Annotated in this window: 57 protein-coding genes and 1 pseudogene (1 of these 58 only partly in view); 37 read left to right on the forward strand and 21 right to left on the reverse strand. The window is 70.4% G+C overall.

What is annotated here, in order from left to right:
* Positions 1–1,415 (forward strand): DNA polymerase III subunit alpha (dnaE, locus tag CGZ93_RS09930; protein WP_141211160.1); only part of this gene is annotated, 1,415 nt, incomplete at its 5' end.
* Between the two features lie 28 nt (positions 1,416–1,443).
* On the opposite strand, the gene CGZ93_RS09935 is transcribed toward dnaE, so the two are convergent.
* The 3 genes from CGZ93_RS09935 to CGZ93_RS09945 form a co-directional block, all read right to left on the reverse strand.
* Positions 1,444–2,334 carry an 8-oxoguanine DNA glycosylase OGG fold protein gene (locus CGZ93_RS09935; RefSeq protein WP_094363990.1) on the reverse strand — a complete coding sequence of 297 codons (891 nt, stop codon included), beginning with the start codon at positions 2,332–2,334 and terminating at the stop codon, positions 1,444–1,446.
* A gap of 314 nt (positions 2,335–2,648) precedes the next feature.
* A complete protein-coding gene (gene glnA, locus CGZ93_RS09940; RefSeq protein WP_094363991.1) occupies positions 2,649–4,070 on the reverse strand; it encodes a type I glutamate--ammonia ligase in 1,422 nt (473 codons plus the stop codon).
* A 308-nt stretch (positions 4,071–4,378) separates the two neighbouring features.
* Complete coding sequence (locus CGZ93_RS09945; protein WP_229117344.1) at positions 4,379–4,867, reverse strand: GNAT family N-acetyltransferase; 489 nt, start codon at positions 4,865–4,867, stop codon at positions 4,379–4,381.
* Between the two features lie 38 nt (positions 4,868–4,905).
* Here CGZ93_RS09945 and CGZ93_RS09950 point away from each other — a divergent pair, with 38 nt between their 5' ends.
* The gene (locus CGZ93_RS09950; protein WP_094363992.1) at positions 4,906–5,337 is read left to right on the forward strand and encodes an RDD family protein; all 432 of its coding nucleotides are present in this window, start codon (positions 4,906–4,908) and stop codon (positions 5,335–5,337) included.
* 78 nt (positions 5,338–5,415) lie between these two features.
* Positions 5,416–5,949, forward strand: a complete 534-nt coding sequence (locus CGZ93_RS09955) for a hypothetical protein (RefSeq protein ID WP_094363993.1) — start codon at positions 5,416–5,418, stop codon at positions 5,947–5,949.
* 1 nt (position 5,950) lies between these two features.
* Here the strand turns inward: CGZ93_RS09955 and CGZ93_RS09960 are convergent, their stop codons facing one another.
* Positions 5,951–7,759, reverse strand: coding sequence for an ABC-F family ATP-binding cassette domain-containing protein (locus CGZ93_RS09960; RefSeq protein ID WP_094363994.1), 1,809 nt, complete (start codon positions 7,757–7,759; stop codon positions 5,951–5,953).
* Positions 7,760–7,804: 45 nt separating this feature from the next.
* On the opposite strand from CGZ93_RS09960, the gene CGZ93_RS09965 reads away from it, so the two are divergent.
* Both CGZ93_RS09965 and CGZ93_RS09970 read left to right on the forward strand, forming a co-directional pair.
* Positions 7,805–8,242, forward strand: coding sequence for a helix-turn-helix domain-containing protein (locus CGZ93_RS09965; protein ID WP_229117345.1), 438 nt, complete (start codon positions 7,805–7,807; stop codon positions 8,240–8,242).
* A gap of 10 nt (positions 8,243–8,252) precedes the next feature.
* A complete protein-coding gene (locus tag CGZ93_RS09970; RefSeq protein WP_094363995.1) occupies positions 8,253–8,669 on the forward strand; it encodes a VOC family protein in 417 nt (138 codons plus the stop codon).
* Positions 8,670–8,704: 35 nt separating this feature from the next.
* Here the strand turns inward: CGZ93_RS09970 and CGZ93_RS09975 are convergent, their stop codons facing one another.
* The 4 genes from CGZ93_RS09975 to CGZ93_RS09990 are packed head-to-tail and all read right to left on the reverse strand — an operon-like array spanning position 8,705 to position 12,276.
* Complete coding sequence (locus CGZ93_RS09975) at positions 8,705–9,496, reverse strand: DUF4191 domain-containing protein (protein WP_094363996.1); 792 nt, start codon at positions 9,494–9,496, stop codon at positions 8,705–8,707.
* Between the two features lie 29 nt (positions 9,497–9,525).
* Positions 9,526–10,479, reverse strand: a complete 954-nt coding sequence (lipA, locus tag CGZ93_RS09980; protein WP_094363997.1) for a lipoyl synthase — start codon at positions 10,477–10,479, stop codon at positions 9,526–9,528.
* A gap of 22 nt (positions 10,480–10,501) precedes the next feature.
* Positions 10,502–11,305 (reverse strand): hypothetical protein, encoded by an 804-nt coding sequence (locus tag CGZ93_RS09985; protein WP_094363998.1) that lies wholly within the window; start codon positions 11,303–11,305, stop codon positions 10,502–10,504.
* Entirely contained in the window at positions 11,302–12,276 is a 975-nt protein-coding gene (locus CGZ93_RS09990; protein ID WP_094363999.1) for an ABC transporter ATP-binding protein, read from the reverse strand. Before CGZ93_RS09990 ends, CGZ93_RS09985 begins: the two co-directional genes overlap by 4 nt.
* A gap of 117 nt (positions 12,277–12,393) precedes the next feature.
* Here CGZ93_RS09990 and CGZ93_RS09995 point away from each other — a divergent pair, with 117 nt between their 5' ends.
* Both CGZ93_RS09995 and ngg read left to right on the forward strand, forming a co-directional pair.
* A complete protein-coding gene (locus CGZ93_RS09995; protein WP_094364000.1) occupies positions 12,394–14,190 on the forward strand; it encodes an N-acetylglutaminylglutamine amidotransferase in 1,797 nt (598 codons plus the stop codon).
* Positions 14,187–15,860 carry an N-acetylglutaminylglutamine synthetase gene (ngg, locus tag CGZ93_RS10000; protein WP_229117346.1) on the forward strand — a complete coding sequence of 558 codons (1,674 nt, stop codon included), beginning with the start codon at positions 14,187–14,189 and terminating at the stop codon, positions 15,858–15,860. The genes CGZ93_RS09995 and ngg overlap by 4 nt, the downstream gene beginning before the upstream one ends.
* On the opposite strand, the gene lipB is transcribed toward ngg, so the two are convergent.
* Together lipB and CGZ93_RS10010 are read right to left on the reverse strand one after the other, a co-directional pair.
* A complete protein-coding gene (gene lipB, locus CGZ93_RS10005; RefSeq protein ID WP_094364002.1) occupies positions 15,850–16,539 on the reverse strand; it encodes a lipoyl(octanoyl) transferase LipB in 690 nt (229 codons plus the stop codon). The genes ngg and lipB overlap by 11 nt on opposite strands.
* Before the next feature lie 19 nt (positions 16,540–16,558).
* A complete protein-coding gene (locus CGZ93_RS10010) occupies positions 16,559–18,196 on the reverse strand; it encodes a DHA2 family efflux MFS transporter permease subunit (protein WP_229117347.1) in 1,638 nt (545 codons plus the stop codon).
* Between the two features lie 148 nt (positions 18,197–18,344).
* Between CGZ93_RS10010 and CGZ93_RS10015 the strand changes: the two genes are divergently transcribed.
* Both CGZ93_RS10015 and CGZ93_RS10020 read left to right on the forward strand, forming a co-directional pair.
* Positions 18,345–18,611, forward strand: a complete 267-nt coding sequence (locus tag CGZ93_RS10015) for an LLM class oxidoreductase (RefSeq protein WP_229117348.1) — start codon at positions 18,345–18,347, stop codon at positions 18,609–18,611.
* Positions 18,611–19,234 (forward strand): hypothetical protein, encoded by a 624-nt coding sequence (locus CGZ93_RS10020; RefSeq protein WP_094364003.1) that lies wholly within the window; start codon positions 18,611–18,613, stop codon positions 19,232–19,234. Before CGZ93_RS10015 ends, CGZ93_RS10020 begins: the two co-directional genes overlap by 1 nt.
* Before the next feature lie 89 nt (positions 19,235–19,323).
* Here CGZ93_RS10020 and CGZ93_RS19755 read toward each other — a convergent pair whose 3' ends face one another.
* The 4 genes from CGZ93_RS19755 to lpdA all read right to left on the reverse strand — a co-directional run bounded on the left by CGZ93_RS19755 (position 19,324) and on the right by lpdA (position 24,746).
* Positions 19,324–20,397 carry a DUF2207 family protein gene (locus CGZ93_RS19755; protein ID WP_094364004.1) on the reverse strand — a complete coding sequence of 358 codons (1,074 nt, stop codon included), beginning with the start codon at positions 20,395–20,397 and terminating at the stop codon, positions 19,324–19,326.
* Between the two features lie 118 nt (positions 20,398–20,515).
* Positions 20,516–22,513 (reverse strand): 2-oxoglutarate dehydrogenase, E2 component, dihydrolipoamide succinyltransferase, encoded by a 1,998-nt coding sequence (gene sucB / locus CGZ93_RS10030; RefSeq protein WP_094364005.1) that lies wholly within the window; start codon positions 22,511–22,513, stop codon positions 20,516–20,518.
* 87 nt (positions 22,514–22,600) lie between these two features.
* Complete coding sequence (locus tag CGZ93_RS10035; RefSeq protein ID WP_094364006.1) at positions 22,601–23,362, reverse strand: GNAT family N-acetyltransferase; 762 nt, start codon at positions 23,360–23,362, stop codon at positions 22,601–22,603.
* 1 nt (position 23,363) lies between these two features.
* Entirely contained in the window at positions 23,364–24,746 is a 1,383-nt protein-coding gene (gene lpdA, locus CGZ93_RS10040) for a dihydrolipoyl dehydrogenase (RefSeq protein ID WP_229117349.1), read from the reverse strand.
* A gap of 83 nt (positions 24,747–24,829) precedes the next feature.
* Between lpdA and CGZ93_RS10045 the strand changes: the two genes are divergently transcribed.
* Positions 24,830–25,693, forward strand: a complete 864-nt coding sequence (locus CGZ93_RS10045; protein WP_141211161.1) for an FUSC family protein — start codon at positions 24,830–24,832, stop codon at positions 25,691–25,693.
* A gap of 9 nt (positions 25,694–25,702) precedes the next feature.
* Here the strand turns inward: CGZ93_RS10045 and CGZ93_RS10050 are convergent, their stop codons facing one another.
* The 3 genes from CGZ93_RS10050 to CGZ93_RS10055 form a co-directional block, all read right to left on the reverse strand.
* Positions 25,703–26,569 carry a DUF4031 domain-containing protein gene (locus CGZ93_RS10050; protein WP_094364008.1) on the reverse strand — a complete coding sequence of 289 codons (867 nt, stop codon included), beginning with the start codon at positions 26,567–26,569 and terminating at the stop codon, positions 25,703–25,705.
* The gene (locus CGZ93_RS18915) at positions 26,566–26,739 is read right to left on the reverse strand and encodes a hypothetical protein (protein WP_176451721.1); all 174 of its coding nucleotides are present in this window, start codon (positions 26,737–26,739) and stop codon (positions 26,566–26,568) included. Before CGZ93_RS18915 ends, CGZ93_RS10050 begins: the two co-directional genes overlap by 4 nt.
* Positions 26,740–26,928: 189 nt before the next feature.
* Positions 26,929–28,401, reverse strand: coding sequence for a leucyl aminopeptidase (locus CGZ93_RS10055; protein ID WP_094364041.1), 1,473 nt, complete (start codon positions 28,399–28,401; stop codon positions 26,929–26,931).
* A gap of 119 nt (positions 28,402–28,520) precedes the next feature.
* On the opposite strand from CGZ93_RS10055, the gene gcvT reads away from it, so the two are divergent.
* Together gcvT and CGZ93_RS10065 are read left to right on the forward strand one after the other, a co-directional pair.
* Positions 28,521–29,654: a glycine cleavage system aminomethyltransferase GcvT gene (gene gcvT / locus CGZ93_RS10060; protein ID WP_094364009.1), complete on the forward strand. Its 1,134-nt coding sequence runs from the start codon at positions 28,521–28,523 to the stop codon at positions 29,652–29,654.
* Positions 29,655–29,695: 41 nt separating this feature from the next.
* On the forward strand, positions 29,696–30,481 hold the full coding sequence (locus CGZ93_RS10065; RefSeq protein ID WP_094364010.1) for a hypothetical protein: 786 nt from the start codon (positions 29,696–29,698) through the stop codon (positions 30,479–30,481).
* A 47-nt stretch (positions 30,482–30,528) separates the two neighbouring features.
* Here CGZ93_RS10065 and CGZ93_RS18920 read toward each other — a convergent pair whose 3' ends face one another.
* Genes CGZ93_RS18920 through CGZ93_RS10075 form a run of 3 tightly spaced genes read right to left on the reverse strand, consistent with a single transcriptional unit; the run spans position 30,529 to position 31,782 of the window.
* Positions 30,529–30,705 carry a hypothetical protein gene (locus CGZ93_RS18920; RefSeq protein ID WP_176451722.1) on the reverse strand — a complete coding sequence of 59 codons (177 nt, stop codon included), beginning with the start codon at positions 30,703–30,705 and terminating at the stop codon, positions 30,529–30,531.
* 10 nt (positions 30,706–30,715) lie between these two features.
* Positions 30,716–31,153 carry a DUF4178 domain-containing protein gene (locus tag CGZ93_RS10070; RefSeq protein WP_094364011.1) on the reverse strand — a complete coding sequence of 146 codons (438 nt, stop codon included), beginning with the start codon at positions 31,151–31,153 and terminating at the stop codon, positions 30,716–30,718.
* A gap of 44 nt (positions 31,154–31,197) precedes the next feature.
* Entirely contained in the window at positions 31,198–31,782 is a 585-nt protein-coding gene (locus tag CGZ93_RS10075) for a DUF3043 domain-containing protein (RefSeq protein ID WP_094364012.1), read from the reverse strand.
* 172 nt (positions 31,783–31,954) lie between these two features.
* Here CGZ93_RS10075 and CGZ93_RS10080 point away from each other — a divergent pair.
* The 6 genes and pseudogenes from CGZ93_RS10080 to CGZ93_RS10105 form a co-directional block, all read left to right on the forward strand.
* Positions 31,955–32,692, forward strand: a pseudogene (locus CGZ93_RS10080) (PspA/IM30 family protein); the annotation flags it as partial.
* A 200-nt stretch (positions 32,693–32,892) separates the two neighbouring features.
* Positions 32,893–33,195 carry a PspA-associated protein PspAA gene (gene pspAA / locus CGZ93_RS10085; RefSeq protein ID WP_094364014.1) on the forward strand — a complete coding sequence of 101 codons (303 nt, stop codon included), beginning with the start codon at positions 32,893–32,895 and terminating at the stop codon, positions 33,193–33,195.
* A 7-nt stretch (positions 33,196–33,202) separates the two neighbouring features.
* Complete coding sequence (locus CGZ93_RS10090) at positions 33,203–33,706, forward strand: hypothetical protein (protein WP_094364015.1); 504 nt, start codon at positions 33,203–33,205, stop codon at positions 33,704–33,706.
* A 32-nt stretch (positions 33,707–33,738) separates the two neighbouring features.
* Positions 33,739–34,857: a glycerate kinase gene (locus tag CGZ93_RS10095; RefSeq protein ID WP_141211162.1), complete on the forward strand. Its 1,119-nt coding sequence runs from the start codon at positions 33,739–33,741 to the stop codon at positions 34,855–34,857.
* 112 nt (positions 34,858–34,969) lie between these two features.
* Positions 34,970–35,317: a HesB/IscA family protein gene (locus CGZ93_RS10100; protein ID WP_094364017.1), complete on the forward strand. Its 348-nt coding sequence runs from the start codon at positions 34,970–34,972 to the stop codon at positions 35,315–35,317.
* Between the two features lie 113 nt (positions 35,318–35,430).
* Entirely contained in the window at positions 35,431–36,201 is a 771-nt protein-coding gene (locus CGZ93_RS10105; protein ID WP_094364018.1) for a 3-hydroxyacyl-CoA dehydrogenase, read from the forward strand.
* 74 nt (positions 36,202–36,275) lie between these two features.
* On the opposite strand, the gene CGZ93_RS10110 is transcribed toward CGZ93_RS10105, so the two are convergent.
* Positions 36,276–37,445, reverse strand: a complete 1,170-nt coding sequence (locus CGZ93_RS10110; RefSeq protein WP_094364019.1) for a thiolase family protein — start codon at positions 37,443–37,445, stop codon at positions 36,276–36,278.
* A 76-nt stretch (positions 37,446–37,521) separates the two neighbouring features.
* Between CGZ93_RS10110 and CGZ93_RS10115 the strand changes: the two genes are divergently transcribed.
* The 19 genes from CGZ93_RS10115 to CGZ93_RS10205 all read left to right on the forward strand — a co-directional run.
* Positions 37,522–38,655: a CaiB/BaiF CoA transferase family protein gene (locus CGZ93_RS10115; protein ID WP_094364020.1), complete on the forward strand. Its 1,134-nt coding sequence runs from the start codon at positions 37,522–37,524 to the stop codon at positions 38,653–38,655.
* 25 nt (positions 38,656–38,680) lie between these two features.
* Entirely contained in the window at positions 38,681–39,733 is a 1,053-nt protein-coding gene (locus CGZ93_RS10120) for an LLM class F420-dependent oxidoreductase (RefSeq protein WP_094364021.1), read from the forward strand.
* 77 nt (positions 39,734–39,810) lie between these two features.
* Entirely contained in the window at positions 39,811–40,587 is a 777-nt protein-coding gene (locus CGZ93_RS10125) for an enoyl-CoA hydratase/isomerase family protein (protein WP_094364022.1), read from the forward strand.
* On the forward strand, positions 40,584–41,468 hold the full coding sequence (folP, locus tag CGZ93_RS10130) for a dihydropteroate synthase (protein WP_324252446.1): 885 nt from the start codon (positions 40,584–40,586) through the stop codon (positions 41,466–41,468). The genes CGZ93_RS10125 and folP overlap by 4 nt, the downstream gene beginning before the upstream one ends.
* On the forward strand, positions 41,465–42,085 hold the full coding sequence (locus tag CGZ93_RS10135) for a class III extradiol ring-cleavage dioxygenase family protein (RefSeq protein ID WP_094364023.1): 621 nt from the start codon (positions 41,465–41,467) through the stop codon (positions 42,083–42,085). The genes folP and CGZ93_RS10135 overlap by 4 nt, the downstream gene beginning before the upstream one ends.
* Positions 42,067–42,783, forward strand: a complete 717-nt coding sequence (locus CGZ93_RS10140; protein WP_094364024.1) for a dihydrofolate reductase family protein — start codon at positions 42,067–42,069, stop codon at positions 42,781–42,783. Before CGZ93_RS10135 ends, CGZ93_RS10140 begins: the two co-directional genes overlap by 19 nt.
* Positions 42,784–42,896: 113 nt before the next feature.
* Positions 42,897–43,739, forward strand: a complete 843-nt coding sequence (ctaC, locus tag CGZ93_RS10145; RefSeq protein WP_229117351.1) for an aa3-type cytochrome oxidase subunit II — start codon at positions 42,897–42,899, stop codon at positions 43,737–43,739.
* Positions 43,739–45,526 (forward strand): aa3-type cytochrome oxidase subunit I, encoded by a 1,788-nt coding sequence (ctaD, locus tag CGZ93_RS10150; RefSeq protein ID WP_094364025.1) that lies wholly within the window; start codon positions 43,739–43,741, stop codon positions 45,524–45,526. Before ctaC ends, ctaD begins: the two co-directional genes overlap by 1 nt.
* On the forward strand, positions 45,523–45,936 hold the full coding sequence (locus CGZ93_RS10155) for a cytochrome c oxidase subunit 4 (RefSeq protein WP_094364026.1): 414 nt from the start codon (positions 45,523–45,525) through the stop codon (positions 45,934–45,936). The genes ctaD and CGZ93_RS10155 overlap by 4 nt, the downstream gene beginning before the upstream one ends.
* A gap of 10 nt (positions 45,937–45,946) precedes the next feature.
* Positions 45,947–46,636 carry an MOSC domain-containing protein gene (locus CGZ93_RS10160; protein WP_094364027.1) on the forward strand — a complete coding sequence of 230 codons (690 nt, stop codon included), beginning with the start codon at positions 45,947–45,949 and terminating at the stop codon, positions 46,634–46,636.
* Between the two features lie 293 nt (positions 46,637–46,929).
* Positions 46,930–47,802, forward strand: a complete 873-nt coding sequence (locus CGZ93_RS10165; RefSeq protein ID WP_094364028.1) for an AAA family ATPase — start codon at positions 46,930–46,932, stop codon at positions 47,800–47,802.
* Positions 47,799–48,938: a vWA domain-containing protein gene (locus CGZ93_RS10170; protein ID WP_094364029.1), complete on the forward strand. Its 1,140-nt coding sequence runs from the start codon at positions 47,799–47,801 to the stop codon at positions 48,936–48,938. The genes CGZ93_RS10165 and CGZ93_RS10170 overlap by 4 nt, the downstream gene beginning before the upstream one ends.
* Entirely contained in the window at positions 48,931–50,079 is a 1,149-nt protein-coding gene (locus CGZ93_RS10175) for an XdhC family protein (RefSeq protein WP_094364030.1), read from the forward strand. The genes CGZ93_RS10170 and CGZ93_RS10175 overlap by 8 nt, the downstream gene beginning before the upstream one ends.
* A gap of 58 nt (positions 50,080–50,137) precedes the next feature.
* Positions 50,138–50,635: a (2Fe-2S)-binding protein gene (locus CGZ93_RS10180; RefSeq protein WP_094364031.1), complete on the forward strand. Its 498-nt coding sequence runs from the start codon at positions 50,138–50,140 to the stop codon at positions 50,633–50,635.
* On the forward strand, positions 50,632–53,148 hold the full coding sequence (locus tag CGZ93_RS10185) for a xanthine dehydrogenase family protein molybdopterin-binding subunit (protein WP_229117352.1): 2,517 nt from the start codon (positions 50,632–50,634) through the stop codon (positions 53,146–53,148). Before CGZ93_RS10180 ends, CGZ93_RS10185 begins: the two co-directional genes overlap by 4 nt.
* Positions 53,145–53,993 carry an FAD binding domain-containing protein gene (locus CGZ93_RS10190; protein ID WP_094364032.1) on the forward strand — a complete coding sequence of 283 codons (849 nt, stop codon included), beginning with the start codon at positions 53,145–53,147 and terminating at the stop codon, positions 53,991–53,993. The genes CGZ93_RS10185 and CGZ93_RS10190 overlap by 4 nt, the downstream gene beginning before the upstream one ends.
* Before the next feature lie 4 nt (positions 53,994–53,997).
* Complete coding sequence (locus tag CGZ93_RS10195; RefSeq protein WP_094364033.1) at positions 53,998–54,837, forward strand: SRPBCC family protein; 840 nt, start codon at positions 53,998–54,000, stop codon at positions 54,835–54,837.
* 78 nt (positions 54,838–54,915) lie between these two features.
* On the forward strand, positions 54,916–55,518 hold the full coding sequence (locus CGZ93_RS10200) for a nucleotidyltransferase family protein (protein ID WP_229117353.1): 603 nt from the start codon (positions 54,916–54,918) through the stop codon (positions 55,516–55,518).
* 70 nt (positions 55,519–55,588) lie between these two features.
* On the forward strand, positions 55,589–55,998 hold the 5' portion of the coding sequence (locus tag CGZ93_RS10205; protein ID WP_094364034.1) for a ferritin-like domain-containing protein. Its footprint extends 274 nt past the window's final position; only the first 410 of its 684 coding nucleotides appear in the window; the start codon lies at positions 55,589–55,591; its stop codon lies beyond the right edge, outside the window.

Consider the following 55,998-nt stretch of genomic DNA (forward strand, 5'->3'; position numbering starts at 1 on the left):
ATTTCCTGGTGGTGTCGGACTTCATCCGGTGGGCGAAGGAGAACGGGATCCGGGTGGGTCCGGGGCGTGGTTCGGGTGCGGGGTCGATGTGTGCGTACGCGATGAAGATCACCGATCTGGACCCGATTCCGCACGGGCTGATCTTTGAGCGGTTCCTGAATCCGGAGCGCAAGTCGATGCCGGACTTCGACGTCGATTTCGACGACCGCCGCCGTCCCGAGGTGATCCGGTATGTCACCGAGAAGTACGGCTCCGACAAGGTGGCGATGATCGTCACCTACGGCACGATCAAGGCCAAACAGGCCGTCAAGGAGGCCATCAGCATCCTGGACAAACCGAAGGAGCTCGGCGACCGGATCACCGAAACGATGCCGCCGACGGTCTTCGGTCGGGACGTTCCCCTGCGGAGCCTGTTTGACAAGGAGTCGCGACAGTTCCAGCTGGGCAAGGAGTTCCGGGCGCTGTGTGACTCCGACCCCGAGGTCAAGCACGTCGTGGCCACAGCCGCCGGAATCGAGAACCTCAAGCGGCAGTGGGGCGTGCACGCGTCCGGGCTCGTGCTGGCCAACACGCCACTGATCGACATCGTGCCGATGATGGCACGGCAATCCGACGGGGCGATCATCACCCAGTTCGACTATCCGACCTGCGGAACCCTGGGCCTGGTTAAGTTCGACTTCTTGGGTGTGCGCAATCTGCGGATCATCGACGACGCACTGCGCACGATCGAGACGACCCAGGGTGTCACGGTCGATCTGGACGCGCTGGGAAGGAACCCAACCGATCGTCGGACCTACCAGTTGCTGAGCCGTGGCGACACCATCGGAGTCTTCGGACTCGCGGAACCCGGAATGCGTGACCTGCTCCGGCTGCTGGGGCCGGACAGCCTCGGGGACATCTCAGCCGCGTTGGCGCTGTATCGCCCCGGCTCGATTCGCGCCAACGCACACATCGAGTTCGCGTTGCGCAAGCACGGGAAGAAGGAACGGATTCCGTTCGGTCCGCAGTTTGCGCAATGGCGGCACCTCGAGGTGAGTGCCGCCCTGGAGCCGATTCTGCGCGAAACCCATGGGTTGTTGGTCTATCAGGAGCAGGTGATGACGATTGCCCAGCAGCTCGCCGGCTACACCCTCGGCAGCGCCGACCTGCTGCGCCGGGCGATGGGCAAGAAGAAGCGCGAGGTGCTGGACGCCGAGTTCGTGAACTTCGAGGCCGGGATGATCGCCAACGGTTTCCCCAAGGAGTCGGTGAAGGCGCTGTGGGATGCGTTGTTGCTGTTCTCCCACTACGCCTTCAACAAGGCGCACACCGCGGCGTACGGTCTGGTGTCCTACTGGACGGCGTACCTGAAAGCCAACTACCCCACCGAATACATGGCCGCTGAACGAATGCGAGACGCTCCAGAATTGACCTAGCAGTCCACCCCATGCGTTAGTGTTTCGGTCAGGTGTCGCTCGAACCGGGAGCCGGAGTTCCCCGGTGGCCATCCTCGGGGTCATCCAAGGGCCGGTGGACAGCCTCGGCGAGAAGGTCCTGAACGAGCTCCTCAAGAACTTGGCCCCTGGAGTCGGCCAGCTGTCTCAGCGCAGCGAGCACATGATCGGGTAGGTCGGGGATGGTGATTGTCGTGGAGTCGGGCTCGTCGGCACCGACCACTTGGTTGCCTCTAAGAATATAGAGTGCGTGCTCCACGGCATGAGGTGTGGAGTCGAGACGGACGGCCGCTTCGTGGGCAAGCCGGAGGTATTGGCCGTACTGCTCGCTCGCCCACCCGTAGCTCGGCCAACCGAGGGTCGCTGCTACCCGGGAGTCGAGGATGAGTGGACGCAGGCCAGAGGCGGGTGCGCTCTCGTAGCCGGAGAAGTAGAGCCACTTGGTGAAGAAGGCGGGGCCGAAGTACTTGATGCGGTTCTCTCCGTTGAGAAGTCGCTGGTAGGCCTTGACGGGGTCCGCCCCGTTGCGGATCTCACTGTGGGAGCGGAGGAGCGCGGAAGCGACACCGGGCATAGCCAAGGGCCTGCGGCTGCGCCACCCGGTAAGGCCCTGCCATCCAGCACCCCACCCGCACATCAAGACATACAGGTCGAGGGCGTCGAGTTCCGTCTCGACCGAGTTGGCGCGGGTGAAGATGTCTTCACGGGTGACAGTACGCTTCTTGTGAGTGCCGGGTTGGACGTCCGCGAGGGTGGGCGGTACCGGTAGGCACTGGGGCCAGTGGGCCCTCCAAGTGCTGGGGTAGAAATATTCTTGCTGCGTCCGGACCGTCTCGTCCCGGGCCGGCAATTCCGAGTGGGAACGGATCGCGGCGACAAGTTCGTCTGCGGTTTGCTTCATGCGAGTGACTGTAACTCAGCCAAGCGGACGCCTTGAGGGCACTTCCACGGAGACCACATCCCTGGTCACTGGATGAGGCAGCAGACACGACGTAAGGGAACTGCAGGCCGCCAGGAGAGTGGGCACAAGAGCATTCAGGAGAACCGATAGTTGCCTGGGAAAACCAGGGGGATTGGTTTCAGACGTCGCGAACGGACTGCTGCACTTTCTTGTTGCACTCCTAAACCAACGGCAACGGGCCGCCACCTGATGAGGTGACGGCCCGTTGTGGCTACGACTCGCTCCGCTCGCTCAGCCAGCGAGGACGCCGCACATCACATGTCGTAGTACATCTCGAACTCGTGCGGGTGCGGCCGCAGGCGCAGGGCGGTGATGTCCTCGCGCTTGATGTCGATCCAGTTCTCGATCAGGTCTTCGGTGAACACGTCGCCGGCGAGCAGGTACTCGTGGTCGGCCTCAAGGGTGTCCAGCACCTTGTCCAGCGAGGCCGGCACCTGGTCGATGTCGGCGTGCTCGTCCGGGGGCAGCTCATAGAGGTCCTTGTCGACCGGCTCCGGCGGCTCGATCCGGTTCTCGATACCGTCCAGGCCGGCGAGCAGCATCGCCGAGAACGCCAGGTAGGGGTTCGAGCTCGGGTCGGGGCAGCGGAACTCGACGCGCTTGGCCTTCGGGTTCGAACCGGTCAGCGGGATCCGGATGCACGCCGAGCGGTTCCGCTGGCTGTAAACCAGGTTGACCGGCGCCTCGAAGCCCGGCACCAGGCGGTGGTAGGAGTTCACCGTCGGATTGGTGAACGCCAGCAGGGACGGCGCGTGCTTGAGCAGGCCGCCGATGTACCAGCGGGCCAGGTCGGACAGCCCGCCATAACCGTTCTCGTCATAGAACAGCGGCGAGCCGTCGTTCCAGATCGAGGAGTGCACGTGCATGCCTGAACCGTTGTCACCGAAGATCGGCTTGGGCATGAAGGTGGCGGTCTTCCCGTTGGCCCACGCGGTGTTCTTGACGATGTACTTGAACTTCATCACGTCGTCGGCAGACTTGAGCAGCTCGTCGAAGCGCCAGTTGATCTCGGCCTGACCGGCGGTACCCACCTCGTGGTGCGCGCGCTCCACCTCGAGACCGAGGTTTTCCATGTGCAGAACGATTTCGTCGCGCAGGTCGCCGAAGTGGTCGGTCGGCGCGACGGGGAAGTAGCCGCCCTTGTACTTCACCTTGTAACCGCGGTTGCCGCCCTCCTCGTCACGCCCCGTGTTCCAGGCGCCGGCCTCGGAGTCGATGTGGTAGTAGCCGGCGTTCTGCTTGGTCTCGAAGCGGACCGAGTCGAACACGTAGAACTCCGCCTCGGGGGCGAAGTAGGCCGTGTCACCGACGCCGGTCGACTGCAGGTACGCCTGCGCCTTGCGCGCGATGTTGCGCGGGTCGCGGCTGTAGGGCTCCTTGGTCAACGGATCGTGCACGAAGAAGTTCACGCACAACGTCTTGGACTTGCGGAACGGGTCGATGTACGCCGTCGTCGGGTCGGGCAGCAGCGACATGTCCGACTCGTGGATCTTTTGGAAACCGCGCACCGAGGAGCCGTCGAACGACAGGCCGTCCTCGAACACGGAGTCGTCGAACGCCTTCGCCGGAACGGTGAAGTGCTGCATCACGCCGGGCAGGTCGCAGAAGCGTACGTCGACCATCTCGACCGACTCATCCTTCAGATACTTCTGAAGGTCTTCGGCACCTTGGAACATTGGTTTCCTCCATCGGGAATGTTGCTGACAGGACCTCAACTTAGAGGGGCGTCATTTCTGCCGGTTTGCACCAGTGTTTCAGGCATGTAACAGCACGCACGGGGGGCTCCGCCCCCCGTGGACCCCCCTCCTGTGGTCGGGCTGAGCAGCGCACGGGGGCTCCGAGCTGTGGTGGAGTGTGCTGCGGACGGGGTTACCGGATGGTTAGCCCGCACAACTCCGGTCTCTCGGGAGAGGGCCTGCCTGTTTCCGCAGGCGAGTGGGGCGCCACCGTCAATGATCAAGGAATTGTGCGGGCCAGCCTCGCGTCACAGGGCGAGGCGGAAGCTCTGCAGGTGGATTCCAGGTGCCGGGGTCCAGTCGAGTTCTGGGGTACGCCGAAAGCCGGCCCGGGCGTACATCCGGTGGGCGGCGGTCATCCACCCAGCACTGCACAGCACCACCGCCGAGCAGCCGTCGGCCCGGGCGCGATCGAGCACAGCAGCCAGCAGCAGCCCACCGACCCCGCGCCCCTGGGCCGCCGGCGCCACCGCGAGCATCCGGAACTCCGCCTCGCCGTCGCGGCTGATCTGGCGGTGCGGGGATCCGGGACCGCACCAAGTGACCGTCCCGAGCAGTGAACCGTCGGCGTCGACCGCCACCCACACCTCGGATCCAGCCGCGCGCCCGGCGACATCGCGCAGCATCCGCCAGTACTCCTGTTCCGGGGGCATCCCGCTGGGCTGGTACGCCTGCACGCACAGCTCGCCGACCGCGGCATACTCGACCGGTTCGGCCGCTCGCACTTCCACTGTCACGTGGCCGACCCTATCGAGACCCGGGTAGGGTCGGGCGGGTGAGTGGACAGACCGAAGCCGTCGAAGCGTGGCCCGGCGAGCAACTCGGTCTGCCGGAGACCGGCCGCGGTTCGCTGGCCTCCTGGCGCGCCCGGATCACCGCGATCGTGCTCGACTGGGCCGTCTGCACGATCGCCGCGTGGGCCCTGTTCGGGCCGCTGGCCCTGCGCGGCGGCAGCTGGCGCTCCTTCACCACGCTAGGGCTGTTCTTCGTGATGTCCGCACTGCTCACCGCCTTCGTCGGCGGTACCGTCGGCCAGCTGATCACCCGGATCGCGGTGGTCCGACTCGACCACGAACCGCTCGGTCTGCTGCGTGCCGCCGGCCGCGCGCTGCTGGTCTGCCTGGGCCTGCCCGCGCTGGTGATCGGCGCCCACCGCCGCGGCCTGCACGACCTGGCCTGCGGCACCGTGGTGGTCAACCGACGCTGAACGGTTTCCCAGCGGACAAGCGGAAATTGCCGCTTTCCGGCGCCGACGCGCTGCGTGGACATTTGAGAGACTGAAGCCGTGCCCCGCGCAGCCCTGCTCTGGATCGCGGCCAGCCTGATGGTCCTGCTGGTCGCGGGATGCGCTGCCCCCGGATCGGCCGCGACCCGACGTGTCGCCGACGACGGCCAGGGCCGCAGCGTGGTCGGGGTCGCCAAACGCAGCGACGGCCGCATCGTGCTCGTCACGGCCTGGTGCCTGGGAGAGCGGCGGGAGCAACCGCGCATCGCGTCCTATGACGGCCGAGCCGGCCAGGAGTTGTACGCCGCCCACGGCCAGTCCAGCGACCCGGTCACCGTGCACGAGGTGGGCCGCCCGGCATCGGGATTCGAGCTGATCCGCAACCAACCGCTCCCCGTCCGCGGGCTGCTGATCGCGCACAACGCCGGCGAGCGCGGCGGATGGCTCGCCGAGCAGGCGTACCCGTCGGCCGTGGCCGTGTTCGGGGTGGCGGACCTGCCGACCAGCGACGCACCCATGCCGCCGCGGCTGATCACCGGCGACCGTCAGCGCACCACCTCGGAGCAGCTGATCTCCGCCAAGTGCACCCGCTGACTCAGCCGACGATCTCTGCGGCCTCCAGCCAGGCCGCCTCGAGCTCGTCGTGCTGGGCGGTGAGCTCGGTCTCGGTCTGCTGCAGCTCGGTCAGGCGTACGTGGTCGGCGGCGGACTCCGCCATCTCGGCGTGCACCCGCTCCACCCGGGCGGCCAGCTTTTCCAGCTGCTGCTCGATCCGGGCCAGGTCCTTCTTGGCCTGGCGCACCTGGGCGGGGCTCGGACCGGGCCGGGTCCCTTCGACAGGTTCAGAGGCCGGGGCCGAGGCGCCGACGGCCGCCGACTTCGCCGTGCCGGCGTCGCGGGTGCGCCGATGCTCCAGATATTGCTCGACGCCGCCCGGCAGCAGCACACAGCGCCCGTCGCCCATCAGGGCGTACGTCACGTCGGTGACCCGCTCCAGGAAATACCGGTCGTGGGAGACCACGATCAGCGTGCCCGGCCACGAGTCGAGGTAGTCCTCGACCACGGTCAGGGTGTCGATGTCGAGGTCGTTGGTGGGCTCGTCGAGCAGCAGCACGTTGGGCTCGGCCATCAGCAGCCGCAGCAGCTGCAGCCGGCGCCGCTCGCCACCGGACAGGTCACCGATCCGGGTGACCAGCTTGTTGCCGGTGAACCCGAACTCCTCCAGCAGCTGCGAGGCCGTCGCCTCCCGGCCGGTGGCCAGCTTCGTCTCGGCCTTCAGCCGATTCACGTTCTCCAGCACCCGGTCGGAGTCGTCCAGCTCGGCGACCGCCTGGGTGAGGTGTCCGATGCGCAGCGTCTGCCCCTGCTTCACCTTCCCGGCATCGGGGGAGAGCTGGCCGGTGAGCAGCCGGAGCAGGGTGGTCTTGCCGGCGCCGTTCACCCCGACCAGGCCGATCCGGTCACCCGGCCCGATCGACCAGTCGAGCCCGTCGAACAGCACCCGCCCGTCGGGCAGCGCACAGCTCACCCTGGTCAGGTCGAACACGTCCTTGCCGAGGCGGGTCACCGCGAACCGTTGCAGGGCGAGCCGGTCGCGCGGCGGCGGGACGTCGGCGATCAGCTCGTTGGCGGCGTCGATCCGGAACTTCGGTTTCGAGGTGCGCGCGGGCGCGCCACGACGCAGCCAGGCGAGCTCCTTGCGGACCAGGTTCTGTCGGCGGGCCTCGTTGGCGGCGGCCTGGCGGGCGCGTTCGGCCCGCGCGAGCGTGTACGCCGCATAGCCTCCGTCGTAGGCGTCCACGACCCCGTCGTGCACCTCCCAGATCCGGGTGCAGATGGCGTCCAGGAACCAGCGGTCGTGGGAGACCACCAGCATCGCCACGGCGCGCTGCTGCAGGGTGTTGAGGTGTTCGGCCAGCCAGGCGACGGCCTCCACGTCGAGGTGGTTGGTCGGCTCGTCGAGCACCAGCAGGTCGTGCTCGCCGAGCATCACCGCGACCAGCGCGGTACGCCGCCGCTCGCCGCCGGACAGCCGGCCCAGCTCGGCGTCCAGGTCGATCTCGGCGAGCAGGTGTTCGACCACCGCCCGGGAATAGGAGTCGGCGGCCCACACGTGATCGGGCTGGCCGCCGACGATCACCTCGCGCACGGTGGTGGTGGGGGCGTAGGCGTCCACCTGGTCGAGGCTGCCGATCGAGACGCTGCCGGTGCGGGTGACCCGGCCGGAGTCGGGCTCGACCCGTCCGGTGAGAATCCCCAGCAGGGTTGACTTTCCGTCGCCGTTGCGGCCGACCACGCCGATCACGTCACCACGGCCCAACCCCACCGACACCTCGTCGAGGATGGTACGGGTGCCGTAGACCTTGGAGATCTTCTCGGCGTTCACGAAGTTGGCTGGTGGCACGGCGTACCAGTCTAGTGGGGAGCCCGACCGGCCTACAGTGTCGGTGTGCCGCGCGAATCGAGGACCCGGTTGCTGCTGCGGACCCGTGACGTGATGGACCGCCGCTTCGCCGAGGCGCTGGAGGTGGCCTCGCTGGCGCGGCTGGCGCACCTGTCCCCGAACCACTACATCCGGGAGTTCCGGCGCACCTTCGGCGAGACCCCGCACCAGTACCTCTACCGGCGCCGCATCGAGCGGGCGGCCGTGCTGCTGCGCAGCACCGACCGGTCGGTGACCGAGATCGCCGTCGAGGTCGGGTACGCCTCGCTCGGCACCTTCAGCCGAACCTTCGTCCGGCTGCTGGGGCGTACGCCGACCGTGCACCGTGCGCTGGGACCGCTGCCGCCGGCCCCGGGGTGCTGGTTGATGGCCGCCGGCAGGCCGGTACGCCCGCCGGACCAGGTCGGTGATTTCGGAGAAGCGGGGGAAGCGTCGGCGTCCTAGGGTCGTGTCCATGTTCACCAACATCGCGATCACGCCCATGTTCGTCACCGACCAGGACCAGGCCCTCGACTTCTACACCACGGTGCTCGGCTTCGAGGTGCACACCGACGCCGACCTCGGCCCGATGCGCTGGCTCACCGTGAACCTGCCGGGTCAGCCGGAGCGGGAGGTGCTGCTGCAGAAGCCGGGGCCGCCTCCGCTCGACCCCGCCACCGCCGCTCAGGTGATCGAGCTGACCGAGAAGGGCGCCACCACCTGGCTGATCCTGCACACCGACGATGTGCGGGCTGCCCACCGGCAACTGGTCGCCGCCGGCGCGGAGATCACCCAGGAGCCGACCGAACAGCCCTACGGCACGGACATGGCGATCCGCGACCCGTTCGGCAACCAGATCCGGGTCACCCAGACGGCGCGGGGCGGGCAGTGAATCGCCGCTGAATAAGGATCATTTCGGCGTGGGGCTCAGCGGCCGCGCATCCCCTTGCGGGCGCCCTTCATGTTGGTCGGCACCGGGCCGCGGGGGACCGGGACCTTCGGGCGTACCGCGTCGATCGCGCGGAGCCGGTTGCGGACGTCGGTGACCTGGTTCGGCTGCAGCGTCTTGGGCAGCTTCTTCACCGCGTCGGCCAGCTTGGCGATCGGGATCTGGCCCTGCTTGTCACCCATCTGGAAGGTGGTGATGACGACGTTGGAGATGAACTTCTCGTGCTTGCGCTGCTCGAGTGCCAGCAGCTGCTTCGCCCGGTTCGGGTCACCCTCGGAGACGAGCACGATGCCGCCCGGGCCGACCGCCCGGTGCACCACGTCCTGGTTCTTGGTGGCCGCGATGACCGGGTCGTGCACCCACTTGTTGCCGAGCATCTGCAGCGCCACCTCGGCCGAACCGACCTGGCCCGCATAACGCTTGAAGGTCGCCTTCTTGGTCCGGTTGGTGAGCAGCAGCAGTGCCAGCAGCAGCCCGAGCATCACACCGGTGAGCAGGAACATGATCCAGGAGAAGACCGACCCCTGGGCGAACAGGATCGCCACCACCACGGCCAGCGCGATCGGCACCAGGAAGGCGCCGAGCAGCAGCCACGGCAGCGGCTTGTCATATTCGTGGGTCAGCTTGTACGCCTGCCAGATCTGGCGCATCCGACCCATCTCGTTGGGGTCGGTGGTGGTGCGGCGCCGCTCCCTGGCCGCGGCCTTCGCGGCCCTGGCGTCGGCCTTCGCCGCGGCCTGCGACTCCTTGGCGCTCTGCTTCTCGGCCATGGTCTCTTTCTGCTCGGTCGGTGCTGGTGCTAGGCGGTACGACGGTTCTGGTCTGTCGAGGGACCGCGCGCGTCCAGGGCCTCACGATAGAGCCGACCGGCCCGGTAGGACGAACGCACCAGCGGTCCGCTCATCACCCCGGCGTACCCGATCTCACGAGCCTCGGCGCCCAGCTCGGTGAACTCGTCGGGGGTGACCCAGCGCTCGATCGGGTGGTGCATCGGGGTCGGGCGCAGATATTGGGTGATGGTGATGATCTCGCAACCCGCCTCGTGCAGGTCACGCAGCGCCTGCGACACCTCCTCGCGGGTCTCGCCCATGCCGAGGATCAGGTTCGACTTGGTGACCAGCCCGGCGGCGCGGGACTGGGTGAGCACGTCCAGCGAGCGCTCGTAGCGAAAACCCGGCCGGATCCGCTTGAAGATCCGCGGCACGGTCTCCACGTTGTGCGCGAACACCTCCGGGCGCTGCTCGAACAGTTGCCCCAGCAGTTCGGGACGGCCGTTGAAGTCCGGGGCCAGCATCTCGACCCCGACACCGGGGTTCAGCTCGTGCACCTGACGGATCGTCTCGGCATACAGCCACGCACCCAGATCGGGCTGGTCGTCGCGGCAGACGCCGGTGATGGTGGCGTACCGCAGTCCCATCGTCTGAACGCTCTCGGCCACCCGCAGCGGCTCCCCGGTGTCGTAGGCCTCCGGCTTCTTCGACTCGATCTGGCAGAAGTCGCAGCGCCGGGTGCAGGAGTCGCCACCGATCAGGAAGGTGGCCTCACGGTCCTCCCAGCACTCGAAGATGTTGGGGCACCCGGCCTCCTGGCAGACCGTGTGCAGGCCCTCGTCCTTCACCAGCCGTTGCAGCTCGCGGTATTCCGGGCCCATCTTCGCCGTGGTCTTGATCCACTTCGGCTTCTTCTCGATCGGGGTCTGCGCGTTGCGCACCTCGAGCCGGAGCAGACGGCGGCCTTCGGGGGTAACAGTCACCGAAACAGTGTACGCCGGACCCTCAGTCGAGGTCGCGTCGGCTGAACACGCGGCCCCCGATCACCACGGCCACGGCGAGGAAGACCAACCACATCGCCCCGGTGGCGAAGATCGTGGGATAGTCGAAATAGGGCCCGACCGGACCGGGCCGCACCCCCGGGGTCGGAACGGTGGTGGTGTAGTTGGCGCGGCTGGTGGCCATCAGGAAGTCTCCGACGATCCGCTCCAGGCCGAACCAGTCCCGGTCGTACCAGTTGAGCGCGGACGCGGCGAACGCGTGCAGCACCACCAGCACCAGGTAACCCACCAGCACACCCAGAGCGCTCAGCGTGCTCCGTCCGATCAGGGCGATGACGAATCCCAGCACCGCGAATCCGGCCGCCACCAGCACCGCGCGCAGGCTCATCCCGACCAGTTCCAGCACCAACCCGTCGCGTGAGCTGCGCTGCCGGGTGGTGAGCACCGCCCAGCCGACCCCGGCCAGGGTGGAGATCAGGGTCAGTGCCGCGGTCGGCACGGTGACGGTGAGCAGTTTGGCGGCGTACACCCGCATCCGCCGCGGATTGAACGTCAACCAGGTGCCCAACGCGCCCGAGGACTGTTCCGAGCCGATGTAGGAGGCGGCGCTGAAGAAGCCGAGCGCCGAGCAGAAGATGGTGCCCACCATCACCATGCCGATCCCGTTGGTGCTCAGCGAACTGCGGCTGCCCTCGGCGACCTGCAGCACGGACACGATCATCATCATCAGCACCGTGACAACGGTGCCCACCCAGGTCACCCGGCGCGTCAGGAAGCGGGTCAGTTCGGGGCGGATCAGGGTGCTCATGCTGCACTCCAATGGGTGTGGGTCGTTGCGGAGATCGCGATGGTCGGCGCGGGGGCGGCGGTGAGCTGCAGGAACCGTTCCTCCAGTGAGACCCTGATCGGGTGCAGCTCCTCGACCCACAGGTCGTGGGCGGCCAGCTGCTGGGTGATGGCGTACGCCGGGAAGTCACCGGTCGCCTCCAGGCCGCGGGGGCGTACCGCAACGGCCCAGCCGTGATCGCGCAGCACCCGCGCGGCACGCTCCGGCTCGGCGACGCGGACCCAGATCCCGGACAACCGGTTGCCGAGCACCTCGCCCAGCGCCCCCTCGGCGATGGTGCGGCCGGCGCGGATCACGGTGACCGAGTCGACCACCTGCTCCAGCTCACCGATCAGGTGGCTGGACACCAGCACCGCGCGGCCCTGGTCGGCGAGCCGGCGTACCGTCTGGCGCACCGCCCGGATCCCGGACGGGTCGAGTCCGTTGGTCGGCTCATCGAAGATCAGCAGCTGCGGATCCTTGAGCAGGGTCGCCGCGATCGCCAGCCGCTGCTTCATGCCGAGCGAATAGTGGTGATAGCGGTCCCGGCCGCGCAGGGTCAGCCCGACCTGCTCCAAAGCCTCGTCGACCCGGGTCCGCGGGGCCCCGATCGAGTCGGCGAGCAGCCGCAGGTTCTTGTGCCCGTCGAACTCGGGAAAGAACCGGGGCCGCTCGACGATCGCGCCGACCCGGCCGATCACTCCGGGCAGCCGCTGCGGGACCGGCTCCCCGAGCAGCCACATCCGCCCAGCGTTCGGCCGGACCAGACCGAGCAGGGCGCGGATCGTCGTCGACTTGCCCGATCCGTTGGGCCCGAGGAAACCGTGTACGCCTTGGTTCGGGACCCGCATGGTCAGCCCGGCCAGGGCCGCGACGGTGCCGCCCCGCGAGCGGTACCGCTTGACCAGCCCGTCGATCTCGATGGCCCAGCCGGCCGGTGGGAGGTTGTTCATGCAGGTACCGACGGGCCCGGAGCCGCCGAGGTTCTCCCGTGGGCTGCGTTTTCGTGTGATCTGGCGGAAACGCGGTCGTCATCGGGCGTGACCGGCCGACCGGTAGGGTCTGGCGACATGTGCGGGCTGGCGGGAGAGATCGCGTTCAATCGACGTGCCGATGTGTCCTCGGTCGTCGCGATGGCGGACAGGCTGGCCCCACGCGGGCCCGACGGCCAGGGGGTGTGGTCGCACAACCGGGTGGCGTTGGGCCACCGGCGACTGTCGATCATCGACCTGAGCGCTTCGGGCACCCAGCCGATCCACGACCCGGTGCTCGGGCTGACGATCGTGTTCAACGGGTGCATCTACAACTACGAGCAGCTGCGCGAGGAGCTGATCGGGCGCGGGCACCGGTTCGCCTCGCACAGCGACACCGAGGTCGTGCTCCGCGGGTACGCCGAATGGGGCGCTGCGGTGGTCGACCGGCTGATGGGCATGTTCGCGTTCGCGATCGCCGAGCGGGACTCCGAGCGGGTGGTCCTGGTCCGCGACCGGCTCGGCATCAAACCGCTCTACTGGGCCGAGGTGGACGGCGCGATCCGGTTCGCGTCCACGCTCCCCGCCCTGCTCGCCGGCGGCGGGGTCGACAGCACCGTCGACCCGGTGGCGCTGCAGCAGTACCTGTCCTTCCACTCGGTGGTGCCCGCCCCGCGGACCATCCTCACCGGCGTACGCCGGGTCTCACCGGCGACCATCATGACGATCGAGCCGGACGGCGGCGTACGCGAGAACACCTACTGGGAGCCGGACTTCACCCGGCACGCCGACCGCGCCGACTGGAGCGAACGGGACTGGGAGGACGCGATCCTCGACTCCCTGCGCACCGCGGTCGAGCGGCGGCTGGTCGCCGACGTGCCGGTCGGCTGCCTGCTGTCCGGTGGGCTGGACTCCTCGCTGATCACCGGCCTGCTCGCCGAGGCCGGTCAGCACGGGCTGAAGACGTTCTCGATCGGGTTCGAGGCGGCCGGTGGGCAGGAGGGTGACGAGTTCAGGTACAGCGACCTGATCGCCGATCACTACCAGACCGACCACCACCAGATCCGGATCGGCGCCGACCGGATGGTGCCCGCCCTGGCCGGGGCGATCGACGCGATGAGCGAGCCGATGGTCAGCCACGACGCCGTCGCGTTCTATCTGCTCAGCCAGGAGGTCGCCAAGCACGTCAAGGTGGTGCAGTCCGGGCAGGGTGCGGACGAGATCTTCGCGGGCTATCACTGGTATCCGCCGATGGCGCGGGCCGGCGACCAGGACGTCGAGGCGGCGTTCGAGCAGTATCGGAGGGCGTTCTTCGACCGCGACCGGGCCGGGCTGGACGCGCTGATCGCCCCCGAGTGGCAGGTGTCGGAGAACGCCGCCGAGGACTTCGTCCGCGGTCACTTCGCGACGAAGGCGGCCACCGCCACCGACCGGGCGCTGCGGCTGGACACCCAGGTGATGCTCGTCGACGACCCGGTGAAACGGGTGGACAACATGACGATGGCGTGGGGGCTGGAGGGCCGGGTGCCGTTCCTGGACCACGAACTGGTCGAGCTGGCCGCCACCTGCCCGCCCGAGCTGAAGACGGCGTACGACGGCAAGGGGGTGCTCAAGGAGGCGGCCCGCCGGGTGATCCCGGCCGGGGTGATCGACCGGCCCAAGGGGTACTTCCCGGTGCCGGCGCTGACCCACCTGTCCGGGCGCCCACTGGAGCTGGTCACCGACGCGCTCAACTCGGCCGCCGCCCGGGAGCGGGGGCTGTTCCGCCGCGAGGCGGTCGAGGCGCTGCTCGCCGACCCCAACGCGGAGCTCACCCCGCTGCGCGGCAACAAGCTGTGGCAGATCGGTCTGCTCGAGCTGTGGTTGCAGCACCACCTGGACGGGGGCGTCCGGTGAGCGCGGGTACGCCGAAGGCCCAGGACGTCGTCCAGGACCTCGGCTGGGGCCGGCTGGTGTTCGGCAACACGTTCACCGACCACGAGCGGCTCGGTGAACTGCTGCGCGACGAGGCGACGGGGCGCCGCGACTGCTGCGTCTATCTGCCGGACGCGCACGTGTTCATCGCGCGGCACCCGCAGGAGTTCTTCATCGACCCGTCGCTGACCTATCGGCTCGACCTGACCGCGGCGGAGGCGTACGCCGAACCCTCGGCGGCGTTGCAGATCCGGCCGGCCCGCGATCGGGCCGACCTGGCCGAGATGAACGCCATCTACAGCCGTTGCCAGATGGTCACCGCCGACCTGGACCGGATGGCCAGCCACCTCACCGAGACCCCTCAGGTGCACTATCTGGTGGCGGTGGACACCAGCGACGACCGGGTGATCGGCACGGTCACTGGGGTGGACCACCAGTCGCTCTTCGGCGACCCGGAGGCCGGTTCCAGCCTGTGGTGCCTGGCGGTCGACCCGAACGCCAGCATCCCCGGGGTGGGGGTGGCGCTGGTCCGGGCGCTGGTCCGCGACTTCGCCGAGCGGGGGCTGCGCCGGATGGACCTGTCGGTGCTGCACGACAACGCCGGCGCGATCGAGCTCTATGAGCGGATGGGCTTCGTCAAGGTGCCCGAGCTGGTCGTGAAGCGCAAGAACGCGATCAACGAGCAGTTGTTCTCCGGGGGTCCGCCCGAGGACCTGAACGCCTTGAATCCCTACGCGCGGATCATCGCCGATGAGGCGCTGCGGCGCGGAGTGCGGGTCACGGTGCTGGACGGCTCGACCGGCTATCTGCAGCTGGAATATGGCGGGCGGACGGTGATCACCCGCGAGTCGCTGTCGCAGTACACCAGTGCCGTGGCGATGAGCCGCTGCGACGACAAGCGGGTGTCGCGGACCGTGGTCGGCGAGGCGGGGATCCGGGTGCCGCGGGGCAAGGTGGCCGACTTCGACGAGTCCGACCACGAGTTCCTGGCCGAGATCGGGACCGCCGTGGTCAAGCCGGTGCGCGGCGAGCAGGGTGCCGGGATCACGGTGCGGGTGACCACCGGCGAGCAGTTGGACACCGCGTTGTCCCGGGCCGGCGGAGCCGGCGCTGAGGTGCTGATCGAGGAGCACGTCGAGGGCCAGGACCTGCGGGTGGTGGTGATCGACGGCAAGGTGGTCGCGGCCGCGGTACGCAAGCCGGCCGAGGTGGTGGGCACCGGCGACCGCAGCGTGCGCGAGCTGATCGAGGTGCACAGCCGGCGGCGGTCGCGGGCCTCCGGTGGGGAGTCGAAGATCCCGCTCGACGAGCTCACCACCGTGACCGTCCGCGAGGAGGGGTGGGAGCTCGATGAGGTGCCGCCTGCGGGGGAGCGGATCCTGGTCCGCCGGACCGCCAACCTGCACACCGGAGGTACCATCCACGACGTCACCGACCAGGTGTCCCCGGCCCTCAAGGAGGCCGCCGTCGCGGCCGCCCAGGCGATCGGGATCCCGGTCTCGGGGATCGACCTGCTGGTGCCCGAGGTGGAGGGCGACGACTACGTGTTCATCGAGGCCAACGAGCGGCCCGGTCTGGCCAACCATGAACCGCAGCCGGTGGTGCAGGCGTTCCTTGACTACCTGTTCCCGGCCAGCGCCGCTAGACGGTGAGGCCGTAGCTGATCCCCTCGGGTGCGCGCTCGATGTCGGGCGTACGCTCGAAAGGCTGCCAGGATAGAAGTTCCGCCAGGTGCGGGGTGATCGCGTCGGCGACCTGGCGTACGCCGTCGGCCGCCTGCAGCTCGCGCGCCATCGAGGTCACCCCGGCATCGGAGATCCCGCACGGCACGATCCGGTCGAACCAGGTCAGGTCCGGATCGACGTTGAGCGCGAATCCGTGCATCGACGTCTTGTGCGCCACGCGTACGCCGATCTGGGCGATCTTGCGCTCGGGCCCGTGGGCGTCGCTCGGCAGCCAGACCCCGGCCCTGCCGGCCACCCGACCGGTGGCGATGCCGGTGTCGGCCAGGTAGCGGATCAACGCCTCCTCGACGCGCCGGATGTAGTCGACCACGCCGACGTCCTCCGGAAGTTTCACGATCGGATAGCCGACGAGCTGACCGGGACCGTGCCAGGTGATCAGCCCGCCGCGGTCGACGTCCACCACCGGCGTACCGTCGTTGGGTCGGTGCTCGGGCTGGGTCCGCCGACCGGCGGTGTAGACGGGGGGATGCTCGAGCAGCAGCACGGTGTCGGGGGCGTCCCCGGCGACCACCTCGGCATGGATGGTGCGCTGCAACTCCCACGCCTCGCGGTAGTCGACGCGGCCGAGCCAGCGGAATTCGGGCATGGGGCGAGTGTACGCCCGCTCAGCGGCCGAGGCTTCGTGCCGAGGCGCGCTGCACCGCGAGGGAGCCGAGCAGACCGAGCGTCAGGAAGACCGCCGCGCTGCCGGTGGCCCAGGCCGAGGCGGTGGCGAACGCGTCCGTCATGGCGTCGATCACCCGGAGTCCGTTGGGACCGAGGGGCAGGGTGCCGGCGCGTGCGGCGTGCAGGATCCCGCCGGCGGAGTCGGTGATCTGGCGGGTGAAGGCGTCCACCTGTGCGGGGTCCAGCCCGACCGCGGCGAGCCGGCCCGGCAGCACCTGGTGCAGGGTGACCGCCAGCGCGGTGCCGCCGAGCGCGGAGCCCAGCGCGGAGCCCAGCTGGCGTACCGTCGACTGGGTCGCCGATCCCGCCCCCGACTGTTCGGTCGGTATGTCTTGCAGCACCGTCGAGGTGAGCTGGGCCGACGCCAGCCCGAGCCCGATCCCGTAGACCACCAGCGGCAACGCGAGCAGCCAGGCCGGGCTCTGTCGCCACACCGTCAGCGATACCCCGACCACCCCGAGCAGTTCCAGCAGCAGCCCGACGGTGACCACCATCGGCGCACCGAGGCGGCAGGCCAGGTGGCGGGCGCCGGCCCCGGAGAAGAACGCACCCAGCGCCATCGCCGCCAGCACCAGCCCGGTGTGCAGCACACCCAGTCCGAGCGCGTTGACCAGGTACAGCGGCAGGATCAGCACCAGGGCGAACTCGCCGATGGCGACCATGGCCGCGGTCAGGTTGCCCCAGGCGAACGTGGGGGTGCGGAACAGGCTGAGGTCGAGCAGTGCGTCGCGGCGGACCCGGGCGCGGTGCCGTTCCCACAGCACGAACAGGCCGATGAAGATCACTCCGACCAGGGCTGCCACCGGCACCACCGATACCGGTGCGGTGGCCGGCCAGGTCACCCCGAACACGGTCAGCGGTTCCCTGGGGGACCACCAACCCAGTTGGTTGCCCTCGATCAGTGCGAAGACCAGGGCGCCGAAGCCGATCCCGGAGGTGAGCAGGCCGTCCACGTCCACCCCGCGTCGGGCCGGGGCGCCGTGGGTCTGCGGCACGACCAGCACGGCGGCCACCAGGATCGCGAGGCCGAGCGGCACGTTGACCCAGAATATCCACTGCCAGGCAAAGGATTCGGTGAGCCAGCCACCGAGCAGCGGGCCCAGGGCCGCCGAGCCGGACATCACCGCACCCCAGACGCCGAAGGCGGCGGCACGGTCCTTGCCGCGGAAGGTGGCGTTGACCGTGGACAGCGTGCTGGGCAGGATCATCGCCCCGCCGACACCCTGCACCACGCGGGCGAGGATCAGCGCCGACGCGCCAGCGGAGAGGGCGGCGAGCACCGAACCGATGAGGAACAGGGCGATTCCGGTGAGGAACAGCGAACGCCGCCCGAGCCGGTCACCGACCCGGCCCATGGTCAGCAGCAGCGCGGCGAATACCACGTTGTACAAGGAGTTGATCCACTGGGCGTCGGTCAGGTCCAGCCGCAGGTCGTTGATGATGGTCGGCAGGGCGACACCGACGATCGTGCCGTCCAGCACGATCATCGCCAGCCCGGCGGCCAGCGTCCAGAGCGCGATCCAGCGCCGACGGTCGGTCGTTGCGGTGGCGGGGATGTTGACGGTGGCGTTGTTCACGGCGGTACCTCGATTCGGATCGAATCTAGTTCACGGCGTACGCCCGGGGGATCAGCCGTTCGGTTGATCGGGCGGGTGCCGCGAGCGACCGAACGGCACCGTGCAAGAGTGGACAAGTCCAAAAACGGTGCGATCCAGAGGAGTCAGCATGACGAACTGCGGCTACACCCTGATGACCGAACAGGCCGGGCCCAAGGAACTGGTGCGGGCCGGAGCGAGCCAGTTCGTCCGCCCGGAGGACGTAGCCGAGTCGATCCCGTGCGGCCCCGACCTGGACCGGGTCGGCGAAGCGATGAAGGCCTACGTGGACGCCGGGTTCACCGACGTCGCCCTGGTGCAGGTGGGCGGCGACTCCCAGGACGCCTTCTTCGAGCAGGCGGCCAAGCCGTTGCTGGAAAAGTTGCGCAAGCTCTGATGGCCGGGGGCGCGTCGCGTCGGCGTAGGACCGTCGACCGGTTTCACGGGCGCATTCTGGGCGCCGGGTCAAGCAGCGGCGTACGCCTGGTCGTCGGGGACTGGCTGCGGTCACCGCTGGGCACGTTCACCGACGTGATGGTGGCCGACGCCGCGGGGCACCGGGTGCTGCTGGCGCCCACCGAGGAGGTGGCGGCGTACGTCGCCCAGACCTATCGCTTCGATGAGGTGGTCACCTGCCGCGTGGAGCTGGGGGCGGACTGGACGGTCGACGCCGGACCGCTGCGCGCCCGCTTCGAGGTGGGCGGGCGTACGCCGGTTGGCCGGCTGCTGCACGCGTTGCCCGCGCCGCTGGCCGGCAGTCGGGCGGTGGCCGTGCTGGCCGATCCGATTGCTCGGCGGGTGTTTCCCGGGGTACGCACGGTCGGGACCGCGGGAAACGGGCGCCGGGAGTACTACGGCGCGCTCGACCAGCACGCGGTCACCGACCTGGGCGGCAGCTGGCAGGGCGCACCGCTCGGCACGCTCACTCCGGTCACGCCGGCGCCGGGCTTCGGGTTCAGCTCGACCCCCGAACTGCCCAGCCTCACTCGCGTAGTGACCACCGTCGTCCGCGACGGGTAGCACTGGCTGATCGTCAACCGGGCCTGGGCATTCTCGCAAGCTCGCTCAACCACCGTTATGGCGGGTGGCTTCGACAGGCTCAGTCAGCGTTAGTCGCCACCGCCACCACCGCCGCCGTCTCCGCCGCCGCCGCCTCCGTCACCGCCGCCGCTGTCTCCACCGCCGCCGGAGTCGGAGATGTCGCCGGAGATGCTGTCGGTGAGGTCGCCGATGCCGTCGGCGAAGGAGTCCATGGCCGCCGAGAAGTCGCCGAGGGCGTCCCCGATCCCGTCCAGGCCACCCAGATCGATCCCGCCCAACCCGAAGTCGCCATACCAGGCCAGATCGGTGCTCCACACCGCGGCGTCGGCCGCACTGAGCCCGGCGGCGGCCTCACGCAGCGCGGCGACCCACTGGGTGGTCACCCCCAGCGCGATGGCCCACGGCAGATAGCGGCTGAAGATCCCGGCCCCCTCCTCGAACCGCAGCCGGTCTCCGTCGGCGGTCTCGAGGAACTGCTTGAACCCGGCCAGCTGATACCGCAGCGCCGCGCCGAGAGCTGAACGCTGCCGCACACCCGTGCCGAGCGCACCCGGCGTACCCGCGAGGCTCAACCGGGGATACCAGGTGCGGTGCACCGGTTCGGCGGCCAACCGCGCACGCCAGGCAGGAATTGCCTGCCGCAGCGCCGGCTTCAGGTCGTCCAAGGTGCTGGGCCCGTGCTGCAGCAGAAGCATCACGATCTCCTCGCCCAACCACCCGACCAACCCGGGCGGCGGTGGGGTCACCACCGCCAGCTGCCACTCCGGTTTCCTTGTGCGGCCAAAGAATCCCGGCCGTGCTTCGAGCTGGGTGATGCTGATCCAGCGGGCGACGGTCAGTCCCACCAGGCAGGCCGCGATGTCGCCGCTGTCCACCTTCGCCTGCGCCAGCATCCCCACCTGGTGGGGGAGCACTCCCTGTGGTGGCTCGAATCGGACTGCGATGGGGACCGTCCGGTCCTCGGCCGTGGTGGGCCGGGTGGGCGCCTCGTCCGGCCTGGCTGGGATCACACCCGGTGCCACGCCGGCGTACAGCTGATCGTGCTTGCCGGGGGTCAACGGGCCGGGGTTCCGTGCGCGCGCCAGGAAGATGAACAGGATCGCGACCACCGTGATGGGGACGAAGACGATCAGGATTTCCATGGGCGCTCCCTCGTTGCGTTGCTCACCGCTGACTGTGGCATGCGCGGGGTGCGGGGAACGTGACGAGGGCCGGTACGCCAGGCGTACCGACCCTCCGTCGCTTCAGACGATCAGACGATCAGAGACCGAACTCGGCGCCGAAGTCACCGTCCTCGAGACGCTCCTTCACCGTGCTGAGGAAGCGGGCGGCGTCGGCGCCGTCGACCAGACGGTGGTCGTAGGTGAGCGACAGGTACATCATGTCGCGCACCGCGATCGTCTCGCCGAATTCCTTGTGGGTCAGCACAACCGGCCGCTTCACCAGGGCGCCGGTGCCCAGGATCGCCACCTGCGGCTGGTTGATGATCGGGGTGTCGAACAGCGTCCCCGCCGATCCGTAGTTGGTGATCGTGAACGTGCCGCCGGTCAGGTCGTCCGGGGTCACCTTGCCGCTGCGGGTACGCCCGGCCAGGTCGGCGATCTTCTTGGCCAGGCCACCCACGTTGAGGTCGCCGGCGTCCTTGATCACCGGCACCATCAGGCCACGCTCGGTGTCCACCGCCATGCCCACGTGCTCGGCATCCGAATAGGTGCAGGTGCCGGCCTCGGTGTCGATGGTGGCGTTCACCTTCGGGTGCTGCTGCAGCGCCTCGACAGCCGCCTTGGTGATGAACGGCAGATAGGAGAGCGAGGCACCGTTGCGCGCCTTGAACTCCTCCTTGACCGCCGCGCGGATCCGCGAGATCGCGGTCAGGTCCACCTCGACGGTGGCGGTCAGCTGGGCCGAGATCTGCAGCGACTCCACCATCCGCTTGGCAATCGTCTGGCGCATCCGCGACAGCTTCTCGGTGGTGCCGCGCTTGGTGGACGCCTCGGCCGGAGCCTGGCTCGGCGCGGACGGGGTCTCGGCAGCGGCTGCCGGCGTCTCGGCGGCCTTCTTGGCCTCCTCGGCGGCGGCCAGCACGTCCTGCTTGCGGATCCGCCCGCCGACGCCGGTGCCCTTGAGCCCGGACAGGTCGACCCCGTGCTCGGTGGCCAGCTTGCGGACCAGCGGAGTCACGTACGCCGAGTCGTCACCCTGGGCGCGGGGGGCCGCCTGTTTGGGTTTCTCCTCCTGCTCGGGGGCGTCCTGCTTCTCGTCCTGTTTGGGCTTCTCGTCCTGCTTGAGCTTCTCGTCCTGTTTGGACTCGGACTTGTTCGGTTCGGGGGCCGGGACCGGATCCTGGCCGCCCTCGTCACCGGCCTCGGTCTGATCCTCGACCTCCTCGACCGACTGGGCGTCACCGCCGTTCCCGGAGTCGGTCGCGTCCTCGCTCGCGCCCTCCCCGGCCGGTTCGCTGGCGGGCTGGGACTGCGACTTCTCGGCCTTCGCCTCGTCCGCACCCGACTCGCCCGCGTCCGCCTCGGCGGCCTCATCGGAACCGCCCGCGTCGCCGTCGCCGACCACGCAGAGCACGGCGCCGACCTCGACGGTCTCGTCCTCCTCGACCTTGATCTCCTGCACGGTGCCGGCGACCGGGGACGGCACCTCGGTGTCCACCTTGTCGGTGGAGATCTCGACCAGCGGCTCGTCCACCTCGACGGAGTCGCCGACCTGCTTCAGCCAGCGCGACACGGTGCCCTCGGTGACCGACTCGCCCAGAGCGGGCAGGGTGACCTCGGTGCCCTTGCCGCCACCGGACTTCGCCTTCGGCTTCGGGGCGTCCTGCTCGACCTCGTCCGGCGTACCCTCGCGCGGTTTCTCGGCGGTCTCCTCGCCCTCGGCCTCCTCGGCGTCCACGTCCTCGGCGGCACCCTGCGACTCGGCCTCCTCGGCATCGTCGCTCTTCTCGGCCGAGTCGTCGGCCGTGGCGCCCTGCGAGTCGTCGGAGGCGCCTGAGTCGCCCGAGTCGGCCTCGCTCTCGTCACCGACGATGCACAGCTCGGCGCCGACCTCGACGGTCTCGTCCTCCTGCACCTTGATCTCGAGCAGCACCCCGGCCGTGGGGCTGGGGATCTCGGTGTCCACCTTGTCGGTGGACACCTCCAGCAGGGCCTCGTCGGCCTCGACCCGGTCACCCACCTGCTTCAGCCAGCGGGAGACGGTACCTTCGGTGACGCTTTCGCCCAGGGCGGGGAGGGTTACAGAGGTCGACATGATGAGTTCGAGGCTCCTTGGGTCAAGGTTCAGTTGCTGGGGGCCAGCCTAGCCCCGTCCGATCGAGTGTGGCAGGGCCCCGTCCGGTCACGGCTCGGTGAGCCAACGCGAGTGCCAGGCGTGGGCGGTCCGATAGCCCAGTCGCTGATAGACCACCCGGGCGGGAGAGTTGTCGCTGTACATCCCGAGCGTGCTCACCCCGCTGTCGGCGAGCGCCCATCGGGTCAGCCGCGCCGAGATCAGCCGTCCCAGCCCGCGGCCGCGGAGCGCGCGGTGGGTGACGATCCCGCCGAGGTGCGGGACCCCGGTCGCCTCGCGTTCCGAGCCGCCGATCGCCACCAGTTCCCCGGCGGCGTCGCGCAGGCCGATCCAGTGCACCATGTGCCCGTCCCCGGCGTTGCTCCACACCCGGTCGTTGTGCGAGCGGGCGAACGCGTTCAGTTCTTCCGCGTCGAGGCGGTCGTCCAACCGCACCCCGCGCAGACCCGGCGGGTCGGCGTACGCCGCGGGCTCGGTCCGGGTCCACTGCCACTCCCAGTCCCCGCCCCGGCCGAGCGTGAGCACCGCGTGCACCGTCTCGGCCCAGCGCTGGTCGATCGAGACGGTGCGGGCGGCCAACCGCTCGAGCAGTCCGCGGGTGCGCGCGGCGGTCAGCGCGGCGCGCACGTCGGCTGCGGTCGCGGTGGACCGCGGGGTCACCCACAGGCCGCGCCGCTCACCGTCGCGGCGGACCATGATCACCCCACGCTCCACCCACGCGTGCAGCCCCTCGGCCGGGACCGCCCAGTGCACCCACGGGTCGTCGCCGGTGGCCGCCAGCAGGTCCGCGTGGTCGGTCAGCTCCTGCACGTCAGCCGTGGGCGTGCAGCGGCTTGCCGGCCAGCGCCAGGTGGGCCTCGCCGAGGGCCTCGTTCTGGGTCGGGTGGGCGTGCACCAGGGCGGCGACCTCCTCCGGGTACGCCTCCCAGGCGGTGATCAGCTGCGCCTCGCCGACCAGTTCGCCGACCCGGGAGCCGACCATGGTGATCCCGACCACCGGGCCGTCGGTGCGGCGTACCACCTTCACGAAACCCGCGGTCTTCAGGATCTGCGAGCGCCCGTTGCCGGCCAGGTTGTAGCTGTAGCTCTCCACCTCGCCGTACGCCTGGCGCGCCGACTCCTCGGAGTGCCCGACCGAGGCGATCTCGGGCTCGCAATAGGTCACCTTGGGGATCTCCCGGTCCCGCACCGGAGTGGGGGCGCGGTCCAGCTTCTGCGCGCGGTGGGCGATCTCCTCGGCGACGAAGATTCCGTGCGCGAACCCGCGATGCGCCAGCTGCAGCCCCGGCACCAGATCGCCGACCGCCCAGGTGTTCTCCCGGCTCGTGGCCAGCCGCTCGTCGACCACCACGAAGCCGCGGTCCAGGCGTACCCCCGCCTCCTCGAAACCCAGGCCCTCGGTGACCGGGCCACGGCCGACCGCGACCAGCAGCACCTCGGCCTCGTGCGTGGCGCCGTCGGCCAGGGTCAGGCGTACGCCGTCGTCGGTCACCTCGGCGGACTGCATCGGGGTGCCGGTGACGGCGGTGATGCCGCGCCTGCGGAAGGCGCGGGCGAGCGCCTTGGACGCCTCCGGATCCTCGGCGGGAACCAGCCGGTCCAGCGCCTCGACCACGGTCACCTCGACCCCCAGCGACCGCCACGCCGAGGCGAACTCGACGCCGATCACGCCACCGCCGAGCACGATCGCGGTGGCCGGCAGCTGCTCCAGGCGCAGCGCGTGGTCGCTGGTGATGATCCGCTGCCCGTCGATCGGCAGGCCCAGGGTGCGGGCGAACGACCCGGTGGCCAGCACCGTGCAGCGCCCCGACAGCAGCCGGTCGCCGACCTGGACCCCCTCGTCGGTCAGCCGACCCTCGCCGGTGACCGTCTCGATCCCGTCGGCCTTCACCAGTCCGCCGAGGCCCCGGTAGAGGCGATCGACGACGCCGTCGGCGTACGCCCGGACGCCGGCCGGGTCGATCCGGTCCAGGGTGGCGTGTATGCCGAGGGCGGCACTCTCCCGGGTCTGGTCGGCGACCTCGGCGGCGTGCAGCCAGGCCTTGGTGGGGATGCAACCGCGGTGCAGGCAGGTCCCGCCCACCTTGTCCTTCTCGACAAGGGCCACGGTCAATCCAAGTTGGGCGGCTCGCAGCGCGGTCGCGTAGCCGCCGCTGCCAGCACCCAGAACAACGACGTCATGGGTGGAAGTCATGCTGCGCATCATGGCAGGGGGCGGCTGCGGCGCTGACCGGGGCATCCCTTCTTGGCGGGCTGACCGCCGGCCATCCGGTGGCCGTGCTGCTGTTGCTGGTCCCACTGGCCGGGCACGGGCTCGGGCTGGGGCTGCTCGTCGGGCTGACGGCCCTGGGCGGGTTGATCGCGGTCCCCGTCGGAATGCTCGACCTGGTCTGGGGTCCGCACGGACCGGAGCGGCGCGCGGTGGCCGCCGCAGAGGAAGCGGTCGAGGCGTTCGAGCGGGCCGATGCCGAGGAGGTACGCCGGATCCGCCCGGCGGCGTCCCAGGCGTTGCACCAGGCGTGGACCTCCTTTCGCCACAGCGTCGGGGAGGGCCCGCTGACCCCGGCGGCCGCCGAGATCTTCGAACGGATCGGCATCCTGCAGACCCGCTACACCCGGCGCAGTGCCGAGCTGGTGGACCCGGCGCTGGGTGGTGCCGAGGCGCAGCCATGGGGCAACGCCGAGGGAGACGACTGGGCCGAGCCGGTGTTTCGCCCAGACTTCGAACCCGAACAGCTGCGCGACTCCTCACTCGGCCGCCCGGATGCGGCCTACCTGCTGCGCAACGGACTGCACGGTCCCTCGGAGGTGTGGTTGATCGCGATCCGGGTGGGGGTGGCCACCCTTCTCGCCGGGGCGGTCGCGTTGTTCAGCGGGGCCGCCCACCCCTACTGGGCGATCGCGTTCGCCGCGCTGGTGCTGCACCAGGGCGGCACCCGGCAGGCGCAGACGGTCCGCGGGGTGCAGCGACTGCTCGGCTCCTGCTGGCACCCGCAGGTGAGCCGGGCCCGGCGGGCGTTCGGCCGGGCCAGCGAACCGCTGCAGGCGATCAACGCGCACCCGGTCACCCGACCCCGCTCGGCGGCCGACATCCACGCCGACGTTCTGGCCGTGCAGGATGTGATCACCGACTGGCGTTGAGGGCTGGGCTCAGCGCAGCTCGACGAGCTCGCCGGTGAGATTGACGCTCGCCTGCTCGGCCCAGAACCGGCGGCCGGGATCGGTGCGATACAAGGGATTCAGCGCGAGCAGGTGTTCCAGCACCGCGGCTCGCCCGCGACGGAAGTCGGCGGCCGGGACCTCGGCATACTCGCGGCGTACATCGCGTCGATAGGTCTCATAGCGCTCGGGTTCGCTGCCCAGGATGGCCAGGTCGGCATCGCACAACAACTGCCCGCGTTGGTCGTCGGAGGCGGGGGAATGGCCGGCGGTCAGGCGTACCAGTCTTGCCACCTCGGCCACCTCGGACGGCGGAAGGTGCTGTGTCAGCACGGTTTCCGCCAACCGCGCCGACAGCTCCTCGTCCTCACCGGCCCGTCCGGCGTACACCGCGTCATGGAACCAGACCGCCAGCGCGACCGGTCGCTCCGCGCCGCTGAGGGCGTCGAGGGAGTCGAGGCAGTGCTCGAGGTGGCGCAGGTCGTGGTAGTAGCGGCCGCGGGCTCCCCACCGGTCGAGCAACTGTTTCGCCGGTGCCCTGTCGGCGATCGGCCAACGGGTCAGCAGGGATTCCTTGCGGGCTTCGGTTTCCGCCCGCACCTGAGCCTTGGTACGCCGCAGCCCGCTGGCACGCAGGGCGGCCACCAGGTCGCGGGTCGGGGCCGCCACCGCGCCGGCCGCCAGGCAGGCAGCGTACAACCGCTGCGGCACGTCGTAGTGGTCCCGGTCGAACGCCCGCGGCGGCAGACCGGCCGCCTCCGCCAGCGCGTGCAGCTCGGCCAGCGAGCTGTCGGAGACCAGGTGGGCGAACACCGTCCCGTGCGCCGGCCAGCTCGGCGGGTCGATCAGCACGGTCATCTTGACGGGCGCTCCGCCTCGAGACGGATCCCATGACCGGCGCCGATGATCTTGATCCGGTGGGTGGGGTCGACCCGCTCACCCACCTTGGCCTGGGCGTGGCAGTACTTGTCGTAGGCCTGCTTGTCCTCCAGCACGGCGAACTCCGGCAGGTCAGCGTCGCAACGCATTTTCTCTGCCCGGAGGACGTTGAGGGCATTCTCGCCGGTCAGCGGGTTCCCCCTGGTCGGCAGGGTCGCCTTGCCGGTGGTGACACCGGCCGGAATCGGGACATCCGCACTGGCCAGCGGGTCCTCCTGCTTGGCGCAGCGAGCAGCAGCGCACCGACCACGACTCCAACCCAGAATCCCCTCATCCGCTCAGCCCTGCAGGGAGCGGGCCAGTTCGACGAGGGTGCGGACGCCCACCCCGGTACCACCGGTGGGCACCTCCCCGGACGGGCTCCCCTCGTTGTAACCGACGCCGGCGATGTCGAGGTGGCCCCAGTCGGTGCCCTCGTCGACGAAACGGCGCAGGAAGGAGGCGGCCACCGAGGCCCCACCCATCCGCGAACCGCCCGAGCGCAGGTCGGCCGCCTTGGAGTCCAGCGACTCGGCCGACCAGTCACCCATCGGCAACCGCCAGGCCTCCTCGCCGGCCGCCTCGGCGGCACCGAGCAGCCGGTCGGCCACCTCGTCGGAGTCGGAGAAGACGCCGAAGATCTTGCCGCCCAGGGCGACCATGCAGGCGCCGGTCAGGGTGGCGATGTCGACCACCAGGTCCGGCTTGTCCTCGTTCGAGCGGGCCAGCCCGTCGGCCATCACCAGCCGGCCCTCGGCGTCGGTGTTGTAGTTCTCGACGGTGATGCCGCCATACATGGTGAGCACGTCGCTGGGCCGGAAGGCGGTGTCCGACGGCAGGTTCTCGGCGAGGCAGCCATAGGCGGTCACCTTCACCTTCAGCCCCAGGTCGGCGATGGCGCGCATCGCGGCGAACACGGCGGCGGCCCCACCCATGTCGCATTTCATCGTGTACATCGAGTCGCCCGGCTTCAGGTTCAACCCGCCCGAGTCGAACGTGATCCCCTTGCCGACCAGCGCCAGATGGGCCTTCGCGCCGCGCGGCGCATAACTCATCCGGACCAGCCGCGGGGTGTGCGCCGACCCGCCGCCGACGGCGGTCAGCCCGCCGTAACCACCGGCGGCCAGCGCCTTGTCGTCGAGCACCTCGACCGCGATCCGGGTGCCGCGGACCAGGTCCTTGGCCTCGGCGGCGAAGGTCTCCGGATAGAGCAGGTTGGCGGGCAGGTTGACCCAGTCGCGGGCGACCAGTTGGGCGTAGGCCACCGCGCTCACCTCGGCGAGCGCGTCCCTGGCCGCCTTGTCGGCGCGGGCGCTGATCAGCGTGATGCTCGGGGCGGCCTTCTCCTCGGTCTTCGCCGAGATCGGCGCCCACGCGTACTGGCCGAGCACGCTGCCCTCGGCCACGGCCCGCAGCTGCTCCGGCTCACCGGTCGGCAGGGCGACCGCCAGACGTACCCCCTCGCCCAGACCGACCGCCGTCCGTGCGGCGGCCCCGGCGGCACGCCGCAGCACGGCCGGGGTCGGCTCATCGCCGCCCAGCCCGACCGCGACCACCCGCAGCCCGCCACCCACGGCGACAACGGTGGTGCTGCCGACCTTGGTGCTCGCCTTCAGCTCGACCAGGGTGCTGGCCAGATCCGCCCCGAACCGCTTCTGGTACGCCTTGTCCACGGTCGCTGGCAGCTCCACCAGCTGCGGCTCCTTCGCCTCACCGGCCAGTCCGACCACCAGGACCTGGGTGTCGGCGGGCAGCGTCTTGGCGACGTTCATCTGGGGCAGGACGGGGTTGACCACGGTGACTCCTCGGACGGGGTTCTGGCTCGATCGCTTGCGCCGGTCAGGCTACCCGCACCACCGTTCGCCTCGATTCGGCACTAGGGTCTGGGGCCATGAGCGAGTCGAGCAAGCAGTCCCCGCTGCACCAGTGCCACGTCGACGCCGGGGCGAAGTTCGCCGAGTTCGGCGGATGGTCGATGCCGCTGCAGTACGCCGGCGGCGGCATCGTCGCCGAGCACCACGCGGTCCGCAAGGGGGTGGGCATCTTCGACGTCTCCCACCTCGGCAAGGCCACCGTCCGCGGGGCCGGTGCGGTGGAGTTCCTGAACACCCAGTTGAGCAACGACCTGAACAAGATCGACGCCGGGCAGGCGCAGTACACGCTGCTGTGCACCCCCGAGGGCGGGGTGGTCGACGACCTGATCGCCTATCGGTTCGCCGATGACGACGTCTTCCTGATCCCGAACGCCGCCAACACCGCGGCCGTGGTCGAGGTGCTGACCGGGGCCGCCCCGGCGGGGGTCGAGGTGTGCAACAAGCACGACGCGTTTGCGGTGCTGGCGGTGCAGGGACCGAAATCGGATGAGCTGCTGGAGCGGCTCGGCCTGCCCACCGGTCACGACTACATGTCCTTCGACGTCGCCGAACTCCCTGCTCTGCGTGCAGCCGCCGAGCTCGACGGCATCCGGCTCACCGTCTGCCGCACCGGCTACACCGGCGAGCGGGGCTATGAGCTGGTCGTGCCGAGCGAGCAGGCGGTCGTGGTCTGGGAGCAGCTGATGCAGGCGGGGGAGGACCTCGGCGTACGCCCCTGCGGGCTCGGCGCGCGCGACACCCTGCGCACCGAGATGGGCTATCCGCTGCACGGGCAGGACATCTCGCCCGACATCTCCCCGGTGCAGGCCCGGATCGGCTGGGCGATCGGCTGGAAGAAGCCGGAGTTTCGCGGGCACGAGGCGCTGCGCGCCGAGAAGGAGGCCGGGCCGCGCCGTCGGCTGTGGGGGATCCGCGCGATCGGGCGCGCCATCCCGCGCCCGCACATGGCCGTGCTCGGCGCGGACGAGGCCGAGGTGGGTGAGGTCACCTCCGGCACCCATTCACCCACCCTGGGCACCGGGATCGGGCTGGCCCTGATCGATGCCAGACTCAGCGAGGGGGATCACGTCTCGGTGCAGGTGCGCAACCGCACCGAGGAGTTCGAGATCGTCAAACCACCGTTCGTCACGCCTGGCGTGCGCGGGGAGTGAGGCGAGTCGAAGGTCACCGCCAATCGGGGCAAGGGGAGCAGGTGCAGCAACAGGGGTCGGTGGACCATGTGGTGGCCGCCCTGCAACGGCGCGGGCGGCGCTTCCGGATCGAGCACGACCAATATCTCGTCCTCGACTCCGGTCTGGCGCAGCGCCTGTCCGACCTGGCGTACGCCGTGGAGCAGGCGCTGGTGGTGTCCGGCCCGCCCGAGGCGGCCGCCGACCGGGTGGTGGCCGACCTGCTCGCCCGCGAGGAGCGGCTGGCCGCGGGGGACCTGCCGCCGATCCAGCAGGTACGCCTGCGGCTCACCCATGACGACCTGTTGCCCGGTGGCGGGACGTTGCCCGGCCCGGCCGACCTGGTGGTCTTTCCGGTGCACGACACCGCCGACTCGGCGACCCGGCTGACGACCGCCCAGGTGGACGCGCTGGGGGAGGTGCTGGCGCGCTCCGGTACGCCCGGGCGCAGCGATCTGGAGCGGGTGGGGGTGGCGGCGATGCCGGCCACCCTGGCCGAGCCGGTCAGCGTGCACCCCGAATCCTGGAGTGGGCACCTGGCAGTGCTGGTCAGCGGGGACCTCTACACCGCCTCGCGGCTGCTCGACCTCCCGCGGCTGCTCGGCCAGGTCGGCATCCCCGCCGAGCAGGACGTGCTGGTCGGCGTGTCCAGCTCACGGGAGCTGTGGCTGGTGCCGGTGGTGCCCGGGGTGATCGCCGAGCTGGCGAGGGAACTCGACGCGCGGGTCGCCGCGGCGTACGCCGTCAGCCGCGGCCAGATCGCCCAGCGTGCGTACCTGTGGAGCGCGGGGCAGCTGCGGAGCCGCTGACAGGTCCCTGAGCCTGTCGAAGGGCGGTCCCTGAGCCTGTCGAAGGGTCAGGCCGGCTCGAGCGACATCGGCCCGTAGACCTCACGGTCGCCCTCGAACAGGGTGACCGCGGTGGTGCCCGCGTCCAGCAGGTCCTCGTAGTTGGCGGTCAGCCACTCCTCGGCGGCCGCCTGGTCGACGAAGCGTTCGGTGAGCTCACCGGCGTCGGGTTTCCAGTACCACATCAGATTCTCCTCACTGCAGGGTGCCGAAGTCCTCGGGGCGTACCCGACGGCCGGTCGAGACCTCCCAGGGACGGCGGTCGAAGGACTCGAAGCTGAGCATCGCCCCACCGGCGGCGGTGTAGTCGTGGTAGCGCACGGTGCCGCTGGGACCGGTGTCGGTCTCGCCCTGGGCGGTATAGCTGGCGGTGCCGGACTCGTCGAGGGAGAAGGTGCCGTCGTCGACGTTCAGCTTGCGGGCACCCGGCTCCAGGCCGACCAGGTCGGGACGCGGGGTCCAGCGGGTCACCTCGTCGTCCTCGACGGTGAACCACAGCGGCTGGGGCAGCCCGCCGACCTTGTGCTCGGCCCAGGAGTCGCCGTCCTCGGAATACCACACGGTCCCGACCACGGTCACCGGGTTTCCCTGATAACTGAACTGGGCGCCGGGGCACAGATAGGGGATCGTCATGCCCCGAATCTAGGCGATCGCTCCGACGGTCCGGGAACGGGCCCTCAGAGCTTGGTGCCGCGGGCGATGGTGGGCTTGGGCATCCGCAGCCGGCGCATCTGGATGGAGCGGTTGAAGCCGTACATCATCAGCCCCTTGCCCTTGGTGGAGACACCGGGGTGCTTCTGGGCGAGCAGCTTCTTGTACCGGCCCCAGAGCAGGAACAGATCCAGCAGCACCAGGGCCAGGAAGCCGTACATCGCGACCAGGGCGATCATCGACATCTGCGGATAGACGCTCTGCAGGAAGCTCAGCGCCAACATCAGCACCATCGCGGGCAGCAGGAATTCGCCCAGGTTCCAGCGGGCGTCGACCATGTCGCGCATCAGCTGCTTCTCCGGGGTGGAGTCACGGGCCTCCATCGCCGCCATCCGACGCTCCCGGTTGGCGGCGGCCGACTGGCGGCGCGCCTCCTTCGGCGACAGCGTGGGGTTGAGGCGCTCCTTGCGGGCCGCCTCCGCCTGCCGACGGGTCGGCGTGGGTGCATCCTTCTTCCGCGGGCCCTTGGCGAGCGGCTCCGGAGTGGGTTCGGGGTCGCTCACGGCCGGGTCGGACTTCACGTCCTTGCGGTAGGGGCGGAACAGGCCCATGGGCAAACCTCACGACGGTCAACGCCCGGCCACCGTGGCTCGGGGGTGTCCCCGATTGTCTCAGGGTCGACCCGGGATTTCGAATCGGACGCGGCCCGGTGGTGCCGGTGCTACCGGCGACCGCCTAGGCTGGTGGACAGTACGCGTTCGGAATCGGAAGGACCGGGCCCAGATGAGCGGATTTTTCCAGCGGATGTCGACAGTGTTCCGTGCCAAGGCAGACAAGGCACTGGACAAGGTCGAGGACCCGCGCGAAACCCTTGACTACTCCTACCAGCGCCAGCTGGAGCTGCTGCAGAAGGTGCGCCGGGGGGTGGCCGACGTGGCGACCAGCCGCAAGCGCGTCGAGCTCCAGGCCAACCAGCTGAACACCCAGATCGACAAGCTGAACACCCAGGCGCAGAAGGCGCTCGAGGTCGGTCGGGAAGACCTGGCCCGCGAGGCGCTGACCCGCAAGTCGGGCATCCAGGGTCAGCTCGGCGAGCTGCAGGCGCAGCACGCCCAGTTGCAGGGTGAGGAGGAGAAGCTGGTCAAGGCCTCGCAGCGACTGCAGGCCAAGGTGGACGCCTTCCGCACCAAGAAGGAGACCATCAAGGCCACCTATTCCGCCGCCGAGGCGCAGACCCGGATCAACGAGGCGTTCTCCGGGATCGGCGAGGAGATGGGCGATGTCGGTCTGGCCGTGCAGCGGGCGGAGGACAAGACCGCCCAGATGCAGGCCCGTGCCGGCGCGATGGACGAGCTGCTCGCCTCCGGTGTACTCGACGACGTGACTGGGTCCACCAAGGACGACATCACCCGCGAGCTCGAGGCCCTCTCCTCGACCTCGGACGTGGACAACGAGCTGGCCCAGATGAAGGCCCAGCTCGGCTCCGGCGGAGCCGGTCAGCGGCAGTCGATCGGTCAGGGACCGGGGTATGCCCAGGGCGCCGGTCAGCAGGGCGCCCAGCAGCAGGCGCCGGGTCAGGCCGGCCAGTTCGGTCAGGCCGGCCCCGCTCAGCAGGGCCAGGGTCAGCAGGGCCAGGGTCAGCAGGGGCACGCCATGCCGGCCGGCGGAGACGACTTCCAGGCGTACCCGACCCAGCAGCAGCCGGGCACGGAGGGTCAGCGATGATCATCCGGGTGCTCAACGAGGGCCAGTTCCGGATGACCGATGACCACCTGAGCGAGCTGAACGCGTGCGACGACCAGGTGGAGGCGGCGGTCGAGGCCGACGATCAGGAGCAGCTGACAGCCGCCCTGACCACGCTGATCGGCACCATCCGCAGCCTCGGTCAGGAGCTCCCCGACGACTTGCTCGAGGATTCCGACCTGATCGTGCCGGACGCCGAGGCGACCCTGGCCGACGTGCGCAGCTGGCTGTCCGACAGCGGCAGCGACGAGGGCCTGATCCCGGGTCGCAGCGGTTCCTGACCCCACGGTGGTTCGGCTCTCCCGTCGCTGGCTGATCATCTCGGCGATCCTGGCGCTGATTGGCCTGTACGCCGTCGGCAGCTCGATCTATTGGGTTGTGTCCATGCTCGGCGCGCCGGACACCGCCTGGGTGGCCATCCCGGCCGTCGGGGCGGTGCTCGCCAGCGTCCTGGTGGTGATCGCCGTGCCGCTGTTCAAGAGTTGGCAACCGCCGCGCTGGGTGCGGATCGGGCTGCCGATCGTGGCGGGCGGGTTCGGCATCGTCGCGGCGGTGGGTACGTTCACCCTGGCCAGCCTGACCGCGTGCGACTATCAGTGCCGGCCCGCCGACACCTGGAAGATGCTCCCCGCCATGCTGACCGCCGGCGTACTCACCGCCCTCGGGCCCGGTGTGTGGGCGTTGACCGACCGGCGCGACCGGGAGGATCTGCTGTGGCCGCTGGCGGTCGCGTTCGTGGTGATCGGGATCGCGGTGGGGATCTATCAGTGGGTGGAGAACGGCCTCTACTGACCGTTGTCGGAGCGGAGCCATAGACTCACCCGGTGCGAATTCTGGTGGCCTGTGACCGACTCGGCGCAATGAGCGCTGCCGAGGCAGGGGTGGCGATCGCGTCCGGCTGGCAACGCACCCAACCCGTTGCCGAACTCGCCGTGGCGCCGCTCGGTGTCGCCGGTGAGGGATTCCTCGCCGCCGCTGCGGCCACGATCGGTCGTGAGGTCGAGCTGAGCGGCCAGGCCGGAGGGCGGATCGGTCTGCTGGTCCGCGGGGAGCGGACCCGAGCCGTCGGCATGGAGGTGCTGGACGCCGGCCCGCCGGAGCGCGGGATCCCACTGACGGGCAGCTCCGCCGCGATCGGGCACGCCGCCGCCGAGGTGCTGGCCCCGGACCGCCCCGACCGCCTGCTGCTCGACCTGGCCACGGTGCACTGCCACGACGGGGGAGCCGGGCTGCTGAGCGCCCTCGGTGCGACCGCCGACCGTCCGCTGGAGGAGGGGGTGGGGGCGATGGCCGGGATCGGCCACCTCGACCTGCACCCGGTCCGGGAGCGGTTGACCGGGATGGAGCTGCTCGCGGTGGTGCCCGACGCCGAACTGACCCAGCCGTTGCTCGGGCTGCGCGGGATCACCTCGCGGCGCGGCCGCGAGGCCGACACCGACCCGGCCGAGCTGCTGGCGGTCGACGCCACCCTGGAACGGTTTGCCACCCTGGCCGAAGCTTCCGCGGCGGCCGTGCCCGGTGCGGGCGCGTGCGGCGGGGCGGCGTACGCCATCGCGGCGCTCGGCGGACGGATCCTCAGCGGGCCACAGGCCTGCGCCGAACTGGTGGGGCTGGTCGAGGCCGGTGCGCCGAACGGGTTCACCGAGACCGTGCTGCAGGCCGACCTGGTGGTCACCGGATCGTCGCGCTTCGACTTCGCCTCCCGCGGCGGCGGGGTGATGCGGTTCGTCGCCGAACAGGCCCAGTTGGCGGGTACGCCGTGCATCGCGCTGGCGGGGGAGAAGGTGATCGGCGCCCGCGAGATGCGCACCATGGGCATCGAGTCGGCGTACGCCGTGCGCGAGGCCGCGCCGTCCTTCGCCGACGAGCCGAGCGGGGCCGACGTGACGGCCGAGGAGCTCACCGAACTCGCCGCCCGGGTGGCGCACACCTGGCAGTGGTGAGGGGGAGGGTTGGGGAATAAACCGTCCGCGAATCGTGCTGCACGGTTGCGGGCCGGGTAGACTCGGCCGACGAACGCGACCAACCCGCGCGATCACCCAACCTGGAGGCAACATGACCGAGGCGACGACCGCCACCACCGGTGTCATCCTCACCGACGAAGCGGCCGGCAAGGTCCGCGACCTGCTCGAGCGTGAGGGCCGTGACGACCTGGCCCTGCGCATCGCCGTGCAGCCCGGTGGCTGCTCCGGCCTGCGCTATGAGCTCTACTTCGACGACCGTCAGCTCGACGGCGACGTCGTCAACACCTATGAGGGCGTCAACGTGGTCACCGACCGGATGAGCGCCCCCTATCTGGGTGGGGCGAAGATCGACTTTGTCGACACCATCGAGAAGCAGGGCTTCACCATCGACAACCCGAACGCGGGCGGTTCCTGCGCCTGCGGTGACTCCTTCCACTGAGTCCCTGCCGTTCGGCTGCTGAGGGCCCCTCGACCACGGTCGAGGGGCCCTCGCTGCGTTTCCGCGGCCATCCGTTAGGTTACTGACCAGTTGTCGACCCCGGAGGGACTCACATGCAGGTAGCTGGCCGTACCGCGCTGATCACCGGCGGAGCCTCCGGGCTCGGCCTGGCGACCGTACGCCGACTCGTCGAGCTGGATGCCAAGGTGGTCGTGCTCGACCTCGACTCGGAGACCGCCCGCGGCAACCTCGCCGAGCTCGGTGACAAGGTCACCTTCAGCCCCGGTGACGTGACCAGCGAGGCCGACGTGCAGCGGGCCGTGGACGCGGCCGTCGAGCTGGGTGACCTGGCCGTGGTGCAGAACTGTGCCGGCGTGGGTACGCCGGGTCGGGTCTATTCGGCCAAGAAGCAGCAGGCGCATCCGCTGGACGCGTTCGCCCGGGTGGTCAACATCAACCTGATCGGCACCTTCAACGTGATCCGGCTGGCCGCCAAGGCGATCATCGAGCACACCGACACCGACGCCGAGGACCGTGCGGTGATCATCAACACCGCGTCCGCGGCCGCCTTCGACGGTCAGATCGGCCAGGCGGCATACTCCGCGTCCAAGGGCGGCATCGTCGGGATGACCCTGCCGATCGCCCGTGACCTGGCGCAGTTCCGGATCCGGGTGATGACGATCGCCCCGGGGCTGTTCTGGACCCCGATGTTCGCCGGCCTGGACGAGAAGGCGATCGACTCGCTCGGTCAGCAGGTCCCGCACCCCTCCCGGCTCGGTGACCCCAGCGAGTACGCGTTGCTGTCCACCCAGATCATCGAGAACCCGATGCTGAACGGGGAGACCATCCGTCTCGACGGTGCCATCCGGATGGCGCCGCGCTGAGCCGCGTCCTCTGAGCAGGCCGGCCGGCCGGCCGGGTGAGCGCGCTTCCCGGGTGTCCGCGGACGCGCAGCGAGCTACAGCAGCTCGAGGATGGTGGCGTTGGCCATGCCGCCGCCCTCGCACATGGTCTGCAACCCGTAGCGGGTGCCGGTGTCGCGCATCTCGTGCACCAGCTGGGTCATGATCCGGGCACCGGAGGCGCCGAGCGGGTGCCCGATGGCGATCGCGCCGCCGTTGGGGTTGAGCCGGGCCGGGTCGGCGCCGGTCTCGGCGAGCCAGGCCAGCGGTACCGGGGCGAACGCCTCGTTCACCTCATAGACCCCGATGTCGGCCAGCGTCAGCCCGGACCGCTGCAGCACCTTCGCCGTCGCCGGGATCGGGGCCGACAGCATCATCACCGGATCATCCCCGGCCAGCACCCCCGTGTGGAACCGCGCAATCGGCGTACACCCCAGCTCGCGCGCCTTCGCCGAGGTCATCAGCAACAGCGCCGCCGAGCCGTCGGAGATCTGCGAGGCGTTCCCGGCGTGCACGGTGCCACCGTCCTCGGGGGCCTTGAACACCGGCTTCAGCTCCGCCAGCGACTCCACGCTGGTACCGCGGCGCAGCCCCTCGTCGACCCCCAGTGACCCGCCGTCGGTCAGCGGCACCTCGACCAGCTGCCCGGCCAGCCGCCCGCCGTCGATCGCCGCGGCGAGCCGGGCGTGCGAGGCGGCCGCGAACTCGTCCTGGGCCTGCCGCGACAGCCCCCAGCGCTCGGCCATCAGTTCCGCGCCGATGCCCTGGTTGAACCCCTTCACCCCGAACCGCTCCAGCAGCTCTGGGGTGTTCGGCGAGCCCAGCTCCGGGTCCTTCATGGTGGAGAACATCGGGATCCGGGTCATCGACTCGACCCCACCGGCCACCACCACGTCGTACGCGCCGGAGATCAGCCCCGCCGCCGCGAAGTGCACCGCCTGCTGGGAGGAGCCGCACTGCCGGTCGATGCTGGTCCCGGGCACCGACTCCGGCCAGCCCGCCGCCAGCACCGCGTTGCGGGCGATGTTGCCGGTCTGCTCCCCGACCTGGGAGACGCACCCCCAGATCACGTCGTCGACCAGCCCGGGGTCCACCCCGGCGCGCTCGGCCAGCGCGTTCAGCACCACCGCCGACAGGCTCACCGGGTGTACGCCGGACAGTGCTCCCTTGCGTCGCCCCACCGGGGTGCGGACGGCCTCGACTATGACGGCATCACGATCGCTCATGGCCCACACGCTACCGGCCCGGTCGGGGTGACTCGCTGGTAACGTCCTCCTCGGTTGCAACAGCGAGGAGGCGACGATGACCGATGGCCCACTGGCCGGGATCCGGGTGGTCGAACTCGCCGGCATCGGCCCTTCGCCGTACGCCTGCCTGGTCCTTGCCGAGCTGGGTGCCGAGGTGATCCGGGTCGACCGGCCCGGCCCCGGGGTGCTCCCGGTCGGCTCCGGCGGCCTGACCCGGTCCCGACCCAGTGTCGCCCTCGACCTCAGGACCAGCACCGGACGCGAGGCCGTGCTGCGCCTGGTCGAGCGGGCCGACGTGCTGGTCGAGGGCCTCCGCCCGGGCACCTGCGAACGGCTCGGTCTCGGCCCCGAGGACTGCCGGACCCGCAATCCGACCTTGGTGTACGCCCGGATGACCGGCTGGGGCCAGTACGGCCCGCTCGCCCACACCGCCGGGCACGACATCAACTTCGCCGCCGTCGCCGGGGCCCTGCACCTGTGCGGCCCCGCCGAGCGGCCGATCCCGCCGGTCAACCTGGTGGCCGACTTCGGCGGCGGCAGCCTGTTCCTGGTCACCGGCATCCTGGCGGGTCTGCTGCAGCGGCATCGGACCGGCCGCGGCACCGTGGTCGACGCCGCCATGGTCGACGGGACGGCCTCGATGACCACGATGCTGCACGGTCTGCTGGCCGACGGTGCCTGGACCGATCGACGGGAGGCCAACTTCGTCGACGGCGGGGCGCCCTTCTACCGCTGTTACGAGTGCGCGGACGGGCGGTTCGTGGCCGTCGGCGCACTGGAGCCGCAGTTCTTCGCCGTGCTGTGCGAGGGCCTCGGCGTACACCCGGCGACCGAGCAGAACGACCGCAGCGGCTGGCCGGCCATGACCGCCCGGTTCGCGACCGCCTTCGCCACCCGCACCCGCGACGCGTGGGCCGAGCACTTCGCCGACACCGACGCCTGCGTCAGCCCCGTGCTGTCGCTGGCCGAGGCGCCGCAGCACCCGCACCTGCAGGCCCGCGGAACCTTCGGCGAGGTCGACGGCCACCCCGCGCCGCGGATCGCACCCCGCTTCGACGACGCCCCACCACCGGACCCCACACCGGAACCCCGCCGCGGCGCCGACACGCGCGCCGCACTGACCGAATGGGGCTTCGCCGCCCTCGAGATCGACGCCCTGCTCGACACCGGCGCGGCCCACCAGAACTGAACGAACGGACCAGGAGGACATGGGAATGAAGATCGGAATGCCGATCAACTACAGCGGCGAATTTCGCGAGGTCGCCGACGAGCTGCTCGACCACGAGGCGGTCGGGCTCGACCTGGCGATCATGGGGGAGGCGTACAGCTTCGACGTGGTCAGCGCCCTCGGCTATCTGGCCGCGCGCACCGAGAAGCTGCGACTCGCCTCGGGCATCCTGAACATCTATTCCCGCACCCCGGCCCTGCTGGCGATGACCGCCGCCGGTCTCGACCACATCTCCGACGGCCGGTTCATGCTCGGCATCGGCGCCTCCGGCCCGCAGGTGGTGGAGGGGTTCCACGGCATCCGCTACGACGCGCCGCTGGGGCGTACCCGTGAAGTCGCCGAGATCTGTCGCAAGATCTGGCGCCGCGAACCGACCGACTATGCCGGCAAGTACTACAAGCTGCCGTTGGACGCCGAGCACGGCGGGACCGGGCTGGGCAAGCCGCTGAAGCTGATCAACCACCCGCTGCGCGACCGGATCCCGATGCTGCTCGCCGCGATCGGGCCGAAGAACACCGCGCTCGCCGCCGAACTGTTCGAGGCCTGGCAGCCGGTGCTGTTCCTGCCCGAGGGCGCCCAGGCCGCCTTCGGTGACGCGCTCGCCAAGGGCCGCGCCAAGCGCGACCCCGAGCTCGGCGAGCTGCAGATCCTGGTCGACAGCGTCGCCTGCATCACCACCGACGAGCGGATGCGCGAGGCGGTCCTGCAGCGGGTGCGCCAGCACGTCGCCCTCTATGTGGGCGGCATGGGGGCGCGCGGGAAGAATTTCTACAACGAGCTCGCCGTGCGTTACGGGTACGCCGACGCCGCCGCCGAGATCCAGGACCGCTACCTTGGCGGGGACAAGGTCGGCGCGGCTGCGGCCATCCCCGACGAGCTGATCGAGGGGCTCGCCCTGGTCGGCGACGCCGACCACGTCGCCCGCCGGGTCAAGGCATTCGCCGACGCCGGGGTGAGCACCCTCAACGTGCAGGCCGTGGCCGCCGACCGCCGGGGCCGGGTCGAGACGATCGAGGCGCTCGTCGCGATGGCCGGCTGACCGGTTGCCCTGACGGGGCGCGGGGGCTGTGGCAGGCTGACCGGCGAGGACGACGCGGGCTGGCGAAGGAGCAGGCGATGGCACTGGTGGACTACGAGTACGCCGACGGGGCGGCCTGGCTGACCCTGGACAACCCCGACGCCGGCAACGCGATCACCTTCGAGTCCACCGCCGAGCTGGCGGCCGCGGTACGCCGGGCCGAACGAGACGGCGCCCGGGTGATCGTGCTGCGCAGCACCGGCCGCTTCTTCTCCGTCGGCGGCGACCTGGCCGGCTTCGCCCAGGCCGAGGACATGCCCGCCCACATGGACGACCTGGCCACCGCCATCCACCGCGTCATCGCCGGCCTGCAGCGCAACGACGCCGTCGTGGTCACCGTGGTGCAGGGGCCGGCCGCCGGGATCGGCTTCCCGCTGGCCGCCGCCGGTGACCTGGTGCTCGCCTCCGACAGGGCGAAGTTCACCCTCGGCTACACCAAGGTCGGGCTGGCCGGCGACGGCGGCACCGGCCTGCTCACCCGCACCCTCGGGTTGCACCGCACCCTGCGGCTGGCCCTGCTGAACGACCTGGTCGGCGCGGAGGAGGCGTACGCCGCAGGCCTGGTCGCCCGGGTGTTCCCGGCCGACGAGCTGGACGCGAAAGTGCGCGAACTGGTCGCTGGACTGGCCGCCGGATCGGCCACCGCCCAGGCCGCCGCCAAGCACCTGATTCGCGCCGCGGCCGGTGACGACGTCGAGGCACGACTCGCCGCCGAGGCGCGGGCGATGACGAGCGCCGCCGGCACCCCCGACGCGGTTGAGGGGATCGACGCGTTCCTCGGCAAGCGGCCCGCGAAGTTCGGCGGCGACGCGTGAGCGAGCCCCCCGCGGAGGTGCTGTTCAAGCTGGGGCGTCACTCCTATCACCGTTCTGCGCGGTTGGTGATGGCGATCATCAACCGCACCCCCGACTCGTTCTATGACAAGGGTGCCACCTGGGCCGCCGACGCCGCCTTCGACCGGGTCGCGCAGGTGGTCGACCAGGGCGCCGACCTGGTCGACATCGGCGGGATCAAGGCCGCCCCCGGCGCCGAGATCGACGTCGAGGAGGAGTCGCGCCGGGTGGTCGACTTCGTCGCCCGCGTGCGCTCGGCCTACCCGGACCTGGTGATCAGCGTCGACACGTGGCGGGCCGAGGTCGGCCGCCGGGTGTGCGCCGCGGGGGCCGACCTGCTGAACGACGCCTGGGGTGGGGCCGATCCGGCGCTCGCGGAGGTGGCCGCCGAACATGACGTGGCGATGGTGTGCACCCACACCAACTCGGTCACCCCGAGGACCCGGCCGCACCGGATCGAATATGACGACGTGGTCGCCGCCGCGGTGGAGTCGACGGTCGGCCAGGCCGAACGGGCGGTGGCCCTCGGGGTGGACCGGCAGCGGCTGCTGATCGACCCGGCGCACGACTTCGGCAAGAACTCGTTCCACTCGGTCGAGCTGACCCGGCGCCTCGACGAACTGGTCGGCACCGGCTGGCCGGTGCTGGTGTCGCTGTCCAACAAGGACTTCGTCGGGGAGTCGCTGGACCGCCCGGTGAACGAGCGGCTCATCGGCACCCTGGCCACCACCGCCATCTCGGCCTGGCACGGCGCCCACGTCTACCGCGTGCACGAGGTGGCCGAGACCCGGCAGGTGCTGGACATGGTGTCGGTGATCGCGGGCGAGCGGCCGCTGGCCCGGGCCGTGCGGGGGGTGTCGTGATCGAGCACGTGCTGTTCTGGCCGCACCCGCCGCTGCTGCTGGCCGAGTACGCCTCCCTGGCCGACCCCGGCGCGGGGGTACGCCGAGCCGCGCTCGCGCTGCTGGACGGCCTCGACCCGGCGGCCCGGGTGGTGGTGCTCACCGACGCCCCGGAGTGGCCGTCGACCCGGCGTACGCCGCTGGGGGAGCGGGTCGCCCGGGAGCTCCTGGCCCGGGTCGGACGCGAACCGGCCGCGGTGCTCGCCGTGGCCGAGAACGCCGACACGGCGACCGTCGAGGCGGCGGCCGAGCGGGTGCGGGCGGCCACCACGGACGCATCGGTGCTGCTGGTGCTCGGTGACGGCTCGGCCCGGCGCGGGCTGAAGGCACCGGGGCACCTGGACGAGCGGGCCGCCCCCTTGGACGGGGCCATCGGTGAGGTGCTGGCCGCCGCCGACCCGGCCGGGCTGCGCGCCCTCGACACCGCACTGTGCGCCGAGCTGATGGTGGCCGGCCGGGCGCCCTGGCAGGTGGCCGGCGCGGTGCTGGCGGGGCAGCGCTGGCGGGCCGACCGGGTCGGCTTCGACGACCCGTTCGGGGTCGGCTATCACCTGGCGCGGTGGACGTGCGCCGACTGATCGGCCCCGACGGGCTGCCCGAGCTGCTTGACGACCGGGCCCTCGCCGAGGCGTACGCCTGGACCGAGGGAGTGCGCGCTTCGATGCTGACCACCCTCGACGGGGTCGTCGCCGGATCCGACGGGCGCAGCGGATCATTGGGTGGTGCCGCCGATCGCACCGTCTATCGGCTCAACCGCAGCCTGGCCGAGGCGATCGTGGTCGGCGCCGGGACCGCCCGCACCGAGGCGTACGGTCTGCCGGCCGAAGGACAGCTGCTGGTGCTGGTCAGCCGCCGCGGGGAACTGCCGGAGCGGCTGGCCGCCGAGGCCGTCGACCGGCCCGGCCGGGTGGTGCTCGCGGCCGGCTCCGACGCCGACACCAGCCACGCCGAACGGGTGCTGGGTGCCGAGCAGGTCTGGCGGTTCGACACCCCGACCGTCCCGCCGCAGCCGCTTCGGGACCGGCTGCTGGCCGCCGGCCGGCGGCGGATCCTGCACGAGGGCGGCCCCTCGCTGCTCGCCCACTGGCTGGCCGCCGGGCTGGTCGACGAGCTGTGCCTGACCGTGGCGCCCCGACTGGTCGGTGAGGGCGTACGCCTGATGGACGGACCGGTGGGTGACCCGCGGCTGCGACCGCTGCTGCTGCTGGAGTCGGAGGGCTCGCTGCTCGGGCGCTGGGCGGTCCGGGTCACGGCTGCGTCACGGACTGGCCACTGAGCGTCCGACGGGTCAGCAACGTCAGGGAAGTGCGATACTGTGGCACACGTCTGGCCCCATCCCCCCGAGGGGCCGACGAGGTACCGGGTGGACAACCCCAGGAAGGGCGTGACGTGAGTCTGTTGAGGGCGAATCCTCGGCGCCGTAAGCGGCTGGTCGGAGCGGGACTGCTCGGCCTGACCGTCGCCGGCCTGAGCGGCTGTTCGGCCACCGGGCCGGGCCGTGGACACCTGTTTGGGCTGCCGGACCCGACCACCGAGCAGGCGCCGCACATCGGCAACCTGTGGGTGGGTTCCTGGATCGCCTGCCTGGTGGTCGGTGCCATCGTCTGGGGTCTGATGTTCTGGGCGTTCGCCCGCTATCGCCGCCGGCACAGCAACGAGGTGCCGCGCCAGACCCGGTACAACTTGCCGATGGAGATCATGTACACGGTGGTCCCGTTCCTGATCATCGGCGTGCTGTTCTTCTACACCGTCCAGGCCCAGGACAAGGTGCTCGCCAGCGCCCAGCCGACCCCGAGCACGCACACCGTCAAGGTGGTCGGGCAGAAGTGGTCGTGGACGTTCAACTATGCCAACGAGCAGGTCTGGGACGCCGGCACCATCGAGAAGACCCCCGACCTCTACCTGCCGGTCAACGAGACCACCACCTTCGAGCTGCACAGCCCCGATGTGATCCACTCCTTCTGGGTGCCGTCGTTCTACATGAAGATGGACGTGATCCCCGGGCGTACCAACACCTTCCAGGTGACCCCCAACAAGGAGGGGGTGTTCGCCGGCAAGTGCGCCGAACTGTGCGGCACCTACCACTCGGCGATGCTGTTCAACCTGCACGTGGTGCCCCGCGCGGAGTTCGACCGCAAGATGGCCGAGCTGAAGAGCCGGGGCCAGACCGGGGAAAACCTCGGCTCCCAGGGTGCCAACCAGTTGGCCCGAGCAAAGAAGGAGGGTGAGTGATGACAACCGTCGAGAGGGTTGCCGGCGCGACCAGCGCAGCACCCAGTGACCGCCGCCTCGGCGCGGTGGTGATGGACCTGCTGACCACCACCGACCACAAGCTGCTCGGCAAGATGTACATGGTCACCGGCTTCGTGTTCTTCCTGCTGGCCGGTGTGATGGCGCTGGTGATCCGCGCCGAACTGGCGTTCCCGGGCATGCAGTTCATGCAGTTCGAGACGTTCAACCAGATGTTCACCATGCACGGCACGATCATGCTGCTGATGTTCGCGACCCCGATGTTCTCGGCCTTCGCGAACGTGCTGATGCCGCTGCAGATCGGTGCCCCCGACGTCGCCTTCCCGCGGCTGAACGCGTTCTCCTACTGGGTCTACGTGGTCGGTTCGCTGATCGTGATGTCCAGCTTCCTCACCCCCGAGGGGCCGGCCTCCTTCGGCTGGACGGCGTACACCCCGCTGTCGAACAAGCTGAACAACCCCGGCGTCGGCGGCGACCTGTGGCTGATGGGCCTCTATCTGGTCGGTCTGTCCTCGATCCTCGGCGCGGTCAACTTCATCACCACGATCATGCTGCTGCGCGCCCCGGGCATGACCATGTTCCGGATGCCGATCTTCACCTGGAACACGCTGGTCACCTCGCTGCTGGTGCTGATGGTGTTCCCGGTGCTGGCCGCCGGCCTGCTGGTGCTGGAGGCCGACCGCCGACTCGGCACGCACGTCTTCGACGCCGCCAACGGCGGCCCGATCCTGTGGCAGCACCTGTTCTGGTTCTTCGGCCACCCCGAGGTGTACGTGCTGGCGCTGCCGTTCTTCGGCATCATCACCGAGATCCTGCCGGTGTTCAGCCGCAAGCCGGTCTTCGGCTACGTCGGCCTGGTCGGCGCGACCCTGGTCATCGCGGCCCTGTCGATGGCGGTGTGGGCCCACCACATGTTCGTCACCGGCGCGGTGTCGCTGCCGTTCTTCGCGTTCATGACGATGCTGATCGGCATCCCGACCGGTGTGAAGTTCTTCAACTGGATCGGCACGATGTGGCGCGGTTCGTTGAGTTTCGACACCCCGATGCTGTGGGCGTGCGGCTTCCTGACCACCTTCCTGTTCGGCGGCCTGACCGGCATCATCCTGGCCTCCCCGCCGATGGACTTCCAGGTGTCCGACACCTACTTCGTGGTCGCCCACTTCCACTATGTGCTGTTCGGCACCGTGGTGTTCGCGATGTTCGCCGGGTTCTATTTCTGGTGGCCGAAGATGACCGGCAAGATGCTGAACGAGACGCTCGGCAAGGTGCACTTCTGGCTGCTGTTCGTCGGCTTCCACACCACCTTCCTGGTGCAGCACTGGCTGGGCATCGAGGGCATGCCGCGCCGGTACGCCGACTATCTGCCGAATGAGGGGTTCACCCTCTTAAACCAGATCTCCACCGTCGGAGCGTTCCTGCTCGGCATCTCCTTCCTGCCGTTCTTCTGGAACATGTGGATCACCCGCAAGTCGCCCAGCGTGACTGTGGACGACCCGTGGGGCTGGGGCCGTTCGCTGGAATGGGCGACCTCCTGCCCGCCGCCGAAGAAGAACTTCACCTCGCTGCCGCGGATCCGCTCCGAGTCGCCGGCCTTCGACCTGCACCACCCGGAGGTGGCCGAGTTGGAGTACGCCGACAACGGCGCCGACAACCTGATCGACGCCAGCGACGATCGCGGCCGGGCAGGGCTGCTGCGGCAGCGCATCGCGAAGCAGGCGGGCTCCGAGCTCGAGAAGGGCGCTGACAACGAGAGGAAGCTCAAGCGGTGAGGACCGAGTACAAGATCTACCTGCCGTTGGGCCTGTTCTTCGTCGTCTGCACCGTCGCCTACTGGTTCTTCGGTCGGGTCGACGGCGGCCGGATCGAGTGGGTCGGCATCGCCGCGCTGGCGCTGACCGCGCTGATGGTTTTCCAGATCGGTTTCTACCTCTACTTCACCGCCCGCAAGATGGACCTGCGGCCCGAGGACCGGGCCGACGGGGAGGTCACCGAGGGCGCCGGCGACATGGGCTTCTTCCCGCCGCGCAGCATCTGGCCGTTCTGGGCCGCGGTCACCGCGGGCCTGGTGTTCCTCGGTCCGGTCTTCGGCTGGTGGTTGACCGTGCTCGGCGTCGGATTCGGCGCCCTGGCCCTGGCCGGCTGGATCTACCAGTACTACCGCGGCGACTACCAGCACTGAGCCGCGGCCGGTGCGACTGCTGGAGATCCACCGCTATCCGGTGAAATCGATGGGCGGTGAGTCGCTCGCCGAGGTCGAGATCGACGGTCGGGGACTGGTCGGCGATCGCTGGTTCGCGGTGGTGGACGCCGAGGGACACCTCGCCTCGGGCAAGAACACCCGCCGCTTCCGCCGCCACGACGCGGTGTTCGACTTCGCCGCCACGACCGGCTCCGACGGGGTTCGGGTAGGCCGCGCCGACGGCGACGAGTCCTGGCCGGTCACCGATCCCGCGCTGCCCGAACGCCTGAGCGGAGCGTTCGGCGTACCGGTCTCGATCCGGGCCGAGGACGCGGTCCCCCATCAGGACGCGGGTCAGCTCAGCCTGGTCGGGACGGCCTCGCTGGCCTGGTGCGCCGAGCGCTGGGGCGGCAGCCCGGACCCGCGACGGATCCGGGCGAACCTCGTGGTCGAGACCGACGAACCGTTCGTGGAGGACGGCTGGGTCGGCCGGCAGGTCGAGATCGGCTCGAGCGTGCTGCGGGTGGTCGGCCAGGTCCCGCGCTGCCGGATGATCGACCTGGACCAGGACGGGGTGGTTGCCGGGGTCGGCTGGCTGCGTCCGCTGGGGCAGGAACGGGGCACCAACCTGGCGGTGTACGCCGACGTCGCCGAGCCCGGTCGGCTGGCGATCGGGGACGAGGTGCGGCTGAACGGGTGAGTGTCAGAGGGTCTACCCCGGCCGACGTCGCCGGGGCCCTGCACGGGGAGCGGCTGATCCAGATGGGTGCCGACGGCACTCCCGCGTGCCGGAGTTCCTCACGTTGGAGCTGGGCCCGGCATTGGCCCTGTCACCGCAGGCAGCGTTGGGCCTGGTCGGGGATGTGCTCGACCTGCGGCACCGGCACCCGCGGTTGTGGTCGGCGGTGATCGGGGACTGGTGCAGGTCTGGGTCCACGCGGACCCCGCCGGGCGGCGGCACAGCCTGCCCACACGACGCCGTAGGCTGCGGCCATGGAGACCCTGGGTTCCCCGGACCGAGTCGGTGAGCTGCTCGGTAGGACCGGTTATCTGGCCGGAACCGAGTTGGCCACGAGCGTGTTCCTGTCCGCCGCGATGCAGCGACCGCTGCTGCTCGAGGGCGAGCCCGGCACGGGAAAGACCGCGCTCGCCGAGGCACTCGCGACCGGGCTGGGACTGCCGCTGGTGCGGCTTCAGTGCTATGAGGGGATCGACGCGGCGCAGGCGCTGTTCGACTGGGACTTCCCGCGCCAGATCCTGCACCTGCGCGCACTGGAGGCGGCCGGTTCGGTGGACGCCGACGCGGCCGAGCAGTCGCTCTATGCCGACCGGTTCCTGCTCGCCCGGCCGATCCTGACCGCGCTGCGTCAGCCGTCGGTGCTGCTGATCGACGAGATCGACCGCGCCGACGATGAGTTCGAGGCGTTCCTGCTGGAGGTGCTGTCCACCTGGCAGGTCAGCATCCCCGAGGTCGGCACCGTCTCCGCCGACACCCCGCCGTTGGCCGTGCTCACCTCCAACCGCACTCGCGAGCTGCACGACGCCCTCAAGCGGCGCTGTCTCTATCACTGGGTCGACCACCCCAGCTTCGGCGCCGAACTGGACATCCTGCGTACCCGCGCCCCGGAGGTCACCGCGCGGCTGGCCGAGCAGGTGGTCGGCGTGGTGCAGCGGCTGCGGACCGACGAGGGACTGCTGAAACCACCCGGGGTGGCCGAAACCATCGACTGGGCCCGCGCCCTGCACCGCCTCGGCGCCGCCGAGCTCGACCTGGCCCGGGCCGCGGCCAGCCTGGGCGCGGTGGTGAAATATCGCGAGGACCAGCACCGGGTCCGTCAGGCCCTCGATCGGCTGCTCACGCCATGACCCAGCCGGTCGGGGTGCGGCACCAGGTCGATGAGGTGCTGCTCGGGTTCGTCGCCGCGGTCCGCGCCGCGGGCGTACCGGCGGGTCCCGACCGGGCCCAGGCGTTTCTAGCCGCTACCGCGCTGGTCGGTCTGGACGATGCGGCGGCGGTGCGGGCGGCGGCCCGGGCGACCCTGTGCGCCCACCCCGACGACCTGCACCGGTTGGACCAGGTGTTCGAGAGCTGGTTCTCCGCCCGCGACCAGTCGCCGGGGATGATGCCGCCGGACCGGGAGCCGGTCCCGTTGCGCACCCTCGCCCTCGACGACTTCCCGCCCGGCGGGACGGCCGGCGACGAGTCCGACGCGGTGCGCGCCGCCGCCAGTCAGGTCGAGGTGCTGCGCCAGCGCGACGTCAGCGAACTCACCCCCGACGAACGCCGGCTGCTCGGCGCCCTGCTCGAGCAGCTGCCGATCCGCCTGCCGACCCGCCGCGCCACCCGGCACAGCCGCGCCCCGCGGGGCCAGGTCGACGCCCGGCGTACGCTGCGCGCCTCGCTGCGGCAGTGGGGAGAACCGGCGCAGATCAGCCACCGCCGCCGCGGCCGGCGGCCGCGACCGGTGGTGCTGCTGCTCGACGTCTCCGGCTCGATGGAGGGGTACGCCGAGGTGCTGCTCCGGCTGGCGCACCGCTACGTCCAGGCGGCCGGCGCCGGATCCGGGCGGCACCCGGTCGAGGCGTTCACCCTCGGCACCCGGCTGACCCGGCTCACCCGGGCGTTGCAGCACCGTGACGTGGAGCAGGCGATGCGGGCGGTGGCGCAGACGGTGCCCGATTTCTCCGGTGGCACCCGGCTCGGCGAGACGTTGCGGGCGTTCACCGAGCGATGGGGGCGGCGTGGGTTGGCCCGCGGGGCGGTCGTGGTGATCGTCTCCGACGGGTGGGAGCGCGGCGACTGCACCCTGCTGGCCGAGCAGGTACGCCAGCTCGGCCAGCTGGCGTACCGGGTCATCTGGGCGAATCCGCACCGTGGCCGGACCGGCTACCAACCCGTGCAGGCCGGAATCGTGGCAGTCTTGCCTCACCTGGATGCGTTCGTCGCCGGCCACTCGCTGGCGGCGTACACCGAGCTGGCGGAGGTGGTCGCCGATGCGTGAGGTGCTGAACGAGCTGCTCGAGTGGTGGGAAGCGGGGGAGACCGTCGCGCTCGGTACCGTCGTCGCCACCTTCCGCTCGGCCCCGCGGCCCCCGGGCGCGTCGATGATCGTCGGACCGGCGGGGGAGGCCGTGGGATCGGTCTCCGGCGGCTGCGTCGAGGGGGCCGTGCACGGGCTGGGTGAACAGGTGATCGCCGACGGGCGACCGGTCCTGCAGCGCTACGGTGTCTCCGACGAGATCGCCCTCGGCGTCGGGCTGACCTGCGGCGGCATCCTCGACATCTGGGTGGAGCGGGTCAACCGCGACACCTTCCCCGAGCTCGGTGAGATCGCCGCGGCGATCCGGGCCGGTACGCCGATCGCCGTCGCCACCGTGGTCGCCCACCCCGACCCGCAGTGGCTCGGTCGGCGCATGCTCATCGACGAGAACGGCACCCCGGATCGGTCGCTGATCTCGGCGCGCGCCACCGACGCGATCGCCGACGACGCTTCCGGTCTGCTCGCCACCGGCCACCATGCCACCCTCCAGTACGGGATTGACGGGGAGCGACGCGGCGAGGGGATGCGCGTGTTCGTCTGGGCGTTCGCCCCGCCCCCGCGGATGCTGGTCTTCGGCGCCATCGACTTCGCCGCCGCGGTGGCGCGGGTCGGCACCTTCCTCGGGTATCGGGTCACCGTGTGCGACGCACGGCCGATCTTCGCCACCGCCAGTCGCTTCCCCGAGGCCGATGAGGTGGTCGTGCGCTGGCCGCACCGCTACCTGCGCGAGGAGGCCGAGGCCGGCCGGATCGACGCGCGCACCGTGCTCTGCGTCCTCACCCACGACCCCAAGTTCGACGTCCCGCTGTTGGAGGTGGCGCTGCGGCTGCCGGAGGTGGCCTACATCGGCGCCATGGGCTCCCGGCGTACCCACGAGGACCGGTTCAACCGGCTCCGCGAGGCCGGACTCGGCGACGCCGAACTCGACCGGCTCGCCTCACCGATCGGACTCGACCTGGGCGCGCGTACGCCCGAGGAGACCGCCGTGTCGATCGCCGCCGAGATCATCGCCCAGCGCTGGGGCGGCAGCGGCGACCCGCTGCGGCAGCGCACCGGTCGGATCCACCACGATCCCTTGCCGTCCGAGGCCGCTGGTCAGTAGGGTCGTGGCAGACGTGACCGGGATCACGTTCCCGGCAAAGGTGCCAACAGGAGGCCGCATGACCAGGATCACCCTCACCGTTGACGGCGACAAGGTGTCCGACGACGTCGAACCGAGGCTGCTGCTGGTGCAGTACCTGCGCGACAGAGTCGGCAAGACCGGCACCGTGATCGGCTGCGACACCTCCAACTGCGGCGCCTGCACCGTCCATCTCAACGGCCGCTCGGTGAAGTCCTGCAACGTGCTCGCGGTCCAGGCCGATGGCGCCGACGTCGTGACCATCGAGGGCTTGGCCCACAGTGCCGGCGCCGGCGCCGGCGACGGCAGCTCGCCCCCGCTGCACCCGGTGCAGGAGGCGTTCCGGGAGTGCCACGGCCTGCAGTGCGGCTTCTGCACGCCGGGGATGATCATGCAGAGCGTCGACCTGTTGAACGAGAATCCCCATCCCACCGAGGAAGAGGTACGCCTGGGGCTCGAAGGCAACCTGTGCCGCTGCACGGGCTATCACAACATCGTGCGTGCGGTGCTGCACGCCGCGGGGGAGGGATCCAAGTGAGCGTCGACACCGACCAGCAGAGCAAGGAGATCGGCCGGGAGCGGCGCCGCAAGGAGGACGAGCGGCTGATCACCGGACGCACCAAGTGGACCGACAACCTGACGGTCCGCGGCATGCTGCACCTGGCCATGGTGCGCAGCCCGTTCGCGCACGCGAAGATCACCAACATCAACACCGAGGACGCCAAGGCCGCCCCGAACGTGATCGGGGTGATCACCGGCGCCGACATCGCCGACGAACAGGGTGCGCTGCCCAACGCCTGGCCGATCGCCCCGGACCAGAAGACGCCGGCCCACCCGCCGGTCGCGGTGGACCGGGTCACCTTCGCCGGCGAGATCGTCGCCGTGGTGATCGCCCGCAGCGCCGCCGAGGCCCGCGACGCCGCGGAACTGGTCGACGTCGACTACGAGGAACTGCCCGCGGCGCTGGACCTCAAGGAGGCCGCCGCGGACAAGGTGCTCGCGCACCCCGACCTGGGCACCAACAAGTCGGCGTTCTGGAAGTTCGACTCGGCCGAGGCCGGCACCGGCGGCGACGTCGAGCGGGCGATCGCCGAGGCCCGCGACGGCGGCATCGTGATCGAGCGGGAATACCGTCAGCAGCGGCTGATCCCGGCGTTCATGGAACCGCGCTCGGTGCTCGTCGACCCGACCGGTGAGCAGATCACCATGTGGTCGGCCACCCAGATCCCGCACATCCTGCGCTTCCTGCTGGCCGCGGTGCTGGGCGTACCGGAGTCCAAGGTGCGGGTCATCGCCCCCGATGTCGGCGGCGGGTTCGGCGGCAAGCTGCAGACCACGCCGGAGGAGTTCATCGCGATGGTGCTGGCCCGGCGCCTGGCGAAGCCGGTCAAGTACACCGAGACCCGCTCCGAGTCGCTGATGGCCGCCCACCACGGCCGCGACCAGTGGCAGAAGCTGACCCTGTCCGCCACCAAGGAGGGCAGGGTCACCGGGATGAAGGTCGAGCTGCTGGCCGACCTCGGCTCCTACGTGTCGCTGGTCGGCGGCGGCGTACCGGTGCTCGGCGCGTTCATGTTCAACGCCATCTACAAGTTCCCGGCGTACCAGTTCAACTGCCAGACGGTGCTCACCAACAAGACTTGGACCGACGCCTATCGCGGCGCCGGCCGTCCGGAGGCCACCTTCGGCATCGAGCGGATGATGGACGAGCTGGCCGCCGAGCTCGGCGAGGACCCGCTGGTGGTGCGGGAACGCAACTGGATCACCCACGAGGAGTTCCCGTTCACCACGGTCGCCGGGCTGGAGTACGACTCCGGCAACTACGAGGCCGCCACGGCCAAGGCGAAGGAGTCCTTCGGCTACGACGAGCTGCGCGCCGAGCAGCAGCGGCGCCGCGAGTCGAACGACCCGGTCCAGCTGGGTATCGGGGTGTCCACCTTCACCGAGATGTGCGGGCTCGCCCCGTCGCGGGTGCTCGGGTCGCTGTCCTACGGCGCCGGCGGCTGGGAGCACGCCTCGATCCGGATGCTGCCCACCGGCAAGGTCGAGGTGGTCACCGGGGCCAGCGCCCACGGCCAGGGCCACGAGACGGCGTTCTCCCAGATCGTCGCTGACCGGCTCGGCGTACCGTTCGAGGACATCGAGATCCTGCACGGCGACACCCAGATCGCGCACAAGGGTCTGGACACCTACGGCTCCCGGTCGCTGGTGGTCGGCGGCGAGGCGGTGGTCAAGGCCGCGGACAAGGTGATCGGGAAGGCGCGTCCGATCGCGGCGCACCTGCTGGAGGCGAACGCCGAGGACCTCGAGTTCGCGGCCGGGAAGTTCAGCGTCAAGGGCACCGACAAGGGCGTCTCCATGCCGGAGATCGCCCTGGCCACCTTCGCCGCACACAACCTGCCCGACGGGGTCGAGGCCAGCCTGGACTCCGACGCCACCTTCGACCCGGTGAACTTCAACTTCCCGCACGGAACCCACCTGTGCGCGGTCGAGGTGGACACCGAGACCGGTCAGGTGCGAATGCGAAAGTACGTGTGCTGCGACGACATCGGCATCATCATCAACCCGCTGATCGCCGAGGGGCAGGTGCACGGCGGGCTGGTGCAGGGCATCGCCCAGGCGCTGTGGGAGGAGGCGGTGCACGACGAGTCCGGGACGCTGGTGTCGGCCTCCTTCGTGGACTATCTGCTGCCCACCTCGGCCGACACGATCAGCTTCACCGTCGAGCACACCACCAGCCCGTGCACCACCAACTCGCTGGGCGCCAAGGGCGTCGGTGAGGCCGGCACGATCGCCTCCACCCCGGCGGTGGTCAACGCCGTCGTCGACGCGGTACGCCACCTCGGCGTCGACGACATCCAGATGCCGTGTACGCCCGAACGCGTCTGGAAGGCGGTGCGTGCTGCCACCGGTCAAGGAGGGGCCGGTGGCGGTGGGAAGGACCAGACCGAGGCTGCGGCCGCCCCGCACTTCGATCAGGCAACCGGTGACCAGGGCACCGCCGATCGCACCGCCGGCGCCGACGACCAGGGTGAAGGAGTACAGGCATGATCCCCGCAACCTTCGACTATGTGGCGCCCACCTCGGTGGTCGAGGCCCTGGCCGCGCTCGCCGAGCACGGTGACGACGCCAAGGTGATGGCCGGTGGGCAGAGTCTCCTGCCGGTGCTGCGGATGCGGCTGAACGCCCCCGAGGTGGTGGTCGACATCGGTCGCATCGATGAGTTGCGCGGCGTGCGGGAGGAGGGCGACGCGATCGTCATCGGTGCGCTGACCACCCACCACGACGTGATCGCCGACCCGCTGGTGAAGGAGCACGCGCTGCTGCTGCACAAGGCGGCGGTCGAGGTGGCGGACGCCCAGATCCGGCACCGCGGCACCCTCGGCGGGGCGCTCGCCCACGCCGATCCGGCCGGGGACCTCGGGGCGCCGATCCTCGCGCTGGACGCCGAGCTGGTGATCGCCGGTCAGGGCGGGGAGCGTCGGGTGCCGGCTCAGGAATTCTTCGTCGACCTGTTCGAGACCGCGGTCGGTGACGACGAGCTGTTGACCGCGATCCGGATCCCCAAGCACACCGGCTGGGGGGCGCACTACGAGAAATTCGTCCGGGTGGCGCACCAGTGGCCGATCGTCGCGGTGGCAGCCACCGTCGGCGCTGACGGGGCGGCCGTGGCGCTGACCAACATGGGCTCCACCCCGGTCCGGGCCAGCGCGGTGGAGCAGGCGCTCGGCGGGCGGGTGGACGACGAGAGCGTACGCCGGGCCGCGGCCAGGGCGGCCGAGGGCACCAACCCGCCCTCGGACCTGAACGGCGACGCCGACTATCGTCGACACTTGGCCACGGTGCTCACCCGACGAGCGCTGCTCAAGGCCGCCGGTATCGAGGACGGAGCCTGATCCGATGGAGCTGAAGCACAACTTTTCCGTACCCACAGGGATCGCCGAGACCTGGCAGCACTTCGGCGATCCGCAGGGGCTGGCCGAGTGCTTCCCCGGGGCGCAGGTCACCGGCGTCGATGGGGACTCGTTCACCGGCACCGCCAAGATCAAGCTCGGCCCGATCGCGCTGGTCTACACCGGCACCGGTGAGTACGCCGAGCGCGACGAATCCGCGCACCGGCTGGTGGTCAACGCCAAGGGCAAGGACAAGCGCGGCAACGGCACGGCCGGCGCCACGGTCACCGTCCAGCTGAGCGAGGCGGGCGCCGACCGGACCGATGTCGACGTGACCACCGACCTCAACGTCACCGGCAAACCCGCCCAGTTCGGCCGCGGGATGATCCAGGACGTCTCCGACAAGCTGCTCGGCCAGTTCGTGCAGTGCCTGGAGCAGAAGCTCACCGCCGAAGACTCCGACACCGAGAGCGAGGACTCCGCACGTTCCCCGGGCGAGGAAGCGGCCCCCTCACGGTCCCTGAGCGAGGAGCGCAGCGACGAGTCGAAGGGGGAGTCCGATCCCGGCGCCCCGAGCGAGGCCGGCACGGAGCAGGCCGAGCAGGTGCCGCCGCCCGCGCGCTCGATCCGCGAGGACTCGCCGATCCCGATGAACGAGGAGCAGCCCAAACGGGCGGCGTCGGACCGGGCGCAGGAGTCACAGCAGGGGCAGAAGCAGCAGGACAAGCAGGACGACTCGCTCGACCTGGGTGCCACGGTGCTGCCGATCCTGGTCAAGAACTACTGGCGCGAGGGGCTGATCGCGATCCTCGGGCTGCTGGTGCTGCGCAACCTGTTCCGGAAGTGAGGGTGCTCCGCCCCTCTTGGTCATTGCGTGCCACTCAACGGCGGAACCACCCCTCAAAACGGTGCGATTCGCGGTTGAGTGGCACTCCATGACCAGCGTCGGGAGCTGACCTCGACCATGACCACCGCGGGCCTGCTGCTGGCCGCCGGCGCCGGACGCCGAATGGGCCAGCCCAAGGCGCTGGTCAGCGACGCCGACGGCACCCCGTGGGTACACCGCGCCGCCACGGTGTTGGCCGAGGGCGGCTGTGATCCGGTGCTGGTGGTGCTCGGTGCGGCGGCCGACCAGGTCCGGCAACTCCTTCCCGACACGGCGATCCCGGTGTTCGCCGCCGACTGGGAGCAGGGGATGGGCGCCTCGCTGCGGGCGGGTCTGGCCGCCCTGCCCGAAACCGCGCCCCACGCCACCGCCGTGCTGGTCGGCCTCGTCGACACCCCCGGAGTCACGGCTGGGGTGGTGGCCCGCATCCTCGCGGCCGGCACCGATCCGGGCGTCCTGGCGCGGGCGGCGTACCACTCAGACCCCGGCCACCCGGTGCTGATCGGCCGCGACCACTGGGCCGAGGCCGCCCGCGTCGCCACCGGTGACCGTGGCGCCCGCGACCTGCTGGCCCGACCGGGCGTACGCCTGATCGAGTGCGGGGACGTCGGAGACGGGGCCGACGTCGACCGCCGAACCTAGGCCGACGGGCCGCCACGAAGCAGACCACAGACCGCTGCGGCCCGAACCCGACGCTTCCTAGGCTCGACGCATGACCGACACCCACCTGGCCGACCTGGAACGCCAGGCGGCCCAGCCACCGCCCGAACCCGACTGGCGACTCGGCGCCCGACTGCCGATCGCCATAGTGCGCAGCATCCAACGCTTCCAGGTGGGGGAGAGCGGCGACGGAGCCACCCTGATCGCCAGCGCTCGCGCGGCCGGCGACCCGGCGTACGCGCGGGCGGTTGAGCTGTTCGTGGCCGAGGAGAACGAGCACGGCCGCCTGCTCGCCGAGCTGCTGCGAGCCGCCGATCAACCCCTGCTGGCCCGGCACTGGAGCGACACCATTTTCGTCGGCCTGCGGCACCTGCTCGGGCTGCGGCTGGAGCTGCTCGTGCTGATGGTGGCCGAGGTGGTCGCCCTGGAGTACTACCGGTTGCTCCGCGACGGTATCGACGA

The sequence above is a fragment of the Enemella dayhoffiae genome, assembly GCF_002250625.1.
Taxonomy (GTDB): domain Bacteria; phylum Actinomycetota; class Actinomycetes; order Propionibacteriales; family Propionibacteriaceae; genus Enemella; species Enemella dayhoffiae.

What these genes read in the sequence shown, in the direction of transcription:
- CGZ93_RS09935 (WP_094363990.1), bottom strand. Translation starts at nt 2,334, where the DNA reads ATGAAGCAAACCGCAGACGAACTTGTCGCCGCGATCCGTTCCCACTCG.
- glnA (WP_094363991.1), bottom strand. Translation starts at nt 4,070, where the DNA reads ATGTTCCAAGGTGCCGAAGACCTTCAGAAGTATCTGAAGGATGAGTCG.
- CGZ93_RS09970 (WP_094363995.1), top strand. Translation starts at nt 8,253, where the DNA reads ATGTTCACCAACATCGCGATCACGCCCATGTTCGTCACCGACCAGGAC.
- CGZ93_RS09975 (WP_094363996.1), bottom strand. Translation starts at nt 9,496, where the DNA reads ATGGCCGAGAAGCAGAGCGCCAAGGAGTCGCAGGCCGCGGCGAAGGCC.
- CGZ93_RS09985 (WP_094363998.1), bottom strand. Translation starts at nt 11,305, where the DNA reads ATGAGCACCCTGATCCGCCCCGAACTGACCCGCTTCCTGACGCGCCGG.
- CGZ93_RS09990 (WP_094363999.1), bottom strand. Translation starts at nt 12,276, where the DNA reads ATGAACAACCTCCCACCGGCCGGCTGGGCCATCGAGATCGACGGGCTG.
- CGZ93_RS09995 (WP_094364000.1), top strand. Translation starts at nt 12,394, where the DNA reads ATGTGCGGGCTGGCGGGAGAGATCGCGTTCAATCGACGTGCCGATGTG.
- lipB (WP_094364002.1), bottom strand. Translation starts at nt 16,539, where the DNA reads ATGCCCGAATTCCGCTGGCTCGGCCGCGTCGACTACCGCGAGGCGTGG.
- CGZ93_RS10015 (WP_229117348.1), top strand. Translation starts at nt 18,345, where the DNA reads ATGACGAACTGCGGCTACACCCTGATGACCGAACAGGCCGGGCCCAAG.
- CGZ93_RS10020 (WP_094364003.1), top strand. Translation starts at nt 18,611, where the DNA reads ATGGCCGGGGGCGCGTCGCGTCGGCGTAGGACCGTCGACCGGTTTCAC.
- CGZ93_RS19755 (WP_094364004.1), bottom strand. Translation starts at nt 20,397, where the DNA reads ATGGAAATCCTGATCGTCTTCGTCCCCATCACGGTGGTCGCGATCCTG.
- sucB (WP_094364005.1), bottom strand. Translation starts at nt 22,513, where the DNA reads ATGTCGACCTCTGTAACCCTCCCCGCCCTGGGCGAAAGCGTCACCGAA.
- lpdA (WP_229117349.1), bottom strand. Translation starts at nt 24,746, where the DNA reads ATGACTTCCACCCATGACGTCGTTGTTCTGGGTGCTGGCAGCGGCGGC.
- CGZ93_RS10050 (WP_094364008.1), bottom strand. Translation starts at nt 26,569, where the DNA reads ATGACCGTGCTGATCGACCCGCCGAGCTGGCCGGCGCACGGGACGGTG.
- CGZ93_RS18915 (WP_176451721.1), bottom strand. Translation starts at nt 26,739, where the DNA reads ATGCGTTGCGACGCTGACCTGCCGGAGTTCGCCGTGCTGGAGGACAAG.
- CGZ93_RS10055 (WP_094364041.1), bottom strand. Translation starts at nt 28,401, where the DNA reads ATGAACGTCGCCAAGACGCTGCCCGCCGACACCCAGGTCCTGGTGGTC.
- gcvT (WP_094364009.1), top strand. Translation starts at nt 28,521, where the DNA reads ATGAGCGAGTCGAGCAAGCAGTCCCCGCTGCACCAGTGCCACGTCGAC.
- CGZ93_RS18920 (WP_176451722.1), bottom strand. Translation starts at nt 30,705, where the DNA reads ATGTGGTACTGGAAACCCGACGCCGGTGAGCTCACCGAACGCTTCGTC.
- CGZ93_RS10070 (WP_094364011.1), bottom strand. Translation starts at nt 31,153, where the DNA reads ATGACGATCCCCTATCTGTGCCCCGGCGCCCAGTTCAGTTATCAGGGA.
- CGZ93_RS10075 (WP_094364012.1), bottom strand. Translation starts at nt 31,782, where the DNA reads ATGGGCCTGTTCCGCCCCTACCGCAAGGACGTGAAGTCCGACCCGGCC.
- pspAA (WP_094364014.1), top strand. Translation starts at nt 32,893, where the DNA reads ATGATCATCCGGGTGCTCAACGAGGGCCAGTTCCGGATGACCGATGAC.
- CGZ93_RS10100 (WP_094364017.1), top strand. Translation starts at nt 34,970, where the DNA reads ATGACCGAGGCGACGACCGCCACCACCGGTGTCATCCTCACCGACGAA.
- CGZ93_RS10105 (WP_094364018.1), top strand. Translation starts at nt 35,431, where the DNA reads ATGCAGGTAGCTGGCCGTACCGCGCTGATCACCGGCGGAGCCTCCGGG.
- CGZ93_RS10110 (WP_094364019.1), bottom strand. Translation starts at nt 37,445, where the DNA reads ATGAGCGATCGTGATGCCGTCATAGTCGAGGCCGTCCGCACCCCGGTG.
- CGZ93_RS10115 (WP_094364020.1), top strand. Translation starts at nt 37,522, where the DNA reads ATGACCGATGGCCCACTGGCCGGGATCCGGGTGGTCGAACTCGCCGGC.
- CGZ93_RS10120 (WP_094364021.1), top strand. Translation starts at nt 38,681, where the DNA reads ATGAAGATCGGAATGCCGATCAACTACAGCGGCGAATTTCGCGAGGTC.
- CGZ93_RS10125 (WP_094364022.1), top strand. Translation starts at nt 39,811, where the DNA reads ATGGCACTGGTGGACTACGAGTACGCCGACGGGGCGGCCTGGCTGACC.
- ctaD (WP_094364025.1), top strand. Translation starts at nt 43,739, where the DNA reads ATGACAACCGTCGAGAGGGTTGCCGGCGCGACCAGCGCAGCACCCAGT.
- CGZ93_RS10165 (WP_094364028.1), top strand. Translation starts at nt 46,930, where the DNA reads ATGGAGACCCTGGGTTCCCCGGACCGAGTCGGTGAGCTGCTCGGTAGG.
- CGZ93_RS10170 (WP_094364029.1), top strand. Translation starts at nt 47,799, where the DNA reads ATGACCCAGCCGGTCGGGGTGCGGCACCAGGTCGATGAGGTGCTGCTC.
- CGZ93_RS10175 (WP_094364030.1), top strand. Translation starts at nt 48,931, where the DNA reads ATGCGTGAGGTGCTGAACGAGCTGCTCGAGTGGTGGGAAGCGGGGGAG.
- CGZ93_RS10180 (WP_094364031.1), top strand. Translation starts at nt 50,138, where the DNA reads ATGACCAGGATCACCCTCACCGTTGACGGCGACAAGGTGTCCGACGAC.
- CGZ93_RS10190 (WP_094364032.1), top strand. Translation starts at nt 53,145, where the DNA reads ATGATCCCCGCAACCTTCGACTATGTGGCGCCCACCTCGGTGGTCGAG.
- CGZ93_RS10195 (WP_094364033.1), top strand. Translation starts at nt 53,998, where the DNA reads ATGGAGCTGAAGCACAACTTTTCCGTACCCACAGGGATCGCCGAGACC.